Raw genomic sequence first — 54,327 nt, 5'->3', positions numbered from 1 at the left:
GTTCGGTGACGGCCGCTTCAAGCAGGGCCAGAGCCATTGGCTGTTCAGCGAGGAAGTGTTCCCAGTGTGCAGCCCCGCGCTGCTCAAGGACCGGGCCGCGCCCCTGCCCGCCCAGGCGTTGCTGGAATGGCCGTTGCTGCACCTGCGGGGCGAGAACAGCAGCCACTGGTTTGACTGGAGCGGGGTCTTTCGCGAACTGGGCATCAGCACGCCGCCCGCGCCCGGGCAGTTGCGCTTTGATAACTACACGCTGTTGATCCAGGCGGCGATCGGCGGCCAGGGCGTGGCCATTGGCTGGCGGCACCTGGTGGATAACTTGTTGGAACAGGGCCTGCTGTGCCGACCGCTGGCCGAGACGGTGATCTCCACCTACGGCTATTACGTGGTGTTGCCCCAGCGCAAACGCCGCAGTGTGCTGATCCAGCAGTTCGTCGATTGGCTGATGACCGAGCAGGCTGGCAGTGCCCAGTCGCTGAATGGCGTCGGGCTGCCGTCGATTGCGGTCTGAGCGCATCCCCGGCGAGTCGTGGCACCATAGCCGGGTTCGGCTTTCTTCCGAGGGTTCTTATGCAACGTATCAAGGGCTACCACGCCCACGTCTACTTCGACGCCAGCACCATCGAGCAGGCCCGGTCCTTGTGTGAACAGGCTGCGCAGTTGTTTCCGTTGAAGATGGGCCGGGTGCATGAGCGGCCGGTGGGCCCGCACCCGGACTGGAGCTGCCAGTTGGCGTTCGAGCCGCAGTACCTGGCCGTGGTGTTGCCGTGGCTGGCGCTCAATCGCAAGGGGCTGGTGGTGTTCTTGCACCCGAATACGGGCAATGACCTGCTGGACCACACCGAGCATGCCCTGTGGATGGGGGCGATGCGGCCGTTGGATCTATCGGGTTTTTGAGGGCGGGGGATCGCCGGCGAGCCGGCTCCTACAAGGGCACAGGGCGGATTGTGGGAGCCGGTGGGTGAGCTGTACGAAAAGTGATCAGTTAAGCACGCCGTCGAGAATCTCATAGACGATGCCGCTGCCAATGGCGATCAGCACGATATCGCCGCCCATGCGCCGCCATTCGTAGCCCTGGTAGCGTGGCAGATGGTTCAGGGCGCGGTTGTCCAGGCGTTCGCCGTAGTAGCCCCGGGGCAGCGGCTGGCCACGCACCAAGTGGATGCCGGGCGGTGGCGGCGCGCCGCGGACGAAGTAGCCATGGTTGTCGCGGATGGTCTGGCGCACCGGGCCGAAGTCCTTGGGCGGGCCGCCACGGCGATCATTCTGTGGGCCGCGATGATCGTTACCCCGGTTGTCCCGTTGTTCCTGCTGCGGGCCGCCACGATCGCCACCGCGATCATTGTCGCCGCGTTGATCGGCCATGGCGTTCATCAGCGGGCTGGCGCTGAGCATCAGCACACCGAGACCGGCAATCAGACGTTTGGGCATTTTCATCAGGTCTTTCCTCACAGCGCGAACAGCAAAAAGGGGTTCAGAACCTGGTCCTGAACCCCTCGGTCTTGCTAGTTAGTCTGTGGCATCGGGTGCTAATTCCTCTGTATCAGGAACTTTACCTTCAGCTGACCCGGGCTTGACGCACGCCCTCGGACAGCGCCGCGCACAGGCTCAACACGCCGTCCACGGCCTGCTCGTGAGTGCTGGCATTGGCGATGTGGTCGATCAGCGCCGAGCCCACGACCACACCGTCCGCCAAGCGGGCGATGGCAGCGGCCTGCTCCGGGGTGCGGATGCCGAAACCGATGCTGATCGGCAGGTCGGTGTGGCGACGCAGGCGGGCCACGGCTTCTTCCACATGTTCCAGGGTGGCGGCGCCGGCACCGGTTACCCCGGCGACCGAGACGTAGTAGACAAAGCCGGAGCTGCCGTCGAGCACCTTGGGCAGACGGGCGTCGTCGGTGGTCGGCGTGGTCAGGCGGATAAAGTCGATGCCGGCGGCCTGGGCCGGGTCGCACAGCTCATTGTTGTGCTCCGGTGGCATGTCCACCACGATCAGCCCGTCCACACCGGCAGCCTTGGCGTCGGCGATAAAGCGCGGCACGCCATAGTGGTGGATCGGGTTGAAGTAGCCCATCAGCACCAGGGGCGTGTCGCTGTTGCCTTCGCGGAATTCGCGAACCATCTGCAGGGTTTTCGCCAGGTTCTGCTTGGCACCCAGGGCGCGGATGTTAGCCAGCTGGATGGCCGGGCCGTCAGCCATTGGGTCGGTGAAGGGCATGCCCAGCTCGATCACGTCGGCACCCGCGGCCGGCAAGCCCTTGAGGATCGCCAGGGAGGTGTCGTAGTTCGGGTCGCCGGCGGTGACGAAGGTCACCAGGGCGGCGCGATTCTGTTCTTTAAGCTGCGCGAAGCGGGTTTGCAGGCGGCTCATCAGTGTTTCTCCTGCTGGGATGGCTCTTGTTGAGACTGTTCCATGTGGTGCATCACGGTCTGCATGTCTTTGTCGCCACGGCCCGAGAGGTTGACCACCATCAGGTGATCCTTGGGCAGGGTGGGTGCGCGCTTGAAGACTTCGGCCAGGGCGTGGGCACTTTCCAGGGCCGGGATGATGCCTTCCAGGCGGCAGCACTGGTGGAATGCGGCCAGGGCTTCGTCGTCAGTCACCGAGGTGTATTCGACGCGGCCGATGTCATGCAACCAGGCGTGTTCAGGGCCGATGCCGGGGTAGTCGAGGCCAGCGGAGATCGAGTGGGCGTCGATAATCTGGCCATCGTCGTCCTGCAGCAGGAAGGTACGGTTGCCGTGCAGTACGCCGGGTACGCCGCCGTTCAGGCTGGCCGCGTGCTTGCCGGTCTCGATGCCGTAGCCGGCGGCTTCAACGCCAATGATCTGCACGCTTTTGTCGTCGAGGAACGGGTGGAACAGGCCCATGGCGTTGGAACCGCCACCGATGCACGCCACCAGGCTGTCCGGCAGGCGGCCTTCCTGGGCTTGCATCTGCTCGCGGGTTTCCTTGCCGATCACTGCCTGGAAGTCGCGAACCATGGCCGGGTACGGGTGTGGGCCGGCCACGGTACCGATCAGGTAGAAGGTGCTGTCGACGTTGGTCACCCAGTCACGCAGGGCTTCGTTCATCGCGTCTTTCAGGGTGCCGGTGCCGGCCACCACCGGGATCACTTCGGCGCCCAGCAGCTTCATGCGGAACACGTTGGCCTGTTGGCGCTCGATGTCGGTGGTGCCCATGTAGATCACGCATTGCAGGCCAAAACGCGCGGCCACGGTGGCGGTGGCCACGCCGTGCATGCCGGCGCCGGTCTCGGCGATGATGCGTTTCTTGCCCATGCGCCGGGCCAGGAGGATCTGGCCGATGCAGTTGTTGATCTTGTGCGCGCCGGTGTGGTTCAGCTCTTCGCGCTTGAGGTAGATCTTGGCGCCGCCACAGTGTTCGGTCAGGCGTTCGGCGAAGTACAGCGGGCTCGGGCGGCCGACGTAGTCGCGCTGGAAGTAGGCCAGCTCCTTGAGGAATTCGGGGTCTTCCTTGGCCACTTCGTATTCACGGGCCAGGTCGAGGATCAGCGGCATCAGGGTTTCGGCGACGTAACGGCCGCCGAACGCACCAAACAGGCCGTTGTCGTCAGGACCATTACGCAATTGGGTCTGGGTCATTGGAGCGCTCCCGTATGAATGAGTGGAAAGACAATGAGCGCCACTCTACCCCTGACACCGGGCCCTGAAAACCGATAAGATCGCCGCAACCTGTCAGGAAAACTCACATATCCCATGAGCCACGACCTGCCCCCTCTGAATGCCCTCCGCGCCTTCGAAGCCACCGCCCGCCTGAACAGCGTCAGCCAGGCTGCCGAAGAACTGCACGTGACCCACGGTGCCGTAAGCCGGCAGTTGAAGGTGCTTGAAGAGCACTTGGGCGTGAGCCTGTTCATCAAAGATGGGCGCGGCCTGAAACTCACAGATGCAGGGCTGCGTCTGCGGGACGTCAGTAGTGAGGCGTTCGAGCGCGTGCGCGGGGTGTGCGCCGAGTTGTCCCAGGGCGGCGTGGATGCGCCGTTCGTCCTCGGCTGCTCCGGCAGCTTGCTGGCGCGCTGGTTTATTCCCCGGCTGGGGCGCTTGAACGCCGACTTGCCGGACCTGCGCCTGCATTTGTCCGCCGGCGAAGGTGACCTCGACCCGCGCCGCCCAGGGCTCGACGCCCTGTTGGTGTTCGCCGAACCCCCTTGGCCGGCCGACATGCAGGTCTATGAACTGGCCCGCGAGCGCATCGGCCCGGTGTTGAGCCCGCGTTATGCCCGTTACGAGGCGCTGCGCCAGGCCCCGGCCGAGGCATTGCTCAACGAACCCTTGCTGCACACCACGTCCCGCCGCCAGGCCTGGCCCAGTTGGGCGCAGCACAACGGCCTCGATGCCCAGGCCCTGAATTACGGGCAAGGTTTCGAGCATTTGTATTATTTGTTGGAAGCGGCGGTGGCCGGGCTGGGGGTGGCGATTGCACCCGAGCCATTGGTGGCCGAAGACTTGCGGGCTGGACGCCTGGTTGCCCCGTGGGGGTTTTGTGACACCCCGGGGCAACTGGCGCTGTGGCTACCCAAGCGCGCCGCAGACGGGCGCGCCCGGCAATTGGCCCAATGGCTCAGGCACGAGCTGGGCCAGACGGCTTAGTCGCCGCGTTTGCACAACAGGTAAGCGGCCAGCAGGCCAATCGCCCCGACCGCAACGCCGGCGGTGGTCCAAGGGTGTTCCTGGGCGTAGTCGCGGGTGGCGATCCCGGTTTCACGGGTTTTCACTTTGACTTCTTCATAGGCATCGCTGAGCAGGCTGCGCGAATGCTTCAGCGCGTTCTCGGCATTGCCTTTCAAGGCCTTGAGGGTTTTACGCGACTCGTCAGACGCGTCGTCCTTGAGGCTCTCCAGGGATTTGAGCAGGCTGGAGATCTCGGCTTCCATACTTTCCAGTGAGGCTTTGCGTAACGAGGTGTTGGCCATGTCGGCTCTCCTGCAGGGTGATGATTGGCGTGTGTAGGTTCCGACTGCGGGGTGCGGCGAAAGTGCAGAAAATCTGAACTTCACTGCGTTCCGGGCGCCACAGGAAATAGCAACAATCACTGCTAGGCTGTCTTCACAGCCAAAAAAGGAGAGCGTTATGACTGATCACCACACTTATAAGAAAGTCGAGCTGGTCGGCTCCTCCCCGACCAGCATCGAGGAGGCCATCAACAATGCGCTGGCCGAGGCTCACAAGAGCATCAAGCACCTGGAGTGGTTCGAAGTCATCGACACCCGGGGCCATATCAAGGACGGCAAAGCCGCGCACTTCCAGGTCACCCTCAAGGTGGGCTTCCGAATTGCCAATAGTTGAAGCCTTGGTCTAGGCTCTTGAACTTGTGCGCTGGCCGAGTGCCATAGGAAATGGCAAAGCGCTACATGTCTTGAGCCTCAGTCAGGCCGGCGTAAATGCTGACCCTTTTGATCCGACCAGGGAATGTGACCGATGAAAAAACTAGTATTAGCTGCAGCGCTGTTGAGCCTTGCGGGAACAGCCCTTGCTGCAGGCAAGCCGTGTGACGAGCTGAAAAGCGAAATCGCCGCGAAGATCGACGCCAAGGGTGCGTCAGGCTATTCGCTGGAAGTGGTCGATAAAGGCGCGGCTGCTGACGGCAAAGTGGTAGGCACCTGCGAAGCCGGCTCCAAGGAGATCGTCTACAAACGCGGCTGACGTTTCTGCCGCGCAAAGAAAACCGACGCCATGGCGTCGGTTTTTTTAGGCCTGAAAGCGGCCTCAGCCTTTCATTATTTGCGCCAGCAGCTCGTAGGAGTGCACGCGGTCGGCGTGTTCGTAGAGGTCGCAGGTGAAAATCAGCTCATCGGCGCCGGTCTGTTCGATCAACACTTCCAGCTTGGCGCGGATCTTCGCCGGGCTGCCGACCATGGCCAGGCCAAGGAAGCTGGCCACCGCTTCTTTCTCGTGGGGCAGCCACAGGCCGTCCATGGACGCCACCGGTTTGCGCTGCACCAGGCTCTGGCCGCGCATCAGGGCGAGGATGCGCTGGTACACCGAGGTCGCCAGGTAGTCGGCCTGCTCGTCGGTGTCGGCGGCCACCAGGGGCACGCCGAGCATCACGTAAGGTTTGTCGAGCACCGCCGAAGGCTTGAAGTGATTGCGGTACACGCGAATCGCCTCGTGCATGTAGCGCGGGGCGAAATGCGAGGCAAAGGCATAAGGCAAGCCGAGCTCACCGGCCAGTTGCGCGCTGAACAGGCTCGAACCCAGGAGCCAGACCGGGACGTTGGTACCGGTGCCCGGCACGGCGATCACCCGTTGTTCCGGGCTGCGTGGGCCGAGGTAGGCCATCAGTTCGGCAACGTCTTCGGGGAAGTCGTCGGCGCTGCCGGAGCGTTCCCGGCGCAGGGCGCGGGCGGTCATCTGGTCGGACCCCGGGGCGCGGCCCAGGCCCAGGTCGATGCGCCCCGGGTAGAGGCTTTCCAGGGTGCCGAACTGCTCGGCGATCACCAGCGGCGCATGGTTGGGCAGCATCACCCCGCCGGAGCCGACGCGAATGCTCGAGGTTCCGCCGGCCAGGTAGCCCAGCAGCACCGAGGTCGCGGAACTGGCGATGCCGTCCATGTTGTGGTGCTCGGCGACCCAGAAGCGCGTGTAGCCGAACTTCTCTACGTGTTGCGCCAGGTCCAGGGAATTGCGCAGGGATTGCGCCGGGCTGCCGTCTTCACGCACGGGCACCAGGTCGAGGGTGGAAAACTTGATCTCGGACAGCGGTTTCATAAGCCTGCTTCTCCAATGGCTGCGCAGGCGTTTGTCGTGGGCGGCAAAACCTGGCGAATTCTATAAGTCAGTTCTATGCAATGTGGGCATATACCCGAGATTCAATAGCAGGCTGTGAATTGCTCGCCGATAAATGGCTTGGAATACCCGGGTGAACTTTGCCCGTCCTTCTATCCTCAGACCTTTGAGCAGCACAAACCAATGGCGCGCCACCCGTCGCGTCGGTTCTTGAGGAGACGGATATGAGTATCAAAAAGAAAGCATCGGCTCATTGGGAAGGTGACCTGAAAACCGGCATCGGTTCGATTTCCACTGAAACCGGAGTCCTGCGTGAAGCGCCTTATGGCTTCAAGGCGCGCTTTGAAGGGGGCAAGGGCACCAACCCGGAAGAGCTGATCGGCGCCGCCCATGCGGGTTGTTTCTCCATGGCGTTTTCCATGATTCTCGGTGACGCCGGCTTGAAAGCCGACAGCATCGACACTCAGGCAGAAGTCACCCTGGACCAGGTCGACGGCGGTTTTGCGATTACGGCGGTGCACCTGATCCTCAAGGCGAAAATCCCCGGCGCCAGCCAGCAGCAATTCGAAGAGTTGAGCACCAAGGCCAAGGAAGGATGCCCAGTGTCCAAGGTTCTGAATGCCAAGATCAGCCTCGACGCGACCCTGGTCAGCTAAAGACCCTACTCGGCCTGCACGGCCATTGCCGACAACATGTCGGCGATGGCCGGCTGGTCAACCCTCCACATCCAGCATCCAATGACGCCGCACCTGGCGCCGTTGCCAGCGTGAGTTGTATTGCTGGCTTTCGCGGCTTTGGGCGAACAACTGGCAACCGCCCTCCGCGGCTTCCCCCAAGTTGAAAGTTCGGCGTGCGCCGATGGCGTGTTTGTCTGAGCCGTAGAAGGCGATCACGCGAATTTCCAGGTCGAGAAAACGCCAGGCTGCATCGGGCAGGTGCCCCTGCATGGGGATGTCGTGCAGCAGCGCCAGGCGCTGGATCAAGGTGGCGAAGGTGCCGATGTGGGTGAAGTCGCCCGTGCGCAACGGCCCTTGGCGCGTGGCCTTGTGCAGGATCAGGTCCTGTTCGATCTCGCCCTTGCTCTCTTCGCGGATATCAGTGACATCGCAGCACAGCGGGCCTTGGCTGGTGTTGAGCCGCAACACGATCTGGTTGATGAAGATCGGTTCGGCGCTCATGTTGCTGATCAGGCACAGCGAGCCGATGCCTTTGCCGGCGCCACGGTTGATGATGATGCGCGGGCGCCGCTGGCGCTGGTAATTGTTGAGCAGCAGTTGTGCATAGAGAATCCACACCACCAGGGTGCCAACGCTCACTAGCAGTGTCAGGGGATCCTTGTATTCGCGTAGCCATTCCACCAGTTGCCAGTTCATGTGCGCGCCTATTGTGCTATTCACCCTCTTCGAGCCCGGCATCGGGCGCGGGGTTCAGCTGAATGTGCGTGGGCTCAGAACTCGCTTGGTCAAAAGGCAGTCAGACAAAGTGTCTGCAGCTTCAGCTCATGGGTATGGGCGCTGCAGCAAGGGAGCGGTACATCATGAAACGTTTTGCCTTGGCGGTAGTTTGTTGCGCACTGGCCACGTCGGCCCTGGCGGCCCCCAAGCCCTGTGAAGAACTCAAGGCCGAGATCGAAGCCAAGATCCAGGCCCAGGGCGTGGCGTCCTACACCCTGGAAATCGTCAGCAATGACGAAGTCCACGACAACAACATGGTGGTCGGCAGCTGTGAAAACGGCACCAAGAAGATCATCTATCAGAAGAACGATCGCTGAACCCACTCAGGGCACGCAGTGGATCAGGCGCTCTTCGGCCACCACCTGGCGTTGCGGGTTATACAGCCGGGCGCTGGGGGTGAAGGTCAGCGAGCGGGCTTCCAGCAGGTAACGCTGGCCGGCCTCGAACCGGTCGTAGTTCAAGGTCAGGTAGCAGAGGCGTTCTTGCGGGCTGTTCATGCCGCTCATGCCGCTGCCGGGCACTTCGAAATCGAAGCGCACCGTCAGTTCATGGCTGCCGGGGCTGACCTGGAAATAGCGCCCGTCGGTGAGTTTTTGCTTGTCCAGCCGTTCGGCCATTACCAGCTTGCCGCCCGGGGTGCGGGTGATCAGGTCGACCCAGGCCTGTTGCGGGTCGGCGCTGGGCAAGGGGCTGGAGCAGGCGGTCAGGGTGGTGAGGGCGAAAAGCAGCAGGAGCGGGCGCATGATGTCGGCCGATGGGACGCGAAGGGCTCAGCATAACGCCGATCAACTGCGCTGACAGCCTGCCGGTTGTCCGCTGCCCACCAGTTTGCGCTGTTCGTCGTAGAGCTTGGCCCACGGGCGCCAGCCGATGGCCCCGGCCTGCAGTTGGTAGCGCTGGCCGGCGTTGAAGTCGTTGAAGGTCAGGTTCAACTGACAGTCGCGCCACAGCGGTTGGGCCTCGGGGCCGATATTGGTCGGCGCCACGGCGAACTGGTAGCGCACGGTCAATTGATGGTTGCCGGGCTGGACTTCGAAATAACGTTTATCGACGGCGGTCTTTTCGTCCACTTCCAGGGCTTGCAGGGTGCTGTCCTGGTGGGCAGCGAGGTCGATCCAGGCTTGCGTCGGATCGGGGTCGGGCAGGCTGGCGCAGCCATTCAGGGCGAGCAATCCAGTGGTCAACAGCAACACGCGCATGGCGAAACTCCAGGCAGGCGAGATAGTCTGGCGGGCAGACCCTCGGAGGATGATTCGATTTGACTAGGCCGCGTTCAAGCCATGGGTTACTTGATCCCGTTTTGCGTCTTTTGTTTCCGGGCCTGGTGCTTTTGTTGCTCAACGGTTGTTCCAGCCTGGGCTATTACGGGCAGTTGGCCAGCGGCCAGTGGCAGTTGTTGCGGGCGCGTACGCCGGTGCAACAGGTGCTCGACGACCCCGCTCGCGACCCGCAATTGCGGGCCCACCTGGCCCAGTCGCAAAAAGCCCGGGCCTTCGCCAGCCAGCACCTGCACCTGCCGGACAATCAGAGCTATCGCCTGTTTGCCGACATCGGCCGGCCCTATGTGGTGTGGAATGTGTTCGCCACGGCGGAGTTTTCCCTGAGCCCGCAAACCCATTGCTTCCCGATTGCCGGTTGCGTGGCCTATCGCGGCTATTACAGCCAGGGCGCCGCGCGCGGGGAAGCGGCGCTGCAACAGCAGCAAGGCATGGACGTGTCGATAGGCGGGGTGGAGGCGTATTCCACGCTGGGTTGGTTCAATGACCCGATCATCAGTTCGATGCTGCATTGGGGGGATGAGCGTCTGGCGACCCTGATCTTCCACGAACTGGCACATCAGCGCTTTTATGTGCAGGACGACACCGAGTTCAACGAGTCCTTTGCCAACTTTGTCGAGCAGGAAGGCACCCGGCAATGGCGTGCTTATCGCGGCCTGCCGCCCTTGGCTGAAGGGGATCGGCGTCAGCGCGATGAGTTTATCCAGTTGCTGCTCGATTGCCGCAAGCGCCTGGGGCAGCTGTACGCCCTGCCCTTGCCTGCCGAGCAAATGCGCCAGCGCAAGGCCGCGGAGTTCGACCGTCTGCGGCAAGACTATCGCCAACGGCGGGATCACCGGTGGGGCGGCTCCAAGCGCTACGACGCCTGGATCGACGCCCCATTGAACAACGCGCGCTTGCTGCCCTTTGGCCTGTACGACCAATGGGTGCCGGCGTTCGCCGCGTTGTTCGCCCAGGTGAAGGGGGATTGGCCGGCGTTCTACACCGCCGTGGAACAGCTCGGGCGCTTGCCGATCGAGCAACGCAAGGCGGCCCTGGCGAGGCTGGCCGGCGAGAGCTTCGCCCTAGCTCCCTAAACCCTAGCTCCGTAAAAACGCCTGATGCAGCTCGGCCAGGGTCTCGAAGTGATAGGCCGGCGCCTCGGCGGTCAATTCCTCACGGCTGCCAAACCCGTAGCCCACCGCCGCCGCGTCCAGCCCGTTGCGCTGGGCGCCGATCAGGTCGTGCTTGCGGTCGCCGATCATCAGGGTGCTGGCCGGGTCGAGGTGTTCTTCGGCCAGCAGATGGGCGATCAACTGCACTTTGTCGGTGCGGGTGCCATCCAGCTCGCTGCCGTAGATCACCTTGAAGTGCTTGGCAAAATCGAAGTGCCGGGCGATTTCCCGGGCGAATACCCAAGGCTTGGAGGTGGCGATGTACAGCTGTCGGCCCTGCCCGCTCAAGGTTTCCAGCAGCGGCGTGACGCCGTCGAACACGCGGTTTTCATAGAGACCGGTGACCTTGAAGCGCTCGCGGTAGAAATTCACCGCCTCCCAGGCCCGGGCCTCGTCGAAGTCGTAGAACTGCATAAAGGCCTGCAACAAAGGCGGGCCGATAAAGTGTTCGAGCTTGGTCAGGTCTGGCTCGTCGATCCCCAGTTTGCCCAGGGCGAACTGGATCGAGCGGGTAATGCCTTCGCGGGGGTCGGTCAGGGTGCCATCGAGGTCGAACAGAACGGTTTGGTAATGCATGGGGTTTCCTGGGCAGTGGGGCAAAAGGTCAGGGACGGTCGTAGCCTTCGGCCAGGTGCAGGTCCTTGAGTTTCACGTAATTGGCGGCGCTGTAGGTGAAGAACGCACGCTCCTTGTCGGTCAGCGGGCGCACGGCTTTCACCGGGCTGCCCACATACAGGAAGCCGCTTTCCAGGCGTTTGCCCGGCGGCACCAGGCTGCCGGCGCCGATGATCACCTCGTCTTCGACCACTGCACCGTCCATGACGATGCTGCCCATGCCGATGAGGATCCGGCTGCCGATCTGGCAGCCATGGAGCATGACCTTGTGGGCGACGGTGACGTCATCACCGATCAGCAGCGGAAAGCCGTCGGGGTTGAACGGTCCGGCGTGGGTGATGTGCAGTACGCAGCCGTCCTGCACGCTGGTGCGGGCGCCGATGCGGATGCGGTGCATGTCGCCGCGGATCACCGTGAGCGGCCAGATGGAGCTGTCGGTGCCGATTTCGACGTCGCCGATCACCACCGCCGAGCTGTCGACGAAGGCCCGTTCGCCGAGGCTCGGCGTGAGGTTCTGGTAAGTGCGAATGGCCAAGTGGGGTTGCCTCTCTGACATTTATTAATGGGGTCGATAGCTGCGGTTGGCATCGATTGTAATTAAGATGGCGCTACGTTTCTTCCAGCCAAGGTGCCAACCGTGAGCCTGAACAACCCTCTTCTACAGTCCTACGACCTGCCGCCGTTCTCGGCGATCCGTGCCGAGCATGTGCAACCGGCCATCGAACAGATCCTGGCGGACAACCGGGTTGCCATCGCTGAAATCCTCAAGAGCCAAGGCCAGCAGCCGACCTGGGCCGGCCTGGTGCTGGCCATGGACGAGCTGAATGATCGCCTGGGCGCCGCCTGGAGCCCGGTCAGCCACCTGAACGCCGTGTGCAACAGCGCAGAACTGCGTGAAGCCTATGAAGCGTGCCTGCCGGCGTTGAGTGCCTACTCCACCGAAATGGGCCAGAACCGTGAGCTGTTCCAGGCCTTCGAAGCCCTGGCCAATGGCCCGGAAGCCGCGACCTTCGACGTTGCGCAAAAAACCATCCTGGAACATTCCCTGCGGGATTTCCGCCTGTCGGGTATCGACCTGCCGCCCGAGCAACAGCAGCGTTATGCCGAAGTGCAAAGCAAGCTCTCGGAGCTGGGCAGCCGCTTCTCCAACCAGTTGCTCGATGCCACCCAGGCCTGGACCAAGCACGTCACCGACGAAGCGTCCCTGGCCGGCCTGACCGATTCGGCCAAGGCGCAAATGGCTGCCGCCGCGCAAGCCAAGGACCTGGACGGCTGGCTGATTACCCTGGAATTCCCTAGTTACTACGCCGTGATGACCTACGCCGAAGACCGCGCCCTGCGCGAAGAAGTCTATGGCGCCTACTGCACCCGTGCGTCGGACCAAGGCCCGAACGCCGGTCAGAATGATAACGGCCCGGTGATGGAACAGATCCTCGACCTGCGCCAGGAATTGGCCCGGCTGTTGGGTTTCGCCAGTTACTCCGAGTTGAGCCTGGCCACCAAGATGGCCGAATCCAGCGACCAAGTGCTGAGCTTTCTGCGGGACCTGGCCAAGCGCAGCAAGCCGTTCGCCGCCCAGGACTTGGAGCAGCTCAAGGCCTACGCCGCCGAACAAGGCTGCCCGGACCTGCAAAGCTGGGACAGCGGTTTCTACGGTGAAAAACTCCGCGAGCAGCGCTACAGCGTGGCCCAGGAAGCCCTGCGCGCCTACTTCCCGATCGACAAGGTGCTGAGCGGCCTGTTCGCCATTGTCCAGCGCCTGTACGGCATCGAGATTGCCGAGCAGAAGGGCTTCGACACCTGGCACCCGGATGTCCGCCTGTTTGAAATCAAGGAAAACGGCCAGCACGTCGGGCGTTTCTTCTTCGACCTGTACGCACGCGCCAACAAGCGTGGCGGTGCCTGGATGGACGGCGCCCGTGATCGTCGGCGCACCCTGGAAGGCACCTTGCAGAACCCAGTGGCCAACCTGGTGTGCAACTTCACTCCAGCCGTGAGCGGCAAGCCGGCGCTGCTGACCCACGACGAAGTCACCACCCTGTTCCACGAATTTGGCCATGGCCTGCACCACCTGCTGACCCGGGTCGAGCACGCTGGCGTCTCCGGCATCAACGGCGTGGCCTGGGATGCGGTGGAGCTGCCGAGCCAGTTCATGGAGAACTGGTGCTGGGAGCCGGAAGGCCTGGCGCTGATCTCCGGTCACTACGAAAGCGGCGAACCCCTGCCCCAGGACCTGCTGCAGAAAATGCTCGCGGCGAAGAACTTCCAGTCCGGCCTGATGATGGTGCGCCAGCTGGAGTTCTCGCTGTTCGACTTCGAACTGCACGCCACCCACGGTGATGGCCGCAGCGTGCTGCAGGTGCTCGAAGGCGTGCGTGACGAGGTCTCGGTCATGCGTCCGCCAGCCTACAACCGCTTCCCCAACAGCTTTGCGCACATCTTCGCCGGCGGCTACGCGGCCGGTTACTACAGCTACAAGTGGGCTGAAGTGCTGTCGGCGGATGCCTTCTCCAAGTTCGAGGAAGACGGCGTGCTCAACCCGCAGACCGGTCGTGCCTTCCGCGAGGCGATCCTGGCCCGTGGCGGTTCCCAGGCGCCGATGGTGCTGTTCGTCGATTTCCGCGGACGCGCCCCGTCGATTGACGCACTCTTGCGCCACAGCGGCCTGAGCGAGGACGCCGCAGCATGAGTGATGCACCCGTGACCACGACCAAGAAACGTTTTATCGCCGGGGCGGTTTGCCCGGCGTGCAGTGAGCCGGACCGGCTGATGATGTGGAGCGAAGACGGCGTGCCCCACCGTGAGTGCGTGGCCTGCGGTTATGCCGACACCCTGAATGAACAGGGGTTGTCGGTGCCCAAGGAGTTGGGCACGCGGGTCAACACCACAGCGTTGAAAGTGCCGGATACCAAGGTGCAGGCGGTGCAGTTCTTCCCCAACCCCAAGCTCAAGAAAAAGCCCGAATAACCCCGTAAGGGGGCGGGCTGTCTGCACTGGTGACGCGGTTTTGGCAGGAGCCGACTTGCCGGCGATGGCGGTCCTGAGGACGCTATCGCTGACACGCCAGCTCCTATCGCGGCGGTCAATGGGCGGGTTTGCTGGCGCTGACGGTCGATAGCCAACTTTTGACCGAGCAGGTGGCAAACACGCTGGTGCTGCAATCGCCATTGGCCAATGCGCTACGCAGTTTGTCGACATCGGCCTGCATCATGTAGCGAACACTGTCCTTGAAGTGGGTACTTTCGCCGAACCCGCCCTGGGTCATTTCATTCAGGGCGTCCTCTTTGCTCCAGCCCTGGACCACCACTCGGTACATCGCCGACATCAACCCTGTGCGATCGGAACCGTGCTTGCAATGCATCAGCACCGGGCCTTGGCTCTCGGCTTCTTGAATGGCCCGCAACGCCGCCAGCACATCGGCATCGTCCACATGGTTGGTCCGATAAGGCAATTGCACCTGCTTGATCCCCGGGCTCGACAGCCAGTCGGCATCGGACTCCGGCAGGAAGGTGATTACCGTCCCCACCTTGAGTTTTTCCAGCAACGGCACCGCCCCTTTGTCGGGCAAGGCGCTGCGATAGAGGGTGGGCGACATCTGATACAGGTTGTATTGCACCTCCACCGGCTGCGCCCATTGTTCCGGGCGGGTCGAGGGCGTGGAGGCAGCCTGCACCTGTGGCCACGCGAGCAGCGCCAACAATGACAAACAGAGAGCAGGGAGGACGCGGGTTCTGGACATGCGCAGTGAGCCGTAGATGAGGGATAGGCGGATGCCAGGCAGCTTCGGCCTCGGGCAGTCAAAGGCCCGTGAGGCGTTCGTCAAAGATTCGTGAAGTCGCCGGTTTCAGGGGGCTTTTCCGGTCTTTCGTGACGGTTTGCACCCGCTTCGATGGTGGCAAGGATCAAGGCCCAGGCGAACCGGTGCCCTGAAGGTCACGGGGTTTCGGTCGGGCGGTGCTGGTCAGATAAATCTGGCTCCATTACTGTATGTGCATACAGTAATGGAGCGCCGTCCATGTTTACCCCTTTACCTCCCCGCGGTCGCGGCACTGCGAGCAACCCGCACAACCGTTTTGCCGCCCACCGCTCGGTGGCCGAGGACGATGGCTGGTATCAGGAAGTGCCGCTGACCCAAGGCACGGAAGTCCGTTTTGAAACGGCGAAGACCATCATCACCCGCAACCAGTCGCCGGACCTGCCCTTTGACCGCTCGATCAACCCCTATCGCGGTTGCGAGCATGGCTGTATCTACTGCTACGCACGGCCCAGCCATGCTTATTGGGATATGTCGCCGGGGCTGGATTTCGAGACCAAGCTGATCGCCAAGAGCAACACCGGCGCGCTGCTGGAGCAGCAGTTGTCCAAGCCGGGTTATCGCTGCGCGCCGATCAACCTGGGTTCCAACACCGATCCCTATCAGCCCATCGAACGTGAACAGCAGCTCAGCCGGCGCACCCTGGAAGTGCTGCTGCGCTATCGCCATCCGGTGACCATTGTCACCAAGGGGTCGCTGATCCTGCGGGACCTGGACCTGCTGGTCGAGTTGGCGCAGCAACGGCTGGTGGCGGTGATGATCAGCCTGACCACCCTGGACGATGAGCTCAAACGCTTCCTCGAGCCCCGTGCGGCGGCGCCCAAGGCCCGGTTGCGGGCGATCCGGGTGATGCGCGAGGCGGGGATTCCGGTGGGGGTCTTGTGTTCGCCGATGATCCCTATGATCAATGACAGCGAGTTGGAGAGCCTGCTCAGTGAAGCCAAGGCGCCGGCGCGCAAAGCGCGGCCTATATGATGCTGCGGTTGCCGCTGGAGGTGGCGCCGCTGTTCGAGGAATGGCTGTTGGCGCATTATCCCCAGCGCGCCGCCCATGTCTTGAGCCTGATCCGCCAGACCCGTGGCGGCGAACTGTACGACAGCCGCTTTGGTGCACGGATGCGCGGTGAAGGCCCCTTCGCCGAACTTCTGGCCCAGCGTTTTGCCAAAGCCAGCAAGCGCTTGGGGCTTGATCGTCGTGACAACTTCAACCTGGATTGCACGGCCTTTTGTCCGCCAGGCGGGCAGATGTCATTGCTCTAGCAGCCCATGGCCTAAGGTTTAAGGGCTGCCCCGGACAGGCTGGTCACGTTTTTGCAGAGGCAATAGTGGCGATCTAGAGCCCTCCGTTCAGTTTGAGTTAAGTTTTTGCCGCTACCTTGTTCACCAAGTGACCCACAGGTCGCGATGGGCGGTCTGGTTGTTTTTTAATCAATCACTGGCGTCCTGCCGGATAAATCTGGAAAATTCACCTAATCCGTCAAAGAGGATGAATCATGAGTGACAAGGATAAACAGCCATTGGCTGCATCGGCTTCAGCCCCCAGCCAGGGCGCCGAAAGCGCCGATGCAGCGCTGCAAAATATCGTTGAGGGTTTTTTGCGTTTTCATCACGAGGTTTTTCCGCAACAGGAAGAGCTCTTCAAAAAACTCGCCACCGCCCAGCAACCCCGGGCGATGTTCATTACCTGCGCGGACTCGCGCATCGTTCCAGAGCTGATTACCCAGAGTTCCCCCGGCGACCTGTTCGTTACCCGTAACGTCGGCAACGTGGTGCCGCCCTACGGACAGATGAACGGTGGCGTCTCCACCGCCATCGAGTACGCGGTGCTGGCTCTTGGGGTGCATCACATCATTGTTTGCGGGCATTCGGACTGTGGCGCCATGCGCGCCGTGCTCAACCCGCAAAGCCTGGAAAAAATGCCCACGGTCAAAGCCTGGCTGCGTCATGCCGAAGTGGCCAAGACCATGGTTCATGAAAACTGTGATTGCGCCGACGAAAGCGCCAGCATGCATGTGCTGACCGAAGAAAACGTCATCGCCCAGTTGCAGCATTTGCGCACCCACCCTTCCGTGGCTTCGCGCATGGCTAACGGCCAGTTGTACATCCACGGCTGGGTGTACGACATCGAAACCAGCGCCATCAAGGCCTACGACGCCGATCAAGGCTGTTTCCTGCCGCTTGATGGCAGCCATCCGGTGCCGGTTGCGACGCCCAAAGCGCGCTTCTAAATCCTCCTAACGACCTGTGTGGTTCAAGCCATGACTGCCTTTTGTGCGGTCTGGCTTCGCCATGCCTGAAGAAAACTTCGGGAGAATTGTCATGCGTGCAGCACAACTCAAAGCGGTTTTGCCACGGGAGCTGATGGCGTCCGTGGTGGTGTTTCTGGTGGCCCTGCCCCTATGCATGGGGATCGCCATTGCCTCGGGCCTGCCGCCGGCCAAGGGCTTGATTACCGGGATCATCGGCGGGCTGGTGGTGGGCTGGCTGGCCGGCTCTCCCCTGCAGGTCAGCGGCCCGGCCGCCGGGCTGGCGGTGCTGGTGTTCGAATTGGTGCGCCAGCACGGGGTGGTGATGTTGGGACCAATCCTGCTGCTGGCGGGCTTCCTGCAACTCTTGGCCGGGCGTTTGCGCCTGGGCTGCTGGTTCCGGGTCACGGCGCCGGCGGTGGTCTACGGCATGTTGGCGGGGATTGGTGTGTTGATCGTGCTGTCCCAGGTCCATGTGATGCTCGACGCCAAGCCCAATGCCTCGGGGCTGGATAACCTGGCGGGCTTCCCGGGGGCGGTGGCCGAGGCCTTGCCGAGCCTGGGCTGGCAGGCCGGGGCATTGGGGCTGGGCACCATCGCGGTGATGTACCTCTGGGAAAAACTTCGCCCCCAGGCGCTGCGTTTTATCCCGGGCGCCTTGCTTGGCGTGGGGGCGGCGACCTGCGTAAGCCTGGTCCTGGCGTTGCAGGTAAACCGGGTCAACGTGCCGGAAAACCTGGCCGAGGCCATCGACTGGTTGCGCCCCAGCGACCTGCTCAACCTGGCGGATCCGCAGTTATTGATCGCGGCCTTCGCCGTGGCCTTTATCGCCAGCGCTGAAACCCTGCTTTCGGCCGCTGCTGTGGACCGCATGCACAGCGGCCAGCGTTCGGACTTTGACCGCGAACTCTCGGCCCAAGGCGTCGGCAATATGCTCTGCGGATTGCTAGGGGCGTTGCCCATGACCGGCGTCATTGTGCGCAGTTCGGCCAATGTCCAGGCGGGGGCGACGACACGTTATTCGGCGATTTTCCATGGTTTGTGGCTGCTGGGTTTTGTGCTGTTGCTGTCCAGCGTGCTGCAAAGCATTCCGGTGGCGAGCCTGGCCGGGGTGCTGGTCTACACCGGTTTCAAACTGGTGGACCTCAAGGCTTTCCGTGGCCTGGGACGTTACGGGCGGATGCCGATGCTGATCTACGGGGTCACGGCCCTGGCGATTATCTTCAGCGACTTGCTCACCGGGGTACTGATTGGTTTCGGCCTGACCCTGGCCCAGCTGGCCTGGAAAGCCTCGCGCTTGAAAATCAGCCTGATCGACCTGCCAGAGCCTGGTGAGATGGAGTTGCGACTGGTGGGGGCGGCGACCTTTCTCAAAGTGCCGGCGTTGACCCGGGTTCTGGGGACCATCCCGGCGGGCACCACCGTGCACGTACCGCTGAATAACCTGAACTACATCGATCATTCCTGCCTGGAATTGCTGGAGGAATGGGCACGGGCCAACAGCGCCAAGGGCAACCGGCTGTTGATCGAGGAGCGAGGCTTGAAGCGGCGCCTGGAGGGACGCTTGACCACCACCACGGGCGTGGGGTCGGGGCGGGCGATGGTTGCGGTCGATACCGGCGGGCGCTGAGTGCACCCTTCGTGGCGAGTGGGGGCAAGCCCCCTCGCCACGCGTTTTGGGTTCAATCAGCCCGGGTCATGTGGGCTGTGATTCAGGCGGCAGGCTGGTCCAGTTCCAGTTCCACACCCAGTTGGCGTGACAGGCACGGCCAGCGTTTCCAGGCGGCTTCGGTGTCCGGGCTGGCGAGCTTGTCGCGGTAGGCTTCCACCGACTCCAGGGCGAAGCTGTCTTCATCGAGCATGGCGTCCACGGCGTGGTGCACCGCTTCATCCAGTTGGTTGGCGAAGTCTTCGCCGATCAGTTGGTGGGCGATCAGGTTGGCGACCGTGGTGTCCAGAGGGATCAGCGGCTGGCCGAAGTGTTTGATGTAGAGATCGTTGACCTCTTCCACCAGGCGGTGAGCCAGGTAGGCCTCGTCCAGCAGGCTATCGAGGCCGACATGGCCGTCCATGATGGCCGGCGGCTGGATAAAGAACTGCTCGGCAATTTTCAGTACCGGCTTGATCTGCGATTCGATGCCGGCCTCGCGGGCGACCTCGTTGGCAGCGTCGAGCAGGTCGGGCACTTGGTCGATATACGCGGCGACAAAACGGGTCATCACGCCGTTGGCGTCGACATCAGGCAGTTGGATGGCGGGGTGCAAGTGAGGCAGTTGGGTTTCCAATTGACGCGTCAATTGGCCTGTGCTGGCTTCGTGTTGCTGGGCCAGTCGGATTTGCTCGCGCAACGCGGCGGTGTTCATGAAAACTCCAGGGACCATGGGCAATTAAAGAGGGCAGACATAAGTTAGCCTGATCAAAAAATCGGCTAAGACGCATTTGTCATAATTATTTCATGCTTAGTCATGGCGGTTATATCGAATTGCCATCTTCCTCTGCCAACCCCCCTCTTTTCGTGGCTTGTGTGGCCTGTCCATGCTGTTTTTGCTGATTTGCCCCCCTGCGTTGCGAGGTCGAACTCGCTGTCTATACTCGGCCTTGTATGAAGTTAGCTGATGACGCCCTGCTGCCCGTGCAGCGAAGGCTCGGCGGTTTAAGTTCGTAGTCTAGGCAGCCGCTCCCTTGGCCGCAGGCGTTAAGCCTACGGGATAACAAGAACGATAAGGGGAACCCGCAATGATGCGACATCCACAAGTCTGGATGGGCCTCCTGTTGTGGTCGATATTCAGCCAGGCGAACGCCGCCTGGACCGTGAATATGGCGCCTGGAGCGACCGAAATAAGCCACGCGGTCTTCGATCTGCACATGACCATTTTCTGGATCTGTGTGGTGATAGGCATCATTGTCTTCGGCGCGATGTTCTGGTCGATGATCGTTCACCGTCGCTCCACCGGGCAGGTGGCCGCCAAGTTCCACGAAAGCACCACGGTCGAAATTCTCTGGACCATCATCCCCTTCCTGATCCTGGTGGCCATGGCTGTGCCGGCCACCGCGACCCTGATCAAGATGTACGACGCCAGCGAGTCGGACGTGGACATCCAGATCACCGGCTACCAATGGAAATGGCACTACAAATACCTGGGCCAGGACGTGGAGTTCTTCAGCAACCTGGCCACCCCCGCCGAGCAGATCCATAACCAGGCCGTCAAAGGCGAGCACTACCTGTTGGAAGTGGACCAGCCGCTGGTGCTGCCGGTGGGCGCCAAGGTGCGTTTTCTGGTGACGGCGGCCGACGTGATCCACTCCTGGTGGGTGCCGGCCTTTGCGGTCAAGCGCGACGCCATCCCCGGCTTCGTCAACGAGGCCTGGACCCGGGTCGACAAGCCCGGCATCTACCGTGGCCAGTGCGCCGAACTGTGCGGCAAGGACCATGGGTTCATGCCGATCGTGGTCGAGGTCAAGACTAAAGCCGACTACGACACCTGGATGGGCGAGCGCAAAGCCGAAGCCGCCAAGCTCAAGGAACTGACCAGCAAGGAATGGACCCTCGACGAGTTGGTGGCGCGCGGCGACAAGATCTACCACACCACCTGCGTTGCCTGTCACCAGGCGGAAGGCCAGGGCCTGCCGCCCATGTTCCCGGCCCTCAAAGGCTCGAAAATCGCCACCGGGCCCAAGGAGGCTCACCTGAGCATCGTCTTCCACGGCAAGCCGGGCACCGCCATGGCGCCTTCGGCAAGCAGTTGTCGGAAGTCGATATCGCTGCGGTCGTCACTTACGAGCGCAACGCCTGGGGCAACAACAAGGGCGACATGGTCACGCCAAAAGAAGTGCTGGCGCTGAAACAGGCGGAAAGCCAATGAGCCGGCTTATTGGGTATTTCCGCAACCGCTCGGGGTGCAGTGCCCTTGAGCGTCCAGCCCACCCGTTTGCAGGAGACAGGGCATGAGTGCAGTGATCGATGACCACGGCCACGCCGGCCATGATGACCACGCCCATGGCCCGGCCAAGGGCCTGATGCGCTGGGTTCTGACCACCAACCACAAGGACATCGGGACCCTGTACCTGTGGTTCAGCTTCTGCATGTTCCTGCTCGGTGGCTCCTTCGCCATGGTGATCCGCGCCGAGCTGTTCCAGCCCGGGCTGCAGATCGTCGAGCCGGCGTTCTTCAACCAGATGACCACCATGCACGGCCTGGTGATGGTCTTCGGCGCGGTGATGCCGGCTTTTGTCGGGCTGGCCAACTGGATGATCCCGCTGATGATCGGGGCGCCGGACATGGCCCTGCCGAGGATGAACAACTTCAGCTTCTGGCTGTTGCCGGCAGCCTTTCTGATGCTGGTCTCGACCCTGTTCATGCCCGGTGGCGGGCCGAACTTCGGCTGGACCTTCTACGCCCCGCTCTCCACCACTTACGCCCCGGAAAGCGTGACCTTCTTTATCTTCGCCATCCACTTGATGGGCATCAGTTCGATCATGGGCGCGATCAACGTGATCGCCACCATCCTCAACCTGCGTGCCCCGGGCATGACCTTGATGAAAATGCCGCTGTTCGTCTGGACCTGGCTGATCACCGCGTTCCTGTTGATCGCAGTGATGCCGGTGCTGGCTGGCTGCGTGACCATGATGCTGATGGACATTCACTTCGGCACCAGCTTCTTCAGTGCTGCCGGCGGCGGCGACCCGGTGCTGTTCCAGCATGTGTTCTGGTTCTTCGGGCATCCCGAGGTGTACATCATGATCCTGCCGGCCTTCGGCGCTGTCAGCTCGATCATTCCGACCTTCAGCCGCAAGCCGTTGTTTGGCTACACCTCGATGGTCTATGCCACGGGCTCCATCGCCTTCCTGTCGTTTATTGTCTGGGCGCACCACATGTTCGTGGTGGGCATTCCGTTGGTGGGCGAACTGTTCTTCATGTACGCGACCCTGCTGATCGCCGTGCCCACCGGGGTCAAGGTGTTCAACTGGGTCAGCACCATGTGGCAGGGCTCGCTGACCTTCGAGACGCCGATGCTGTTCGCTGTGGCCTTCGTCATTCTGTTCACCATCGGCGGCTTCTCCGGCTTGATGCTGGCTATCGCCCCGGCGGACTTCCAGTACCAGGACACCTACTTCGTGGTGGCGCATTTCCATTACGTGCTGGTGCCGGGGGCGATCTTCGGGATCTTCGCTTCGGCCTATTACTGGCTGCCGAAGTGGACCGGGCATATGTATGACGAAACCCTGGGCAAGCTGCACTTCTGGCTGTCTTTCGTGGGCATGAACATGGCGTTCTTCCCCATGCACTTCGTCGGGCTGGCGGGGATGCCGCGACGGATCCCGGACTACAACCTGCAGTTCGCCGACTTCAACATGGTCTCGTCCATCGGTGCCTTCACCTTTGGCGCTACGCAGATTTTCTTCCTGTTCATCGTCATCAAGTGCATCCGTGGCGGCAAGCCGGCACCGGCCAAACCGTGGGATGGGGCCGAAGGGCTGGAATGGAGCATTCCTTCGCCTGCGCCGTATCACACCTTCACCACGCCGCCGGAAGTGAAATGAACAGCTCCTACCCGGGGAGGTTGAAATGGCCGAAATCTCGCTGAAGAAGCTGGTGACGCGCCTGTTGCTGGTGGTGGTGGCGATGTTTGTCTTCGGTTTCGCCTTGGTGCCGATCTACGACGTGATGTGCAAGGCCCTGGGCATCAACGGCAAGACCGGCGGCCAGTACGCGGACCAGGGGCAGCAGGTCGACGCATCGCGCCAGGTGCGGGTGCAGTTCTTGTCAACCAACGCCATCGACATGGTCTGGGACTTCTACCCCAAGTCCGATGACATCGTGGTCCACCCCGGAGCGGTGAACGAAATGGTGTTTATCGCCCATAACCCCAGCGATCGCCCGATGAGCGCTCAGGCGGTGCCGAGCATTTCACCGAGCAGCGCGGCGATGTATTTCCACAAGACCGAATGCTTCTGTTTCACCCAGCAAGTGTTGCAGCCCGGTGAAAAGATCGAGATGCCGGTGCGCTTCATCGTGGACCGTGACATGCCCAAGGATGTGAAGCACCTGACGCTGGCTTACACGCTGTTCGATATCACCGCGCGTCATCCACCTGTGGCGGTCACTGCCAAGACCGGTGGTTAAGACGTTCTAGCGTGCCCGATAAGGAGAACAATCAATGGCGACTCATGAGCACTATTACGTTCCCGCCCAGAGCAAGTGGCCGATCATCGCGACGGTGGGCATGTTCGTCACCGTGTTTGGCCTGGCGACCTGGTTCAACGACCTCAAGGCGGCGCGTCCGGAATCCCATGGCCCGCTGATCTTCTTTGTCGGCGGCCTGTTGCTGGCCTACATGCTGTTCGGCTGGTTCGGGGCGGTGATCAAGGAAAGCCGTTCCGGCTTGTACAGCGCCCAGCTCGACCGCTCGTTCCGCTGGGGCATGAGCTGGTTCATCTTCTCCGAGGTGATGTTCTTCATCGCCTTCTTCGGTGCGCTGTTTTACGTGCGCCATATCTCCGGGCCAGCCCTGGGCGGGGAAGGCAGCAAGGGCCTGGCCCATATGCTGTGGCCGAACTTCGAGTTCGTCTGGCCGCTGCTCAATAACCCCGACCCCAAACTCTTCCCTACGCCCAAGGGCACCATCAGCCCCTGGGGCCTGCCGCTGCTTAACACCGTTCTTCTGGTGAGTTCCAGCGTCACGGTGACCATCGCCCACCATGCCTTGAAACGAGGTCATCGCGGCGCGCTGAAAATCTGGCTGGCGCTGACCGTCCTGCTCGGCTGCGCGTTCCTTGGTTTCCAGGCCGAGGAATACATCCATGCCTACAAAGAACTGGGGCTGACCCTGGGATCGGGGGTGTATGGCGCGACCTTCTTCATGCTCACCGGTTTCCACGGTGCCCACGTGACCATCGGCACGCTGATTCTGTTCGTGATGCTGATGCGCATCCTGCGCGGGCATTTCGACGCCGAGCACCAGTTCGGCTTTGAGGCCGCGAGTTGGTATTGGCACTTCGTCGATGTGGTGTGGATCGGGCTGTTCGTCTTTGTCTACGTGCTCTGAAACGCCGCTACCAGGGGGCGTGTGAGACCAACTGGCCGCTGAAGAAACCCCAGGCGATCAAGCCCACGGTGATCGCGGCCAGGCACACCCGAACGGTCAGCAGATTGACCACGCGCTTGGAGCCGCTGTCGTCCTTGACCAAAAAGAACAGGCCGCTGAACAGGCTGATAACCGTGGCAATCAGCATCAGGACGATCGCTGCTTTGAGCATGGCGGGACTCCCGGGGGGAATGACGATGAACAGCAGTATAGCGAGTCGATCTGCGCACTTTACGGCGCCCACATGAAGCGCTTTCGCCCCGGCCTGGCGCCGAGCCTGGTGGTGCTGTTGCTGCTGCCCATCCTGGTGGCCCTGGGGTTTTGGCAACTGAGTCGTGGCGAGCAGAAGCGCGAGCTGCTGGCCAGTTACGCCGAGCGCCGGGCCGCCGAGCCACTGTCGGTGCATGAGCTGCTAAGTGTTCAGGATCCGGCCTTCCGCCGGGTGCGCTTGCACGGTCATTTTGATCCCGAGCACAGCGTGCTGCTGGACAACCGCCAGCACGACGGCCAGGTCGGCGTGGAGTTGCTGCAACCCTTTCAGGACCAGGCCAGCGGAAACTGGTTGCTGCTCAATCGCGGCTGGTTGCCCTGGCCTGACCGGCGCACGCCACCGGTGTTCAGCACCCCGGAGCAGCCGGTAAGCCTGGATGCCTGGGTCTATGTCGCCCCGGGCGCGACCTTTCAACTGCACGCCGATCCGGCCGGCGCCCGCTGGCCCCGGCTGGTGACGGCGGTGGAGCCGGGCAAGCTCTGGAGTGAGTTGGGCCGCAGCGGTTTTGCTTACGAAGTGCGCCAGGAATCCGGCCCGGGCGCCTACCTCACCCAGTGGCCGGTGGTGGCCATGGGGCCGGAAAAACACCTGGGCTACGCGGTGCAGTGGTTCGCCATGGCCCTGGCTTTGTTTGCGCTCTACCTCTATCTCGGCTGGCACAACGCAAGGGAGAAACCGCATGGGAACGGCCATCAATCCAACCAACATGTCTGAGCCGTCGGCACCGCAGAGCCGGCGTCGCGGGCGCTGGCAACTGATCCTGATCCTGGCCATGGTGATCGGCCCCATGGTCCTCGCCACCGGCATGTACAAGCTGCAGTTCTGGGTGCCGGAAAGCCGCAGCTACCACGGTGAGCTGATCGGTAACGGCCAGACCCGCGCCCAGATCGGCGTACAGGCCGACGAGGAGCGCTGGCAGATCCTGGTGACCGCGCCCAAGGGCTGTGCCGAGGATTGCCAGCAACTGGTGTACCTGGCGCGGCAGATCCAAGTCGCCCTGGGGCGCGATGCATCCCGGGCCAGCCATGCCCTGGCCAGCGCCCAGCCCTTGAGTGCCAACTACCAGGCCACGCTGGCGCGTGAGTACCCGCAGTTGCAGCGCTACCCCCTGGACCTGCCGACTTTTATCAAGGGCGCCCATGAGCAAGAGGCGCCGCAGCTGTGGATCGTCGACCCCCACAGCAACCTGGTGCTGCGCTACGACGCCCGGGTCAACGGCAAGGACTTGCTTAACGACCTGCGCCACCTGCTGAAACTGTCGAACATCGGATAAGGGCATCGTCATGGCCAAACCTGGATTTCGCCTCGCGTTGTTTGCCACCTTGCTGGCGCTGATTGTGGTGCTGCTCGGTGCCTATACTCGGCTGACGCACGCCGGCCTCGGCTGCCCGGATTGGCCCGGCTGCTACGGCTTTATCAGCGTGCCCGCCAGCGAAGCCCAGTTGGCCCATGCCGAGCTGCATTTCCCCGACACGCCGGTGGAGGCTCATAAAGGCTGGAACGAGATGGTCCACCGCTACTTCGCCGGCACCCTGGGGCTGTTGATCGTGTTGTTGGCGGCACGCGCCTGGCGTCATCGGCAGTACCCCGGGCAGCCCTTGAAACTGCCGTTGTTCCTGTTGGCGGTGGTGTTTGCCCAGGCGGCCTTCGGCATGTGGACGGTGACCCTCAAGCTCTGGCCGCAAGTGGTCACTGCGCATTTACTCGGCGGCTTTGCCACCTTGAGCCTATTGTTCCTGCTGACCTTGCGGTTGTCCGGGGTGTTGCCGGCGTTGATTGTGCCGCGGCGCCTGCAATATTGGGCCACGGCCGGCTTGGTGTTGGTGATCGGGCAGATCGCCCTGGGCGGCTGGGTCAGTTCCAACTATGCGGCGGTGGCCTGTATCGACTTGCCCACCTGTCACGGCCAGTGGTGGCCGGCGGCGGATTTTGCCAACGGCTTTCACCTGACCCAGCACATCGGCCCCAACTACCTGGGCGGCCAGCTCGACAGCGAGGCGCGCACCGCCATTCACCTGACCCATCGCATCGGTGCGCTGGTGGTGACCCTGGTGCTGCTGGGGCTGGCCTGGCAGTTGCGACACGTGGGTATGACCCGCCTGGCCGGGTTGGTGCTGCTGGCCCTCGGGGTGCAGATCACCCTGGGGGTGAGCAACGTGCTGTTCCACCTGCCGCTGCCGGTAGCCGTGGCCCACAACGCCGGGGGCGCGGCGCTGTTGCTGACCCTGGTGCTGGTCAATTACCACGCCCGCACCAGCCTGGTCCGGGTCAAGGACCAACGGCCCTTTGGCTGGCGCCTCAGCCCACGTAAACACGTGGCCGGGCTCATAACCTTAAAAGGAGAGCTGCCATGGCGACTCTGATCGGTGAACGGGCGGGCCAGGCGATCTGGCGCGACTACCTGGAGCTGACCAAGCCCAAGGTGGTGGTGTTGATGCTGATCACTTCCCTGGTCGGCATGTTCCTCGCCACCCGCGCCGGCGTGCCCTGGACGGTGCTGGTGTTCGGCAACCTGGGGATCGCCTTGTGCGCGGGGGGCGCGGCGGTGGTCAACCACGTGGTGGATCGGCGCATCGATGCGGTGATGGCCCGGACCCACAAACGCCCGCTGGCCCAGGGCCGGGTTTCGCCGAGCGCGGCCCTGACCTTCGCCCTGCTCCTGGCCCTAGCCGGCCAGGCCCTGTTGCTGGCGTTCACCAACCCGCTGACTGCCTGGCTGACCTTGGCTTCCCTGCTCGGTTACGCGGTGATCTACACCGGCTTTCTGAAACGCGCGACCCCGCAGAACATTGTGATCGGTGGCCTGGCCGGCGCCGCCCCGCCCCTGCTCGGCTGGGTGGCGGCCACCGGGCATGTCAGTGCCGAGCCGCTGTTACTGGTACTGATCATCTTCGCTTGGACCCCGCCGCACTTCTGGGCCCTGGCCATTCACCGCAAGGAGGAGTACGCCAAGGCCGATATCCCCATGCTGCCGGTGACCCACGGCGAGCATTACACCAAGGTGCATATCCTGCTCTACACCTTTGCCCTGCTGGCGGTCAGCCTGCTGCCGTTCGTGATCCACATGAGCGGCGTGTTGTACCTGGTGTGTGCCCTGGGATTGGGTGCGCGCTTTCTGCAATGGGCCTGGGTACTGTACCGTGGCACTCGGCCGCACGCGGCGATCAACACCTTCAAGTACTCTATTTATTACTTGTTCCTGCTGTTCATCGCCCTGCTCGTAGACCACTACCTATTGTTGACCCTATGACTCGAACTCAGAAAACCGTCTTTATTCTTGTGGCGCTGGTGGCCCTGGTACTGGGCCTGACCGTTAACAAAGTGCTGTCCGGCAAGGGCCAGGGCGACCCCACTGCGTTGATCGACGCCGGGATTATCCTGCTGCCGCAAAGCCGCAATCTGCCGAGCGTGAAGATGACGGACCAGAATGGCCAGCCGGTGGTGATCGATGAACTCAAGGGCAAGTGGTCGCTGCTGTTCTTCGGTTACACCTTCTGCCCGGACATCTGCCCCACCACCTTGGCCCAACTGCGGCAGATCAAGAGCGAGCTGCCCAAGGAGGCGGTGGACAAGCTGCAGGTGGTGCTGGTGAGCGTCGACCCCCATCGTGATACGCCGCAGCAGCTCAAGCAGTACCTGGGCTATTTCGACAAGGACTTCCAGGGGCTGACCGCCTCTTCGGTGGAAGATCTGCAGAAGCTGGCCAATGCGGTGAGCATCCCGTTTATTCCGGCGGACACCAGCAAACCCAACTACACCGTGGACCACAGCGGCAACCTGGCGGTGATCGGCCCGGACGGCACCCAGCGGGGCTTTATCCGTGCGCCGCTGAACAACCAGAAGTTGGTGGCCCAGTTGCCGGTGATGTTGCAACGCCCGTAAGCGGAAGAACCGCCGCAAATAAAACGGGGCGCCCTGAGGCGCCCCGTTTGTGTTTCTACAACGTGTAGGAGCCGGCTTGCCGGCGATAGCGCTCTTGAGCGGCGCATCGCTGGCAAGCCAGCGCCTAAGGTTGTTAGAAGGCTGGCAGTACCGCGCCTTTGTATTTCTCGAGAATGAATTGCTTCACTTCCGGGCTGTGCAGGGCGGCGACCAGTTTCTTCATGGCGTCCGAGTCTTTGTCGTCAGGACGGGCTACCAGGATGTTCACGTAAGGCGAGTCGTTGCCTTCAATGACCAGGGCGTCCTTGGACGGGTCCAGCTTGGCTTCCAGGGCGTAGTTGGTATTGATCAGCGCCAGGTCGACCTGGGTCAGCACGCGGGGAATGGTGGCGGCTTCCAGTTCACGGAACTTCAAGTCTTTCGGGTTCTCGGTGATGTCTTTGACGGTGGACAGGATGTTGTTCGAGTCCTTGAGCTTGATCAGCCCGGCCTTGGCCAACAGCAGCAAGGCACGGCCGCCGTTGGTGGCGTCGTTGGGGATCACTACGTTGGCGCCGCCTGGCAGCTCGTCGAGTTTCTTGACCTTGTTGGAGTAGGCGCCCAGGGGCTCCAGGTGCACGCCGGCAACGCTCACCAGGTGAGTGCCCTTGGCCTTGTTGAACTCATCCAGGTACGGCTGGTGCTGGAAGAAGTTGGCGTCCAGGCGTTTCTCGGCCACTTGCACGTTGGGCTGCACGTAGTCGGTGAAGACTTTGACCTTGAGGTCCACGCCTTCTTTGGCCAGGGCCGGTTTGACGAATTCCAGGATCTCGGCGTGGGGCACCGGTGTGGCGGCCACGGTCAGGGTTTCGGCGGCGTGGGCGGAAAACGCGGCCACGGCTGCGAAAGCGACGAGTAGTTTTTTCATCGAACAAGCTCCTTGTAAGACGCCCGGTCCCGGGCGCCGGCATTGCATTTATTTGCGGGAAAAGTGCACCACCAGCTTATCGCCGACGGTTTGCAGAACCTGAACCAACACCAACAGCAAGATCACCGTCACCACCATCACATCGGTCTGGAAACGCTGGTAGCCGAAACGGATCGCCAGGTCGCCGAGGCCGCCGGCACCCACAACGCCGGCCATGGCGGTGTAGGACACCAGGGTGATCGCGGTCACGGTGATGGCTGCAAAGATGCCCGGGCGGGCTTCTGGCAGCAAGGCATTGGTGATGATCTGGCGGGTGGTGGCGCCCATGGACTGGGTGGCCTCGATGATGCCGCGGTCCACTTCACGCAGGGCGGTTTCCACCAAGCGTGCAAAGAACGGTGTGGCGCCCACTACCAGCGGCGGAATGGCCCCGGCGACGCCCAGGGACGTACCAGTGATCAGCACCGTGAAGGGGATCATCACAATCAGCAGGATGATGAACGGCAGCGAGCGCAGGATGTTCACCACCAGCGACAGCAGCGCGTAGAGGTTCTTTTGCTCGAGCAATTGGCGCGGGCTGCAGAGGAACAGCAGCACGCCCAGGGGCAGGCCCAGGAGCACGGTGAACAGCAGCGAACCGCCGAGCATCATCAGGGTGTCGCCGGTGGCCAGCCAGATTTCCAGCCAGTCGATGTTGGCGAAGAAGGTATCCATCAGCGCAGCACCTCCATGTGGACGTCCGCTGCGGTGAAGCGGGCAAAGGCCGCTTCCATGTCACCGCCGGTCACGGCCAGGGTCAATTGCCCGTAAGGGGTGTCTTTGATGCGGTCGATGCGCCCGGCGAGGATGCTGTAGTCCACACCGGTTTCGCGGGCCACGGTGCCCAGCAGCGGCGCGTAGGTGGCGTCGCCCTGGAAGGTCAGGCGCACGATGCGCCCAGGCACGTGGGCAAAGTCGTCGCGCTGTTCGCTTTCGTCGATCTGCTCGTCTTCCTGGACGAAGCGCTTGGTGGTCGGGTGCTTGGGATGCAGGAACACCTCGGCCACCGAGCCTTGCTCGACGATGACCCCAGCGTCCATTACCGCCACCTGGTCGCAGACGCGGCGGATCACATCCATTTCGTGGGTGATCAGCACAATGGTCAGCTTCAGCTCACGGTTGATCTCGGCCAGCAGTTGCAGGACCGACGCCGTGGTTTGCGGGTCGAGGGCACTGGTGGCCTCGTCGCACAGGAGGATTTTCGGCTTGGTCGCCAGGGCGCGGGCGATGCCGACGCGCTGCTTCTGGCCGCCGGACAACTGGGCAGGGTACTTCTTGGCGTGGTCGGCCAGGCCGACTCGGGCCAGCAATTCGGTGACCCGCTTGTCGATCTCGCTGCGGGACAGTTCGCCGGCCAGGGTCAGTGGCAGGGCGACGTTGTCGGCCACGGTCTTGGACGCCAGCAGGTTGAAGTGCTGGAAAATCATCCCGACCTGCTGGCGGAAACGGCGCAGGCCGTTGGCGTTGAGGGCGGTGACTTCTTCGCCGTCGACGATGATCTTGCCGCCACTGGGGTTTTCCAGGCGGTTGATCAGGCGCAACAGGGTGCTTTTACCCGCCCCGGAGTGGCCGATCAGGCCGAACACCTGGCCGTTTTCGACCCGCAGGTTGGTCGAATGCAGGGCGGGAATATCCTTGCCGGCAACCCGGTAGGTTTTATGGACGTCTTGAAACTCGATCACGTAGCGAACCTTGTGGGGCGCGTTGAAAAGGGGTCAGCGGTAAGCCGGGCGGGCATTTTAGCCTGTCCGTATAGAGGTTCTTAGCATTTATTTCGCGATCATCCTTCCATTTGGCAATAACGCGATCAAAGGTCATAAAAAAGGAACGGTGCTCTTCGCTCATCAGTCACTACTTAGCCACTCCAAAGTGTCCAGGTACCGTGCCTGGACAACTTGCTCATGAAGCCCGGGTTCGCCCGGGATTTTGCACACGAGGAGTTTTTGTCTGATGAGTACCAAGAAGCCAAGCGCCCGCAAAAGCCAGCTGGCCGGGACTGACACCCTGGATCGGGGCAATAGCAACAGCAAGCTGGAGAGCCTGGAGCCCTTCCGTTCCGATGCCACCGAACAGGCGTTGCGCACCAACCAGGGCGTCAAGATCGCCGATAACCAGAACAGCCTGAAAGCCGGTGCCCGCGGGCCTTCGTTGCTGGAAGACTTCATCATGCGGGAGAAAATCACCCATTTTGACCATGAGCGGATCCCCGAGCGCATCGTCCATGCGCGCGGCGTGGGCGCCCATGGCTACTTCCAAAGCTACGGCAACCACTCGGCCCTGACCAAGGCCGGGTTCCTTTCTGACCCGACCAAGCAGACCCCGGTGTTTGTGCGCTTTTCCACCGTGCAGGGGCCTCGCGGTTCCGGCGATACGGTGCGTGACGTGCGCGGTTTTGCCGTGAAGTTCTTCACCGACGAGGGCAACTTCGACTTGGTGGGCAATAACATGCCGGTGTTCTTCATTCAGGACGCCATCAAGTTTCCCGACTTTGTACACGCGGTGAAGCCCGAGCCCCACAACGAAATACCCACCGGCGGTTCGGCCCACGACACCTTCTGGGACTTCGTCTCCCTGCAGCCCGAATCGGCCCATATGGTGATCTGGGCCATGTCCGACCGGGCCATTCCGAAAAGCCTGCGCAGCATGCAGGGGTTTGGCGTGCACACCTTTCGCCTGATCAATGCCGAGGGCCAGTCGAGCTTCGTCAAGTTCCACTGGCGGCCAACGGTGGGCACCTGTTCCCTGGTCTGGGATGAAGCGCAGAAGCTCGCCGGCAAGGACACCGACTTCCATCGGCGGGACTTGTGGGAGTCCATCGAAGGGGGGGATTACCCGGAATGGGAATTTGGCGTACAGATCATCGCCGAAGAGGACGAGCACAGTTTCGACTTCGACATTCTCGACCCCACCAAGCTGATTCCCGAGGAGCTGGTGCCCATCACGCCCCTGGGCAAAATGGTGCTTAACCGCAACCCGGACAACTACTTCGCCGAGACCGAGCAAGTCGCCTTCTGCCCGGGGCATATCGTGCCGGGTATCGACTTCTCCAATGACCCACTGCTGCAGGGCCGGTTGTTTTCCTACACCGACACGCAGATCAGCCGCCTGGGTGGGCCGAACTTCCACGAACTGCCGATCAACCGGCCAGTGGCTCCCTTCCACAATGGCCAGCGCGATGCCATGCACCGCACCACCATCGACAAGGGGCGAGCGTCTTACGAGCCCAACTCCATCGATGGCGGCTGGCCGAAGGAAACGCCGGCGGCCGCACAGGATGGCGGTTTTGAGAGTTACAACGAACGGATCGACGCCCACAAGATTCGCCAGCGCAGTGAGTCGTTCAGCGATCACTTCTCCCAGGCCCGGCTGTTCTTCAAGAGCATGAGCAAGCACGAGCAGGAGCACATCATCGCGGCCTACAGCTTTGAGTTGGGCAAGGTCGAGCGCTTGTGGATCCGTGAGCGGCAGGTGAATGAGATCCTCGCCAATATCGACCTTGAACTGGCCGGCCGTGTGGCCCAGAACCTCGGCCTGCCAGCGCCGAAAGCGCCCACGGTGGCCGAGCGCAAGACCTCGTTGGCGCGCTCGCCGGCGTTGAGCCAGGTCAACTTGCTGCCGGGCGGTATAAAAACCCGAAAAGTAGCAATTCTGGCGGCCAATGGCGTCGATGGGGCGGCGATCAGCGCTTTTCAGCAGGCCCTGAAAGCCGAAGGGGCCCATGCCAAGTTGCTTGGCCCGACCTCGGCGCCAGTGACCACCGCCGATGGCAAACAGTTGCCGGTGGATGCCTCGATGGAGGGGCTGCCGTCGGTGGCGTTTGATGCGGTGTTTGTGCCGGGTGGTGCGGCCTCGATCAAGGCGCTGAGCAGCGATGGCGTGGCCCTGCATTACCTGCTGGAAGCCTACAAGCACCTCAAGGCTATCGCCCTGCACGGGGATGCCGGGCAATTGCTGGATGTGCTGAGGTTGGAGGAGGATGCCGGCTTGATCGTTGGCAAGGATGCCCAGCTGTTCAAAGCGTTGTTTGCCGCGATGGCTGAGCATCGGGTCTGGGACAGGGAGGCGAAAGCCAAGGCCGTGCCGGCCTAAAGAGCGTGCCGGGGTCGGCCAGCCCGGGCTGGCGACCCTGGGCGTTATTGCGCCTTGCGTGGGATCAGCACCATTTGTGCGGGAATGTGCCGCAGGATCTGGCGCTCGATCTTCAGGTCGAAGGTGCTGTCCAGTTTCTTCACCCGCTTGCTCAGCAGCGTGGCCAGCCACGGGTAATCCTGGGTGCGGGGCGCCTGGATGCTCACTTCACACTCATAATTCACGACATCGGTGGCAATCGCGTCCAGTTGTCGGCGCAGTTGCTTGATATCGCGGATGTTCAGCGCAATGGTGGTGCTTTCCGCCGTCGGGTCGATCACTTTGGCCACTGGGCGGGCTTCGGCGGCTTTCAGGGCGGCCTCGGCCTGGTCCAGCTCGGCTTTGCGAGCGTGGGTGATGGCGCTGTTGACGCCACCGGTCAGGGCCGGCGCCTTGGGCATCAGCGCCCGGGCACGGCTCAGGGCCGTAGCGGCGGCGTTGACGTCACCTTTTTGCAGGACGATCTGGCTGCGCTGCAAATAGGCTTCGGCCAGCTGGCGCTGGTATTGCTCAAGCTGCGGATCGTTGGGCGACTGGGCCTGCAACGCTGCCAGTTGGTCTTCGGCGGTGGCCAACTCGCTGCTGGCGATGTTTTGTTCCAGCTGCGCGATGGCCGTGGCCCGTGCGTCCGGGACCTGGGTGGCCGCGGGCGGCGTGCTTTGGCAGGCTCCCAGCAGCAGGGAAAATGCAACAAGGAGCAGATAACGGGAGGCGAACGGCTTCATTCCTGCGACTCTCTAATTGCGCAAAAAGCGAGCAAGTCTACACCCCTCGACGGGGCAGAACAAAACTCAGCAGAAACAGTGCGGCGGCGGTGACCACAATCGACGGCCCGGCCGGGGTGTCCTTGAACCAGGACAGGGCCAGCCCGCCGCATACCGCGAGCATGCCCAGCAGGCTCGCGCCCAAGGCCATCTGCTCCGGCGACCGGGCGTGGCGCTGGGCTGCTGCCGCTGGAATGATCAGCAGCGAGGTGATCAGCAAAACGCCGACGATCTTCATCGCCACGGCAATCACCACCGCGATCAGCAGCATCAACGCCAGGCGCAGGGAGGCCACGGGCAGGCCTTCGACCCTGGCCAGTTCCTCGTGCACGGTGATCGCCAACAGCGGTCGCCACAAGGACACCAGCAGCAACAGCACCCCGGCGCTGCCGCCGAGGATCCAGGCCAGGTCGCCGGGGCTGATCGCCAGCAGGTCGCCAAACAGGTAGGCCATCAGGTCGATGCGCACTTCATGCATGAAGCTTAGTACCACCAGGCCCAGGGACAGGGTACTGGGCGCGAGAATCCCCAGCAGCGTGTCGGATGCCAGGGGTTGGCGTTGTTGCAGGGTCACCAGCAACACCGCCAGCAGCAGGCAGCCGACGGTCACGGCCACAGCCGGGCTGATGTCCAGCAGGAAGCCCAGGGCCACGCCGAGCAGCGCGGCGTGGGACAGGGTGTCGCCAAAATAGGCCATGCGCCGCCAGACCACGAAGGACCCCAGCGGGCCGGCAACCAGCGCCAGGGCCAGGCCTGCAAGCAGGGCGTAGAGCAGAAAATCAGCCATGCTTGCAGCTTTCTCCGTGAACATGGGCGTGGCCGGTCGGGGCCTCGGCAACCACTGACCCGTGCAAATCATGGGCGTGGTCGTGGTGGTGGTGATAGATCGCCAGGCTTTGCGCGTTCTTGCCGAACAGTTCGACAAAGGCCGGGTCGCCGCTGACCTGCTCCGGGTGCCCGGAACAGCAGACGTGACGGTTCAGGCACACCACTTGGTCGGTGGTGCTCATCACCAGGTGCAGGTCGTGGGAGACCATGAGTACGCCGCAGCCGTGGCGGTCGCGCAGGCGTGTGATGAGGCTGTAGAGCTCGGCCTGGCCTGCCACGTCGACCCCTTGCACCGGCTCGTCGAGCACTAGCAGTTCGGGTTCGCGCAGCAGCGCCCGGGCCAGCAACACACGCTGCATTTCACCGCCGGAAACACTTTGCACCGGGCTGTCGATCACCTGCTCGGCGCCCACTTCCTTGAGCGCCGCCAAGGCGCGGGTGCGGTCCACGCCCGGCACCAGGCGCAAAAAGCGCAGCACCGAGAGCGGCAAGGTCGGGTCGACATGCAGCTTCTGCGGCATATAGCCGACTCGCAGTTTGGGTTTGCGCCAAACGCTGCCGCTGTCGGGCTTGAGCAGGCCGAGCACGGCCCGAACCAGGGTGGTCTTTCCGGCGCCGTTGGGGCCGATCAGGGTGACGATCTGCCCCGGCTCGACGCTGAGTTGGATGTTATCCAGGACGTTTTGCCCGGCAAAGGTCACCGCGACCTGCTCGAGGCGGATCAACGCAGTGCTCATCAAGCCCCCTGGCAACCCGAGCAGAGGCCGACCACTTCCACGGTCTGGCCTTCCACCACGAAGCCGACGTCGCGGGCGCTGTGGACAATCGCGTCGCTGATGGTTTTTTGTTCAAGCTCGATGGCGGCGTGGCATTCCCGGCAAATCAGGAACTGGCCCTGGTGTGCATGTTCCGGGTGGTTGCAGCCGACGAAGGCGTTGAGGGATGCAATGCGGTGCACCAGGCCGTTTTCCAGAAGGAAGTCCAGGGCCCGGTACACGGTGGGCGGCGCGGCGCGGCGGCCGTCCTGCTCGCTGAGTACCGCGAGGATGTCGTAGGCGCCCAGCGGCTTGTGGCTCTGCCAGACCAGCTCCAGCACCCGCCGGCGCAGGGCCGTCAGACGCAAGCCTTGCCGGGCGCACAGGGCGTCGGCCTCAGACAGTGCGCTGTGCACGCAGTGAGAGTGGTCGTGGGGACGGCTGGCAAGGGGTGTTTTAGGCATGAGCGGCGACGAGGTTTGTGAGAGACGTTATTATGTTACCCGTTCTCGCCTCTTCGAGTGTCCATCGTGTCCAGACTTTTTAGCCTTTTTGTCGCTTTTATCCTCGCGTGGTCCGTGATGGGTGCCGCTCAAGCCGAGGTGCGGGTGCTGACCAGCATCAAACCCCTGCAATTGATTGCCGCCGCAGTACAGGACGGTATCGCCGTGCCTGAAGTGCTGTTGCCGCCGGGTGCATCGCCGCATAACTACGCGTTGCGGCCGTCCGATGTGCGCAAGGTGCAGGCGGTGGAGCTGCTCTATTGGATCGGCCCGGACATGGAAGGCTTTCTGCCCCGCGTCTTGAAAGGCCGGAGCCTGCCGTCGGTGGCGGTGCAAGACCTGCCGGGCATGAAGCTGCGGCGTTTTGCCGAAGACAGCCATTCCCATGCGGACGAAGCCGACGAGCATGATCACGATCACCGCCCGGGCAGCCTGGATGCCCACCTGTGGTTGTCCACCGTCAACGCCCGTGTCATTGCTGCCCGTATGGCTGCTGACTTGAGTGCAGCCGACCCGGCCAATGCTTCGCGTTATGCCAGCAACCTCAAGACGTTCGATGAGCGCCTGGATGCCCTGGACGGGCGCTTGAAAAGCCGCCTGGCCCGGGTCGCCGGCAAGCCTTACTTCGTCTTCCACGAAGCCTTCGATTACTTCGAAGACGCCTATGGCCTGAAGCATGCCGGTGTCTTCAGCGTGGCCGCCGAGGTGCAGCCAGGCGCGCAGCACGTGGCGGCGATGCGCACGCGCCTGCAGGAAGTGGGCAAGACCTGTGTGTTCAGCGAGCCGCCGTTGCGCCCTCGGTTGGCCGAAACCCTGGTGGCGGGCTTGCCGGTGACACTGGCGGAGCTGGATGCGCTGGGCGGGTACACGCCAGCTACAGCCCAGGGCTATGAGCAGGTGCTGGATAAGCTGGGGAATGACCTGGCAGGCTGCCTGGAACAGCTTTAAGCCGGGATTGTTGCGCAGCGCTTTTCGCGGGCAAGCCCGCTTCTACAAACGAGGGGTCGTTCCCATGGTGGCGGGCGACACGAATCTGTAGGAGCGGGCTTGCCCGCGATGCATTTCAGAGGGCAAACGACAGCGCGAGGTGCACCTGTTGGCGCTGGGCCAGACGCTGCTGGAACTCCATGGGGTCGTGAATCAGCACGTCCTGGCCGGCGAAGCTTTCGGCGGCGATCAGTCGCGACAGCCAGAAGCGTACGCAAGCCACGCGCAGCATGGTCGGCCACAACTCGGCCTCCGCCGCGGTGAACGGCCGCAGTGCCGCGTAGGCGCCGAGCAAGGCCCGCGCCCGCTGGCCGTCGAGCACGCCATCAGCGTCCGAGCACCAATCGTTCAGAGCAATGGCCACGTCGTAGAGCATCGGCCCCGAGCAGGCGTTGTAGAAGTCGATGAGCCCGGTCAGGTGCGTGCCTTCGAACATGGCGTTGTCGCGGAACAGGTCGGCGTGGATATTGGCCCGGGGCAGCGCCAGGATCGCGACTTTCTGCGCGACGATTTCATCCAGTGCCCGTTGCAGCAGGTCCTGGGCCTGAGGGTTCAGGTGGGACAGCAGTTGCGCGCCCTCGGCCTGCATCCAGTCCAGGCCGCGATCGGTCTTGCGCTTGATCATGTTGTCTTGGGTGGCCACGTGCAGGTGGCCGAGCAGCTCGCCGACCTGGGCGCAATGCTGGGCGTTGGCTTCCTTGATGTGCTTGCCTGCCAGGCGTGGTTGCAGCAGCGCCGGCTTGCCTGCCAGTTCCCGCAGGGCCACGCCGTCGGTGGTGCGCAGCGCATAGGGCACTGGCAGGTCGGCGTTATGCAGCACGTCGAGCAGCTCGATGAAGAACGGCATTTCCTGGACCGGGCCGCGCTCGACCAGGGTCAGGACGAACTCGCCCTGTTCCAGGCTGATGAAGAAGTTGGTGTTTTCGCTACCAGCGGCAATCCCCTGGAAATCGAGCAGGCGGCCGAGCCCGTAGGGGGCGAGAAAGGTTTCCAGCTCGGGCCGAGCCAGGGGGGTGAACACAGACATGGTTAAAAACTGCCAGTACGGGCGCCGCAGTCGAGCCAGCGCCAATTGAAGTCAAGAGCGGTTTACCACTCAAAAATTTTCCACGCCGGGATCAGCATATCGGGCTGGTCGGAGCGGATGAAGTTGCCGTCGGAGCCATCAGCACGCACCAGAAAGTAGGGTTTACCGCCCTTGGGTGTGATCTTGATGGCGTACAGGAAACCGTTTTGGCGGTACTCCTGAATGGTCTTGTCGCCTTCCGTGCGAATGGTGACGTCCGGATCCGCTGAAGGCGCATCCTCCGCCGCAATCGCTGCCAAGGGTACGATTGCAATCAAGCCGGCCAGCAGCAAGCGATTCAGTGTGCGCATGATAACCTTGTCCCTTTGTCGTCAACGGTCCCGCTATTCTAGCGCCGGACCCGCCGAAAAGGTTGATCGTGCTCATGAGCCAAGCCCCCCTCGTCCTGGTGGACGGTTCTTCTTATCTGTACCGCGCGTTTCACGCGTTGCCGCCGCTGACCACCTCCAAAGGCCTGCCCACCGGCGCGGTGAAGGGCGTGTTGAACATGCTCAAGAGCCTGCGCAAGCAGTACCCGGACAGCCCGTTCGCCGTGGTGTTCGACGCCAAGGGCGGGACCTTTCGCGACGACATGTACGCTGACTACAAAGCCAACCGCCCCAGCATGCCCGACGACATGCGGGTGCAGATCGAGCCGCTGCATGCCAGCGTGATCGCCCTGGGCTTCCCGCTGTTGTGCGTTGAAGGCGTAGAGGCGGACGACGTGATCGGCACCCTGGCCCGCAGCAGCGCGGCGGCTAACCGACCGGTGGTGATCTCCACCGGCGACAAAGACATGGCGCAGTTGGTCGACGGGCACATTACCTTGGTCAACACCATGTCCGGTAGCAGCATGGATGTGGAGGGCGTGAAGGAGAAATTCGGCGTCGCTCCCGAGCAAATCATCGATTACCTGGCGCTGATGGGCGACTCCTCCGACAACATCCCGGGCGTGCCGGGCATTGGTCCCAAGACCGCTTCCGGCCTGCTGGTGGGGGTCAACGGTGGCCTGAAGGAGTTGTACGAGCAGCTCGATATCGTCCCGACCTTGCCGATCCGTGGGGCCAAGACCCTGCCGGCCAAGCTCGAAGAACACAAAGAAATGGCCTTCCTCTCTTACCGTCTGGCGACCATCAAGGTCGATGTGGAGTTGGACGTGGGCCTGGACGACCTGCATTTGGGCGAGCCCGACCGCGAGAAACTGGCCGAGCTCTACAGCGTGCTGGAGTTCAAGAGTTGGCTCGATGACTTGCAACGCGATGCCAAGCGCGTCGAGCTGAGTGGCGTGGCTCAGGGGGAACTGGCGGTCGATGAGTCGGCGCCTGCCGAAGCCGAGGCGCCGGTGGCTGTCGAAGTGCAGTACGAAACCATCCTCGACCAAGCGCGTTTCGACGCCTGGCTGGCGAAGTTGAAGAGCGCCAAGCTGATAGCCTTCGACACCGAAACCACGGGTATCGATGCGCAGCAGGCGCAGTTGGTGGGCTTGTCGTTCGCCGTACAGCCAGGCGAAGCCGCCTATATCCCGCTGACCCATTCCTATATCGGTGTGCCGGACCAATTGGACCGCGACACCGTGCTGCTGGCCTTGAAGCCGTTGCTGGAAGACCCGCAGCTGCTCAAGGTCGGCCAGCACGCCAAGTTCGACATGAACATCCTGGCCAACTGCGCCATCGGCGGCGACCAGGCCAACGGTATCAACGTGCAGGGTGTTGCGTTCGACACCATGCTTGAGTCTTATGTGCTCAACTCCACAGCGACCCGTCATGACATGGACAGCCTGGCCCAGAAGTACCTGGATTACGCTACCACCAGCTTCCAGGACATCGCCGGCAAGGGTGCCAAGCAGCTGACTTTCGACCAGATCGCCCTGGAACAGGCCGGTCCTTATGCCGCTGAAGATGCGGACGTGACCTTGCGTCTGCACCAGAACCTGCACCAGCAACTGGCCGCGATCCCGACCCTGGCCAGTGTCTTGACCGACATTGAAATGCCGTTAGTGCCGGTACTGGCACGCATCGAACGCCAGGGGGCGTTGGTGGATGCCGAGTTGCTGGGCGTGCAGAGCATCGAGCTTGGCGACAAGATGGTGGCGCTTGAGCGTGAAGCGTTCGAGATCGCCGGTGAAGAATTCAACCTCGGCTCACCCAAGCAACTGGGTGCGATCCTCTACGAAAAGCTTGGTTTGCCGGTGCTGAAGAAGACCGCCAAGGGCCAGCCATCCACCGCCGAAGAGGTGCTGGCCAAGCTGGCGGAAGATGACTATCCGCTGCCTAAGGTGCTGATGCAGTACCGCTCCATGAGCAAGCTGAAAAGCACCTACACCGATCGCCTGCCGGAGCAGATCAACCCGCGCACCGGTCGCATCCACACCTCTTACCACCAGGCCGTGGCGTCCACCGGGCGTTTGTCTTCCAGTGATCCGAACCTGCAGAACATCCCCGTGCGCACCGCTGAAGGGCGGCGTATCCGTCAGGCGTTTATCGCGCCGAAGGGCTACAAACTGCTGGCGGCGGACTATTCGCAGATCGAGCTGCGAATCATGGCTCACCTGTCCAAGGACGAGGGCCTGCTCAATGCCTTCCGCAATAACCTCGACGTGCACACCGCTACTGCAGCGGAAGTGTTCAAGGTTGAGCTCAAGGACGTCACCTCTGACCAGCGCCGCAGCGCCAAGGCCATCAACTTCGGCCTGATCTACGGCATGGGCGCACAGAAGCTCGGCAAGGATATTGGCGTCGACACCAAGCAAGCCAAGGCCTATATCGACACCTACTTTGCGCGCTACCCGGGGGTTCGCGAATACATGGAGCGCACCCGCGCCCAGGCGGCGGATCAAGGCTATGTGGAAACGTTCTTCGGGCGTCGGCTGTACCTGCCCGAGATCAACTCCAACAAACCTCAGGAACGCGCTGGCGCCGAGCGTACGGCGATCAACGCGCCGATGCAGGGCACTGCGGCGGACATCATCAAAAAGGCCATGGTGGCGGTGGATCAATGGCTGGCCGCGTCGGGCCTGGACGCCAAAGTCATCATGCAGGTGCACGACGAACTGGTCCTGGAGGTCCGTGAAGACTTGGTGGACCAGGTTCGCGAAGAAATCCGTGGCTACATGAGCGGTGCGGCAACCCTGGATGTACCGCTATTGGTGGAAGTGGGCGTGGGTAACAACTGGGACGAGGCTCACTAACGCGCTTTTGCAGGGCTTTGAGCGGTTTTTACCGCGGCAGGGTGTCGCGGTAAAAACTGGCGAAGGGCTATTAGCGCAGAACATTTTATTGGTTATTTCCAATAGTTTTTGCAGCGCTGCGGAACTAACTCAGTGAAAGCCGACTCAGAGTTACTGAATGGCTGGTGAAGCCCTTCGATGCTCCTATGTTGTGTTAAGTGTTGGCAGATATCTGGACCCCGCCCTAGCGGTCCGGAACTTGAACCCCGAACTTCCCCCTCCCCATACGAAGTCCGGGGTTTTTTTTGCCCGAAAATTGCCTGTGTGGCGATCATGCGGCGTTAAAAACAGGCGGGAAATGCTCATTTAGGCCCCTAAACTCCGCTTTCCCGCCCATTTTTGCCTTGCCTGCTCACCACACAGGCCATTTTAGGTTTGTCCCTCTCAGGCCTCTGCTTCTTCGGCGCCTTTGTCTGCCAGTTCCATCCAGCCCGCCAACACAGTGTAGGCCTCTTCCAGGCCCATGCGCTTTGGGGCGGAGAACAGTTGGATGGTGATGGTGTCGCCCCAGCCTTTACGAATTTCTGCCTGCACCTTGAGCAAGGTGTTCTTGGCGGCGCCGTAGGTGAGCTTGTCGGCTTTGGTCAGCAGGATGTGCATGGGCATGCCGCTGGCGACGGCCCAGTCGAGCATCAGCAAGTCGAAGTCGGTCATTGGATGACGGATGTCCATCATCAGAATCAGGCCTTTCAAACTCTCGCGGCTGCCCAGATAGGCTTCCAGGTGACGCTGCCAGTGCTGCTTGAGCGGGATAGGTACTTTTGCGTAACCGTAGCCGGGCAGGTCGACCAGACGGCGATCGTCGTCTAGCTTGAAGAAGTTCAACAGCTGTGTGCGGCCCGGAGTTTTCGAGGTCCGCGCCAGGCTGGCGTGAGTCAGGGTGTTCAAGGCGCTGGACTTGCCGGCGTTGGAACGGCCGGCAAAGGCCACTTCAAAGCCTTCATCGTCTGGGCACTGGTCGACTTTGGCAGCGCTGAGCATGAAGGTGGACTGTTGGCACAGGCCGAGGATGGGGTTTTTCAGTTGCATGGGATTTCCGAGAATAGGGGCGGTGCCGAGAATGGGTGCGGCAAGCGGTGTCGTTTCCGTTTCAGTAGCGCCAGTATATAATGCCGCAGATTTTGTGTGTGCTTTGTCCCAGCGTAGGGCGAAGTTCACGAGAGCGACAGACCTTGATTGCGCATTAGAACGCAACACGCTCTCAACCCTGAATAGGTCGTTTTATGACGAAATGGCTGCTAGCTGCCGGTGTCTTGATGCCGCTTTACAGCGCTCAGGCTACACAGGATCCGGAAGCTGTGTACAACCGTGTTTGTGGGGCTTGTCATTCCGGCCAACTACCCACGGCGCCCCGCAAGGGCGACCAGGAAGCTTGGGCGCCGAGGCTGGCGCAAGGTATGGAGACGCTGGTGCAACACGTAACCCAGGGTTTCAAGGCGATGCCGCCGCGTGGTTTGTGCATGGACTGCAGTGCCGAGGATTACCAAGTCATCATCCAGTGGATGAGCGAGTGATCCCGGTCCATAACTCTTTAACCCTTAGCCGTAGTTGGATTAGCTGATGAACAAATTAATCGTGAGTCTGCTGTTGACCTTGGGTATCACAGGTGTTGCCCATGCTGCAGGCGATGCTGCTGCCGGTCAGGCGAAAGCCGCTGTCTGTGGCGCCTGCCACGGCCCTGACGGGAATAGCATGGCGCCAAACTTTCCAAAACTTGCGGGTCAGGGTGAGCGTTACCTGAACAAGCAGTTGCACGACATCAAGTCCGGCAAGCGCCAAGTATTGGAAATGACCGGCCTGCTGACCAACCTGAGTGATCAGGACATGGCCGACATCGCCGCCTACTTCGCCAGCCAGAAAGGCAGCGTCGGGGCTGCGGATCCCAAGGTCGTGGCTCGCGGTGAAGAGCTGTTTCGAGGTGGCAAGCTGGACCAGGGCATGCCGGCCTGTACCGGTTGCCACTCGCCTAACGGCACGGGCAACGCAGCGGCCGGTTTCCCTCACTTGGGTGGCCAGCACGCGCAGTACGTGGTCAAGCAGTTGACCGACTTCCGTGAAGGCAACCGCACCAACGATGGCGACACCATGATCATGCGCAGCATCGCGGCGAAGCTGAGCAACAAGGACATCGAAGCGGTATCCAGCTACATTCAAGGTCTGCACTAAAACGCGCCTGGTCGGCATCGTCGCTGGCGCATGATGGCGGCGATGTTAATGGTCGATTAATCTGACGGTGCAAACATAAAGGGTGGCTCAGGCCGCCCTTTTTTATGGCGTCTGCCGCTACACTAGCGAACTCAAGCCCGCCATGACCTGTCTGAAGCCAGGTCGCGCGAGGCGACCTAATTGTTCAGGAGTAAAGCATGCGTAATCTGATCCTCAGCGCCGCTCTCGTCACCGCCAGCCTGTTTGGCGTGACCGCTCAAGCCGACGAGCCCCTTGTAGCCGGTAAACAATTTGTTGAGTTGAGCAGCGCCGTTCCGGTTGCGGTGCCTGGCAAGATCGAAGTCGTCGAGCTGTTCTGGTACGGCTGCCCCCATTGCTATGCGTTTGAGCCGACCATCAATCCATGGGTTGAAAAACTGCCTGCCGACGTGAACTTCGTGCGTATTCCGGCGATGTTCGGCGGTATCTGGAACGTTCACGGCCAGTTGTTCATCACCCTGGAAGCCATGGGCGTCGAACACAACGTCCACAAGGCGGTATTCGAAGCCATCCACGGTGGCAAGAAACTCGCCACGCCGGAAGAAATGGCTGACTTCCTGGCGGGTGAAGGCATCGATAAGGGCAAGTTCCTCAGCACCTACAACTCCTTCGCCGTCAAAGGCAAAGTCGAGGACGCCAAGAAGAAGGCCCAGGCCTATCAGATCTCTGGTGTGCCGACCATGGTTGTCAATGGCAAATACCGCTTCGATCTCGGCAGCGCCGGTGGTCCTGAAGGCGTGTTGAGCGTGGCCGATCAGTTGATCGCCAAAGAGCGAGCGGCCAAGTAAGCGGCGCCCCGCCATGTCGCGCTGGGGTAATGAACGGCTGGTTGGCCTGCATGATGCGCAGGTCAACGAGCATCATCTGACGTCGACTGGGCTGCCGGCCGATAGCCGTTTACGTTTACTCAGCTTCAACATCCAGGTCGGTATCAGCACCGAGCGTTATCGTCATTACCTGACCCGTGGTTGGCAGCACCTGCTGCCCCACACCGGGCGTGCCGACAATCTGCAAAAAATCGGCAACCTGCTGGGCGACTTCGACCTGGTGGCCCTGCAGGAAGCCGATGGCGGTAGCCTGCGTTCAGGCTACGTCAATCAGGTGGAACACCTGGCCCAGCTGGGTGCCTTCCCCTATTGGTATCAACAACTCAATCGTAACCTGGGACGCCTGGGCCAGCACAGCAATGGCGTGCTCAGTCGCTTGAAGCCCTGGGCGATTGAAGATCATCCGCTGCCTGGCCCCAAAGGCCGGGGGGCGATTCTCGTGCGTTTCGGCGAAGGCCCTGAAGCACTGGTGGTGGTGATGATGCACCTGGCGCTGGGGGCTCGAACCCGCACCCGGCAGCTTGCGTATATCCGCGAGCTGATCGGCGGCTACCGGCATCAGGTATTGATGGGTGACATGAACACCCACGCCAGCGACCTGCTGGAGCACTCGCCCTTACGCGACCTTGGTTTGCTTGCGCCACAACTGGAAGCGACGTTTCCCAGTTGGCGCCCCCAACGCTGCCTGGACCACATTCTGCTCAGCCCCAGCCTGACCCTGGAGCGTGTCGAAGTCCTGGCCCAACCCATTTCCGATCACCTGCCGGTCGCGGTAGAGATTCGTTTGCCGGGTTTGCTCACGGCCGATGCCCTCCCCGTGTTGAGCACTGCCCCTCGCGGATCCGATGAATGAGCGACGACGCCCAGCGCTGGAAAGAGAAATACCTTAAAAGCATCGAACAACAGGAAAAGCTCGAGCGTCGTTGGGATGCCCGCCTCGACTTGCTGCGCCGTGGCTTGGTGCGCAGCACCCTGGCGGCAGAAGGGACTGACCGCGCCGTCGACCAGTGCATGAAGGAAATGCGCGACGTGGTGCGTAGCGACGACATGGATGCGGGCCTGGCAGCCTTGTTGCCGCGCCTGGAAAAAGCCGTGCTCGACTCCGAGCAGCGCCGCGAAACCCGAATGAATCAGATGAGCAGCGCCCTGACGGCCCTGGTCACTCAGCTTCAGGCTTTGCCACTGCCCCGGGAAGTCAGCCGCCCGCTGAAGAAGTTCGCCAAGCAATTGGACAGTCGGGTCGGCCAGGCTCGAGAGATTCCCCTGCTTCTGGGCGAGCTCAGTGGCTTGCAGGGTCAGGCCCTGAGCGTGCTGGACAATCCTGAGGAGGAGACGAACCGCCCCGGGTTCCTCCAGCGCTTGTTCGGCGCCCGTGAGGCAGATTCGCAAGACGCTGTCAGCGAAACCCCGGCGTCGATCTCGACCCCCGCAGCAAAGCCATCGCCATCAGCATCGCCGGATGACGATGAAGACGCCGACGATGTGATGCCTGCGTTTGATCCGCCGCCCGATTCGGTGCCTGCCAAACCGGCCTCGGTGACACCGGTACCGTCGGTCATGGACCCACTGCCGGCTACAACTCCGATCCAGCCCGGCATCGAGGCATTGCCTGAGCTCGACCCAGAGCCAGAGCCAGAGCCAGAACCAGAACCTACGCCCGCGCCGCCCTGCTCGACAGCCCCCGAACCGCTTGCGGAAGCACCGCCGGCGGCGCAGGTCACGGCCTTTGTACCTCCGGTGCTGCAGCCCGAACCCGTGGTGGTAGCGTCTGTTGTCGAGGCCGATCAAGCGCAAAGCCCGCCAGCCGAGCCGCCCGCACCTGTTGCCGTGGCCTCCCCGGAGCCGACACCGGAAGCGTTGCTCAATCCTGACGAACTGCTCCCGCCTTCACCGGCGACCGAGGGCAGTACGCCGTCCGTGGCGCTGCTCGACAGCCTGCCCCTGCCGGCGGTCATGGCCGAAGCCCTGGCGGCGATCGACCCTGAACAGCCTGAAGAGGACGTGCTCTACGCCCTGCCGGACTCGCCAGAACCGTCCTACAGCTCGGTGGCCAAGCACATCGAAAGCACCTTGCTGGGGCTCTTGGATGACCTGAGCCTGCCCGAACGCCATCGGCCCCAGGCGGAAGCCATGCGCGATCGCCTGGAGCACGGCCTGAATTGGTACGAACTGCTGCCGATCCTCGATGACCTGGCCGTGCTGATGCTGGCGATCACCGACAGTGGCCAGCATGAATTCGAGACTTACCTCAAGCAGCTCAATGAGCGCCTGGAGTCTTTCCAGAACAATCTGCAGGCCGCCAGCGAAGGGCATGCCGAAAGCCATTCCGCCGCCCGAGCCATGGACAACCAGATTCGCGAGCAGGTCGATGGCCTGCAAAGCAGCGTCCAGGAAGCCGCCGACCTGGATGACCTCAAGCAGGTGCTGGAGAGTCATCTGGAAGGGCTGCTAGGCACCATGGACCAGCACCAGAAGCAGCGCGACGAGCGTGAGCGAGAAGTCGCCACACGCTTGCAAAGCCTGGCGGAGCGGGTCTCAAGCATGGAGCAGGAGGCCCAGGGTTACCGTGAGCACCTGGAAGAACAGCGGCAGAAAGCCCTGATCGACCCCCTCACCGGCTTGCCCAATCGCGCCGCTTGGAGCGAACGCCTGGAGCACGAAGTCAGCCAGTGGCAGCAGCACGGCAATACGCTGTTGCTGGCGATGCTGGACTTGGACCACTTCAAGCGCATCAACGACAACTATGGCCACCTGGCCGGCGACAAGGTGCTGAAGATCATCGCCAGCGTGTTGCGCAAACGGCTGCGGGGCAGCGATTTCATTGCCCGGTTCGGTGGCGAAGAGTTTGTGCTGCTGATGCCCAACACGCCCTGGCCGGTGGGCAGCCGGTTGCTGGAAGCCTTGCGAGCGGCCATTGAAGCCTGTCCGTTTCACTTCAAGGGCGAGCGTGTGACGATCACCGTGTCCATTGGCGTGAGCGCCTTCAAGCCGGGAGAACGGGGCGATCTGGTGATCAAAAGAGCCGATCAGGCGTTGTATCGGGCCAAAGACGCCGGCCGTAACCGGGTGGAATTGGGCTGACGGGCAGCCAGCGAATTTTGTATCAAGCCGCGCTTTTGCCGGTTCGGCTGGGGGCATTCCGTTACACTGTTGCATTACTGTCTTCAGCGTACTGCCCCTTGCCATGAAACTTCTTGCTCTCGCCTTCTCCCTTTTAGCTCTCGCCGGTTGCGCCAGCGGCCCGCGGATCGACACCAGCCACCCCTCGGTCAACTTCGACAACCGCGCGCAATTCATCGTGGTGCACTACACCTCCGCGTCCCTGGAACGCTCCCTGGCCTTGCTGACCCATGGCCAGGTCAGTAGCCATTACCTGATCGGCGATGACAAGGCCGCGACCGTCTACAAACTGGTGGACGAGAACTACCGCGCCTGGCACGCCGGCGAAAGCGAGTGGCAGGGCCGTACCTGGCTCAACTCCAGCTCCATCGGGATCGAGATCGTCAACCCGGGGTTCCGCGACACGCCCACCGGGCGCCTCTGGTACCCCTACAGCGAAGCGCAGATCCAGAACCTGATCGTGCTGCTCAAAGACATCAGCCAGCGCAACCGCATCTCGCCGCAGCACATCATCGGCCACAGCGATATTGCACCGTTGCGCAAGCTCGATCCGGGCCCGCTGTTCCCCTGGAAGCGCCTGGCGGAAGCGGGCCTTGGCCAGTGGCCCAATGCCCAGGCAGTGGCCGCCCAGCAGGCGCTCTACGCGAACCAGTTGCCGAGTATCAGTTGGTTCCAGCAACAGCTGGCGCACCTGGGTTATGGCACGCCGCAGACCGGTGAGTGGGATGTAGCGACTCGCCACGTGCTAGCGGCCTTCCAGATGCACTATCGTCCGGCACGTTTCGACGGCACCCCGGACGCTGAAAGCGCGGCTATTTTGCAGGTGCTCAACCAGACAAAATAATGACGCCCGCCCGACGGTCTGCGCGCTTTCTTCATCAGCAGCTATAACTGATTGGTAATCCTTCGGATGTCCAATAATGCCCGCCGCTCGCGAGCCCTCGCGCACTTGGTTCCATCGCCCCTGGTTATTGGCGACGCTTGCGGCTGTGCTGAGTGCGGGCTTGCTGGTGGTCGGCAGTGGAGGGCTGGCGATGCATCAGGCGCGCCAGCGCGAAAGCCAGCAAATGAATGCCCAGGGGCAGCGCTTCCTCGAACGCCTTGAGCAGCTGTTCGGCCAACTGCGTGAAGGCTTGGACGAGCTGGAGCGCCAGCCGCTGCGAGAATGCAGTGGCGAGATGGTGGCGGCCCTGCAACAGGTCAGTTTCAGCTATCGCTTCATTTACGAAGCCGCCTATATCGATGCCACCCAGGCCTGTTCCAACTGGCCGCGCCAGGACAGCCTGGCGGCGGCGCGAGCCCCGGATATTCGCGGGCCAACCTACAGTTACTGGCTCAACACCTCCACCCAGCCCAACGAAAACCTGGCGGCCTTGATGCTCGGGCGCGGCAACTTTCGCGTCGCCACCTCCCGCGGCCATTTGACTGACATGGTGGACCTGCCGGCGGGTAGCAGCTTGATGGTGGTACTCGACCACGGCACCCGGGCCATCCCGGTGCTGGGGCTGGCCCAGGCCTGGCCACCGGCTGATGCCTGGCCGCGAAACGACCACGAAGCCCTGCAATTGACCCCGACCCAGTTGATCTACCGGATGCCCACTCGCACCCCGGAGTACCAACTGGTGCTAATTACCCCGCGCGCCAGCCTGCAAGCGGAAATGCTTGATGACTGGTGGTGGCTGTTGCCGGTGAGCCTGGTGTTGTCGCTGTTTATCGGCGGGCTGGTGTATCAGTTGGTGCGCCAGCGCCAGTCATTGGGCGCAGAGTTGCAGGGGGCGGTGCGTCGCGGCGAATTGCAGGTCCTGTATCAGCCGATCTTCGACCTCAGCAGCCGTCACTGCGTCGGCGCCGAGGCCCTGCTGCGCTGGCGGCGGCCGGACGGCACCCTGACCAGCCCCGACCTGTTCATTCCCCTGGCCGAGAACACTGGGCAGATCCGCCAGATCACCGATTTCGTCCTGCAGCGTTTGCTGGAGCAACTGGGGCATCTGCTGCGGGCCAATCCGCAGTTGTACATCTCGGTCAACCTGGCCGCCTGCGATGTCATGGTGCCGCGCATCGGCCTGGTCATGACCCGCCTGCTGGCCCTGCACAAGGTGGCGGCACGGCAGATCGCCTTTGAGGTGACCGAGCGTGGGCTGATCGACGTGGTGGTGGCCCGCGACAACTTGCAGGCCCTGAGGGACTTGGGGCATCAGGTGCTGATCGATGATTTCGGCACCGGTTATTGCAGCCTGGCTTACCTGCAAAGCCTGCCGGTGGATTGCCTGAAGATCGACAAGGCGTTTATCGACGCCCTGGGGCACGATGCAGCCAGCAGTGGCGTGGCGCCGCATATTATCCGCATGGCCCATGCCCTGCAGCTCAAGGTGATTGCTGAGGGTATCGAGTACGAGGACCAGGCTCTGCTGTTGAGCAGCGAAGGCGTGAGTTACGGCCAGGGTTGGTTGTTTGCCCATGCCCTGAGCGCCGTGCAGTTCATCGAGTTGATTACCCGTGGGCGAAGACTGGCGCCCCGGCGCATCGACGACGAAGCCTGAGCACCCGCCCTAAAGCGGCAGGGCCAGGTAGAACTGGGTGCCTTGCCCAGGCCGCGAATAGACCCCCATGCGCCCGCCGTGCAATTGCACAATCTCCTTGCACAAGGCCAAGCCCAACCCCGCGCCGCCCTTCTTGCGTCCGACCTGGACAAAGGGTTCGAAAATCCGCCCTTGCTGGCCATAGGCGATGCCTTCACCGTTGTCTTCGACGCTGACGATTACCCGTTCTCCGTGACGCCGTGCCTGCAGCTGGATCTGCCCGCCCCGGGGGGTATGGCGCAGGGCATTGTCGATCAGGTTGTCCAGCACCCGTTCCAACTGGGGCTGGTCGGCGTGCAGGCGTGGCAGCGGTGTTTGCAGGTCCATCAGCAACTCGATGTCCTGCTCACGGGCTTGCTCGCTGAAGCGATCACGGGCTTGTTGCAGCAGGTCCTCGAGGTCACAGGGGGCCAGCGTGAGTTTTTGCAGGCCGTTCTGATAGCGAGAGAAGTTCAGCAGGTCGTTGATCAGCTGCATCAGGCGTTGCATCTCTTCATTGACCGTATTGAGCAGGTCGGCCTCGCGGGACTCCTCGGAAAAGTGCAGGCGCTCTTGCAACAGCCCGAAGGCCATGTGCATGCCCGTGACGGGGGTACGCAACTCGTGGGAGGCCCGCAGCACGAATTCGCTGCGCACCCGTTCGAAGGCCCGCTGCTCGGTGACATCGTGCAGCACCATCACCGCGCCGAGAATATGGCCCTGGGTGTGGCTGACTGGGGTCAGGCTATAAGTCAGCAGGCGTGATTCGCCGTCGACCTCGATACTCAGGTCCTCCGGGACCCGCTCCAGGCCGCCGCCGCGCAGCACCATTTGCAGTTGTTCATCCAGCTCAGGGCGTTGCAGGGCGCTGCCCAGGCCCTGGCCCAGGCGATCCTCGTCCCAACCCAACTGGCGTTGGGCTACGGGGTTGAGGTGCTCCAGGCGGCCCTGGCGGTCGATCATCAGCAAGCCGTCGTCGATGCTGTCGAGCACCGCTTGCAAGCGTTGTTGGCCGGCCAGCAGCTCATCGACATTGGTGGCCTGATGTTGGCGCAGGGCTTCGGCCATGATTCCGAAGCGGCGCGTCAGCAGGTTCATTTCCGCTGCCGAGGAAATAGGCAGGGTCACTTCGAAGTTGCCTTGGCCGATGTTATCCGCCGCCTTGGCCAGGGCCTCGATGGGCGCGCCGAAGCGTCGGGCAATGCCGTGAGCGGTGATAAAGCCGATGATCAGCACCGCCACGCCCACCAGCCCTAGTACCCCCGCCACCAACAACGCACGCTCGTGGGCCTGGCGCTCCAGCTCATTGATGTTGTCCAGGGCCTGCTTGTGCTCATTGATCAGGCCGCTGCGCAGGGTGTTGAAGCGTGCGGTCAGCTCGTCCTTGGTGCGGCTGTCGTTGGACTCGACACTGCGTTCGAAGGCGTCGATGAATTCCAGGTAGTCACTGCGGGCCTTCTGGAAGCCACTGTCCACCCGGCTTTGCTGTTCATGGGCCAGGCCTTGGTCCAGCAACTGCAGGTAGTGCTGTTTGGAGGCGTCCAGGGCCCTGGGGTCGTGGGTGTCGCTGAGCATGATGATCAGGTGGTCGCCCAGGGACTGGCGCAGCTTGAGACCCAGGTCCAGGGTGATGAAGTTGTCGCGGATCAGCGACTCCTGGGTCTTGGCCATCTGCATCACGCTGACCAGCCCCAGCGACAGCCCGAGCAGGGCCACGGTGATCAGCGCCGAGATGCTTAAAAACAGTCGCGTGCGCAGCTTCATCGCCAGTTTCATCGGGGGGCGCTCACAGGTTGTACTGTTTGCGTTTGCGATACAGCGTCGAAGCGTCGATGCCCAGGGTCTTGGCTGCCTGATCGAGGGTATCGCTGGTGGCCAGCACGGCGCCGATATGGGCCTTTTCCAGCTCGTCCAGGCTCAGGGCCGCGCCGATGCGCGGTGCGTTGTTGGTCGGTTGCTCGGCCATGCCCAGGTGACTGATCTCCACCCGCTCCTGAGGGCAGATGATGCTCGCCCGCTCCACCACGTTGCGTAGCTCGCGAATGTTGCCTGGCCAGCGGTAGTTGAGCATGGCCTCTCGGGCCTCGTCGCTAAAGCCTCGGGCCGGCCGCGCATACTCTTTTACGAAGCGCGCCAGGAACCGGTCGGCCAGGGTCAGGATGTCTTCGCTGCGCTCGCGCAGTGGCGGCAGGTGCAGGGTGATCACGTTCAGACGGTACAGCAGGTCTTCCCGGAAGCGCCCGTCACGCACCATGTCCTCGAGGTTGAGGTTGGTGGCGGCGAGGATGCGCACGTCGGCGCGGCGGGTCACTGGGTCACCGACCCGCTCGTATTCCTTGTCCTGGATGAAACGCAGCAACTTGGGTTGCAACGTCAAGGGAAAGTCGCCGATCTCGTCGAGAAACAGGGTGCCGCCGTCGGCTTGGTTGACCCGGCCCAGGGTGCTTTCGCTGGCCCCGGTGAACGCCCCGCGACTGTGGCCAAAGAGTTCGCTTTCCATCAGCTCGGCGGTCAGCGAAGGACAGTTGATGGTCACGCAGGATTTTTTCGCCCGCTTGCTCCAGCCGTGAATGGCCCGGGCAACTCACCCTTACCGGTGCCGGACTCGCCGAGGATGAGGATGTTGGCGTCAGTGCTGGCCACTTGGCGGGCGGTTTCGAGCACCACTTTCATGGCCGGGCTGTGGGAATCGAGGCCGTCCTTGGGTTTGCGCACTTCGCCTTCCAGGGCTTCCAGGCGCGCCGAGAGCTGGCGCACTTCCAGTTGCTTGGCGGTGGCCAGGCGCAGTTGGTCCGGGCTGCAGGGTTTGACCAGGTAATCCGCAGCACCGGCCTGGATCGCATCCACGGCGGTGTCGACGGCGGAGTGTGCAGTGACGATGACCACACGCATCCACGGCGCCTGGATACGCATCTGCGCCAGCACGTCCAGGCCGTTGTCTTCACCCAGGCGCAGGTCGAGGAAGCACAGGTCGAACACCTGGCGCTGCAGCAAGGCATCGGCTTGGGCTGCGCTGTTGGCGGTGGCGACGGTGTAGCCCTCGTCTTCGAGGCAATAACGAAAGGTGCGCAGGATGGCGGATTCATCATCCACCAGAAGAATGCGGCCTTGATTTTCCGGCGCTGATTCCATGTCCCAGGCTCCTTTAATGAATAGTCTTCTTTAGTCCCGGAAAAATCGGGCAAGTTGCAATGTTAATTCTGATTGATTCGCCGGGGCGCCGGTTGGGTATCTGCGCCCGAAATAGCCAATTGTTTGAAATTTTTAGGGTTTCGCCCAGAAGCCCTTGGGACCTCGCGTGTGGATCAGGCCGTCGAGGCCTCGGCAAAGTTCCCTTTGTTTAAGTTTTGCTCATTCGCAGCGGGCCTGATCGTGCATTTCGCACGGTCAACCAGGGGCCATCGTGCAGGATGCGTCTCGGGCATGTCTGTCGATAGATATTAAGTTATTGATTTTATTGAGTATTTATCTTCTTTTGAAGCTGGCATGCAGGCTGCAATAACCCTGTTATCGAGGAGCGCTTTCACCGGCTTCCATAACAACATCACCACCAGTGTGGGAGGAGCTCCAGGATGAATCGCCAACGTCTTGCCCAATTGCGTATTTCCCCACTGCATGTGCAGCAAGGGCTGTTTGCCAGCCTGGCGCTGTTGGTGACGCTGATTGGCGGTCAGCAGTTCGAACGCTGGCAGCACGGCCAGCAACTGGTGGAGCGCACTCCGGTGCAGCACGCCACCCAGACCCATTTCAGTTCGGTGAGCAGTCGTCTGGCCGAATCCCAACCCATGCACATGATGGCCGTCGACCAGGCTCAGCCTGTGAACGAGGCGCCCCGTCAGCAGCGTTGGGTGTTCTAGGCACCAAGGCTCG

55 protein-coding genes and 3 pseudogenes (1 of these 58 only partly in view) are annotated in these 54,327 nt (G+C 62.3%); 33 read left to right on the top strand and 25 right to left on the bottom strand.

Annotation, left to right across the window (positions count from 1 at the left end):
* Both M1B34_RS04795 and M1B34_RS04790 read left to right on the top strand, forming a co-directional pair.
* Nucleotides 1-508: the 3' portion of a choline sulfate utilization transcriptional regulator gene (locus M1B34_RS04795; protein WP_268264557.1), read on the top strand. 443 nt of this gene lie to the left of the window's left edge; only the last 508 of its 951 coding nucleotides appear in the window; the start codon falls outside the window, past its left edge; its stop codon occupies nt 506-508.
* Nucleotides 509-567: 59 nt separating this feature from the next.
* Nucleotides 568-894 (top strand): DOPA 4,5-dioxygenase family protein, encoded by a 327-nt coding sequence (locus M1B34_RS04790; RefSeq protein ID WP_268264556.1) that lies wholly within the window; start codon nt 568-570, stop codon nt 892-894.
* 84 nt (nt 895-978) lie between these two features.
* On the opposite strand, the gene M1B34_RS04785 is transcribed toward M1B34_RS04790, so the two are convergent.
* The 3 genes from M1B34_RS04785 to trpB all read right to left on the bottom strand — a co-directional run bounded on the left by M1B34_RS04785 (nt 979) and on the right by trpB (nt 3,603).
* Nucleotides 979-1,434 (bottom strand): anti-virulence regulator CigR family protein, encoded by a 456-nt coding sequence (locus tag M1B34_RS04785; protein ID WP_123328027.1) that lies wholly within the window; start codon nt 1,432-1,434, stop codon nt 979-981.
* Between the two features lie 121 nt (nt 1,435-1,555).
* The gene (gene trpA / locus M1B34_RS04780; RefSeq protein WP_123328028.1) at nt 1,556-2,368 is read right to left on the bottom strand and encodes a tryptophan synthase subunit alpha; all 813 of its coding nucleotides are present in this window, start codon (nt 2,366-2,368) and stop codon (nt 1,556-1,558) included.
* Complete coding sequence (gene trpB / locus M1B34_RS04775) at nt 2,368-3,603, bottom strand: tryptophan synthase subunit beta (protein WP_123328029.1); 1,236 nt, start codon at nt 3,601-3,603, stop codon at nt 2,368-2,370. Before trpB ends, trpA begins: the two co-directional genes overlap by 1 nt.
* 114 nt (nt 3,604-3,717) lie before the next feature.
* Between trpB and M1B34_RS04770 the strand changes: the two genes are divergently transcribed.
* Nucleotides 3,718-4,611 (top strand): LysR family transcriptional regulator, encoded by an 894-nt coding sequence (locus tag M1B34_RS04770; RefSeq protein WP_268261122.1) that lies wholly within the window; start codon nt 3,718-3,720, stop codon nt 4,609-4,611.
* Here M1B34_RS04770 and M1B34_RS04765 read toward each other — a convergent pair.
* Nucleotides 4,608-4,934 (bottom strand): ElaB/YgaM/YqjD family protein, encoded by a 327-nt coding sequence (locus tag M1B34_RS04765; RefSeq protein ID WP_123328031.1) that lies wholly within the window; start codon nt 4,932-4,934, stop codon nt 4,608-4,610. The genes M1B34_RS04770 and M1B34_RS04765 overlap by 4 nt on opposite strands.
* 157 nt (nt 4,935-5,091) lie before the next feature.
* Here M1B34_RS04765 and M1B34_RS04760 point away from each other — a divergent pair, with 157 nt between their 5' ends.
* Together M1B34_RS04760 and M1B34_RS04755 are read left to right on the top strand one after the other, a co-directional pair.
* Nucleotides 5,092-5,307 carry a dodecin gene (locus M1B34_RS04760; protein ID WP_123328032.1) on the top strand — a complete coding sequence of 72 codons (216 nt, stop codon included), beginning with the start codon at nt 5,092-5,094 and terminating at the stop codon, nt 5,305-5,307.
* A 132-nt stretch (nt 5,308-5,439) separates the two neighbouring features.
* Nucleotides 5,440-5,664 (top strand): DUF1161 domain-containing protein, encoded by a 225-nt coding sequence (locus tag M1B34_RS04755; protein ID WP_123328033.1) that lies wholly within the window; start codon nt 5,440-5,442, stop codon nt 5,662-5,664.
* A gap of 63 nt (nt 5,665-5,727) precedes the next feature.
* Here the strand turns inward: M1B34_RS04755 and M1B34_RS04750 are convergent, their stop codons facing one another.
* Entirely contained in the window at nt 5,728-6,729 is a 1,002-nt protein-coding gene (locus M1B34_RS04750; RefSeq protein ID WP_123328034.1) for an LLM class flavin-dependent oxidoreductase, read from the bottom strand.
* A gap of 242 nt (nt 6,730-6,971) precedes the next feature.
* On the opposite strand from M1B34_RS04750, the gene M1B34_RS04745 reads away from it, so the two are divergent.
* The gene (locus tag M1B34_RS04745; protein WP_123328035.1) at nt 6,972-7,403 is read left to right on the top strand and encodes an OsmC family protein; all 432 of its coding nucleotides are present in this window, start codon (nt 6,972-6,974) and stop codon (nt 7,401-7,403) included.
* A gap of 57 nt (nt 7,404-7,460) precedes the next feature.
* Here the strand turns inward: M1B34_RS04745 and M1B34_RS04740 are convergent, their stop codons facing one another.
* Complete coding sequence (locus M1B34_RS04740; protein ID WP_185039026.1) at nt 7,461-8,120, bottom strand: hypothetical protein; 660 nt, start codon at nt 8,118-8,120, stop codon at nt 7,461-7,463.
* A gap of 164 nt (nt 8,121-8,284) precedes the next feature.
* On the opposite strand from M1B34_RS04740, the gene M1B34_RS04735 reads away from it, so the two are divergent.
* Entirely contained in the window at nt 8,285-8,518 is a 234-nt protein-coding gene (locus tag M1B34_RS04735; protein WP_123328036.1) for a DUF1161 domain-containing protein, read from the top strand.
* 6 nt (nt 8,519-8,524) lie between these two features.
* On the opposite strand, the gene M1B34_RS04730 is transcribed toward M1B34_RS04735, so the two are convergent.
* Nucleotides 8,525-8,944: a PA0061/PA0062 family lipoprotein gene (locus tag M1B34_RS04730; protein WP_123328037.1), complete on the bottom strand. Its 420-nt coding sequence runs from the start codon at nt 8,942-8,944 to the stop codon at nt 8,525-8,527.
* A gap of 42 nt (nt 8,945-8,986) precedes the next feature.
* A complete protein-coding gene (locus M1B34_RS04725; RefSeq protein ID WP_268261121.1) occupies nt 8,987-9,400 on the bottom strand; it encodes a PA0061/PA0062 family lipoprotein in 414 nt (137 codons plus the stop codon).
* Between the two features lie 59 nt (nt 9,401-9,459).
* Here M1B34_RS04725 and M1B34_RS04720 point away from each other — a divergent pair, with 59 nt between their 5' ends.
* Nucleotides 9,460-10,554: an aminopeptidase gene (locus M1B34_RS04720; RefSeq protein WP_268261120.1), complete on the top strand. Its 1,095-nt coding sequence runs from the start codon at nt 9,460-9,462 to the stop codon at nt 10,552-10,554.
* Between the two features lie 3 nt (nt 10,555-10,557).
* Here the strand turns inward: M1B34_RS04720 and M1B34_RS04715 are convergent, their stop codons facing one another.
* Nucleotides 10,558-11,208, bottom strand: a complete 651-nt coding sequence (locus M1B34_RS04715; RefSeq protein WP_123328040.1) for an HAD family hydrolase — start codon at nt 11,206-11,208, stop codon at nt 10,558-10,560.
* A 28-nt stretch (nt 11,209-11,236) separates the two neighbouring features.
* Nucleotides 11,237-11,782 carry a gamma carbonic anhydrase family protein gene (locus tag M1B34_RS04710; RefSeq protein ID WP_123328041.1) on the bottom strand — a complete coding sequence of 182 codons (546 nt, stop codon included), beginning with the start codon at nt 11,780-11,782 and terminating at the stop codon, nt 11,237-11,239.
* Nucleotides 11,783-11,884: 102 nt separating this feature from the next.
* Here M1B34_RS04710 and prlC point away from each other — a divergent pair, with 102 nt between their 5' ends.
* Nucleotides 11,885-13,936, top strand: a complete 2,052-nt coding sequence (prlC, locus tag M1B34_RS04705; RefSeq protein WP_268264555.1) for an oligopeptidase A — start codon at nt 11,885-11,887, stop codon at nt 13,934-13,936.
* Nucleotides 13,933-14,214 carry a YheV family putative zinc ribbon protein gene (locus M1B34_RS04700; protein WP_123328043.1) on the top strand — a complete coding sequence of 94 codons (282 nt, stop codon included), beginning with the start codon at nt 13,933-13,935 and terminating at the stop codon, nt 14,212-14,214. The genes prlC and M1B34_RS04700 overlap by 4 nt, the downstream gene beginning before the upstream one ends.
* Before the next feature lie 115 nt (nt 14,215-14,329).
* On the opposite strand, the gene M1B34_RS04695 is transcribed toward M1B34_RS04700, so the two are convergent.
* Nucleotides 14,330-14,986 (bottom strand): phosphatase domain-containing protein, encoded by a 657-nt coding sequence (locus M1B34_RS04695; protein ID WP_268261116.1) that lies wholly within the window; start codon nt 14,984-14,986, stop codon nt 14,330-14,332.
* Nucleotides 14,987-15,262: 276 nt separating this feature from the next.
* Here M1B34_RS04695 and M1B34_RS04690 point away from each other — a divergent pair.
* The 3 genes and pseudogenes from M1B34_RS04690 (at nt 15,263) to M1B34_RS04680 (ending at nt 18,936) form a co-directional block, all read left to right on the top strand.
* Nucleotides 15,263-16,320, top strand: a pseudogene (locus M1B34_RS04690) (PA0069 family radical SAM protein).
* 233 nt (nt 16,321-16,553) lie between these two features.
* A complete protein-coding gene (locus M1B34_RS04685; protein WP_123328048.1) occupies nt 16,554-17,288 on the top strand; it encodes a carbonic anhydrase in 735 nt (244 codons plus the stop codon).
* Between the two features lie 91 nt (nt 17,289-17,379).
* Complete coding sequence (locus M1B34_RS04680) at nt 17,380-18,936, top strand: SulP family inorganic anion transporter (RefSeq protein WP_268264554.1); 1,557 nt, start codon at nt 17,380-17,382, stop codon at nt 18,934-18,936.
* Nucleotides 18,937-19,018: 82 nt separating this feature from the next.
* On the opposite strand, the gene M1B34_RS04675 is transcribed toward M1B34_RS04680, so the two are convergent.
* The gene (locus tag M1B34_RS04675) at nt 19,019-19,669 is read right to left on the bottom strand and encodes a hypothetical protein (RefSeq protein ID WP_123328050.1); all 651 of its coding nucleotides are present in this window, start codon (nt 19,667-19,669) and stop codon (nt 19,019-19,021) included.
* Between the two features lie 373 nt (nt 19,670-20,042).
* On the opposite strand from M1B34_RS04675, the pseudogene coxB reads away from it, so the two are divergent.
* The 4 genes and pseudogenes from coxB (at nt 20,043) to M1B34_RS04655 (ending at nt 24,352) form a co-directional block, all read left to right on the top strand.
* Nucleotides 20,043-21,169 (top strand): annotated as a pseudogene (coxB, locus tag M1B34_RS04670) (cytochrome c oxidase subunit II).
* An 82-nt stretch (nt 21,170-21,251) separates the two neighbouring features.
* On the top strand, nt 21,252-22,847 hold the full coding sequence (ctaD, locus tag M1B34_RS04665) for a cytochrome c oxidase subunit I (protein ID WP_123328052.1): 1,596 nt from the start codon (nt 21,252-21,254) through the stop codon (nt 22,845-22,847).
* Between the two features lie 25 nt (nt 22,848-22,872).
* The gene (locus M1B34_RS04660; RefSeq protein ID WP_268264553.1) at nt 22,873-23,430 is read left to right on the top strand and encodes a cytochrome c oxidase assembly protein; all 558 of its coding nucleotides are present in this window, start codon (nt 22,873-22,875) and stop codon (nt 23,428-23,430) included.
* A 34-nt stretch (nt 23,431-23,464) separates the two neighbouring features.
* Nucleotides 23,465-24,352, top strand: coding sequence for a cytochrome c oxidase subunit 3 (locus M1B34_RS04655; RefSeq protein WP_123328054.1), 888 nt, complete (start codon nt 23,465-23,467; stop codon nt 24,350-24,352).
* A 7-nt stretch (nt 24,353-24,359) separates the two neighbouring features.
* On the opposite strand, the gene M1B34_RS04650 is transcribed toward M1B34_RS04655, so the two are convergent.
* Entirely contained in the window at nt 24,360-24,563 is a 204-nt protein-coding gene (locus tag M1B34_RS04650) for a twin transmembrane helix small protein (RefSeq protein ID WP_123328055.1), read from the bottom strand.
* A gap of 72 nt (nt 24,564-24,635) precedes the next feature.
* On the opposite strand from M1B34_RS04650, the gene M1B34_RS04645 reads away from it, so the two are divergent.
* The 5 genes from M1B34_RS04645 to M1B34_RS04625 are packed head-to-tail and all read left to right on the top strand — an operon-like array spanning nt 24,636 to nt 28,544.
* Nucleotides 24,636-25,376, top strand: a complete 741-nt coding sequence (locus tag M1B34_RS04645) for an SURF1 family protein (RefSeq protein ID WP_268264552.1) — start codon at nt 24,636-24,638, stop codon at nt 25,374-25,376.
* Entirely contained in the window at nt 25,342-25,935 is a 594-nt protein-coding gene (locus tag M1B34_RS04640; protein WP_123328057.1) for a hypothetical protein, read from the top strand. Before M1B34_RS04645 ends, M1B34_RS04640 begins: the two co-directional genes overlap by 35 nt.
* Nucleotides 25,936-25,945: 10 nt before the next feature.
* Nucleotides 25,946-27,025, top strand: coding sequence for a COX15/CtaA family protein (locus M1B34_RS04635; protein WP_268264551.1), 1,080 nt, complete (start codon nt 25,946-25,948; stop codon nt 27,023-27,025).
* Nucleotides 27,013-27,912 carry a heme o synthase gene (gene cyoE / locus M1B34_RS04630; protein ID WP_123328059.1) on the top strand — a complete coding sequence of 300 codons (900 nt, stop codon included), beginning with the start codon at nt 27,013-27,015 and terminating at the stop codon, nt 27,910-27,912. Before M1B34_RS04635 ends, cyoE begins: the two co-directional genes overlap by 13 nt.
* Entirely contained in the window at nt 27,909-28,544 is a 636-nt protein-coding gene (locus M1B34_RS04625; RefSeq protein ID WP_268264550.1) for an SCO family protein, read from the top strand. Before cyoE ends, M1B34_RS04625 begins: the two co-directional genes overlap by 4 nt.
* A 133-nt stretch (nt 28,545-28,677) precedes the next feature.
* On the opposite strand, the gene M1B34_RS04620 is transcribed toward M1B34_RS04625, so the two are convergent.
* The 3 genes from M1B34_RS04620 to M1B34_RS04610 are packed head-to-tail and all read right to left on the bottom strand — an operon-like array spanning nt 28,678 to nt 31,172.
* A complete protein-coding gene (locus M1B34_RS04620) occupies nt 28,678-29,451 on the bottom strand; it encodes a MetQ/NlpA family ABC transporter substrate-binding protein (RefSeq protein WP_123328061.1) in 774 nt (257 codons plus the stop codon).
* Nucleotides 29,452-29,499: 48 nt separating this feature from the next.
* The gene (locus M1B34_RS04615) at nt 29,500-30,165 is read right to left on the bottom strand and encodes a methionine ABC transporter permease (RefSeq protein ID WP_123328062.1); all 666 of its coding nucleotides are present in this window, start codon (nt 30,163-30,165) and stop codon (nt 29,500-29,502) included.
* Complete coding sequence (locus M1B34_RS04610) at nt 30,165-31,172, bottom strand: methionine ABC transporter ATP-binding protein (RefSeq protein ID WP_123328063.1); 1,008 nt, start codon at nt 31,170-31,172, stop codon at nt 30,165-30,167. The genes M1B34_RS04615 and M1B34_RS04610 overlap by 1 nt, the downstream gene beginning before the upstream one ends.
* A gap of 268 nt (nt 31,173-31,440) precedes the next feature.
* Here M1B34_RS04610 and katE point away from each other — a divergent pair, with 268 nt between their 5' ends.
* The gene (gene katE / locus M1B34_RS04605) at nt 31,441-33,579 is read left to right on the top strand and encodes a catalase HPII (RefSeq protein WP_268264549.1); all 2,139 of its coding nucleotides are present in this window, start codon (nt 31,441-31,443) and stop codon (nt 33,577-33,579) included.
* 44 nt (nt 33,580-33,623) lie between these two features.
* Here the strand turns inward: katE and M1B34_RS04600 are convergent, their stop codons facing one another.
* From M1B34_RS04600 to zur, 4 genes are read right to left on the bottom strand one after another with little or no spacing between them, the layout of a single operon-like run.
* Complete coding sequence (locus M1B34_RS04600; protein WP_123328065.1) at nt 33,624-34,343, bottom strand: PA5502 family lipoprotein; 720 nt, start codon at nt 34,341-34,343, stop codon at nt 33,624-33,626.
* Nucleotides 34,344-34,380: 37 nt separating this feature from the next.
* Complete coding sequence (gene znuB / locus M1B34_RS04595) at nt 34,381-35,169, bottom strand: zinc ABC transporter permease subunit ZnuB (protein WP_268261107.1); 789 nt, start codon at nt 35,167-35,169, stop codon at nt 34,381-34,383.
* A complete protein-coding gene (gene znuC, locus M1B34_RS04590) occupies nt 35,162-35,947 on the bottom strand; it encodes a zinc ABC transporter ATP-binding protein ZnuC (RefSeq protein ID WP_268261106.1) in 786 nt (261 codons plus the stop codon). Before znuC ends, znuB begins: the two co-directional genes overlap by 8 nt.
* Nucleotides 35,947-36,429 carry a zinc uptake transcriptional repressor Zur gene (gene zur, locus M1B34_RS04585; protein ID WP_123328068.1) on the bottom strand — a complete coding sequence of 161 codons (483 nt, stop codon included), beginning with the start codon at nt 36,427-36,429 and terminating at the stop codon, nt 35,947-35,949. The genes znuC and zur overlap by 1 nt, the downstream gene beginning before the upstream one ends.
* 66 nt (nt 36,430-36,495) lie before the next feature.
* On the opposite strand from zur, the gene M1B34_RS04580 reads away from it, so the two are divergent.
* Nucleotides 36,496-37,416: a zinc ABC transporter substrate-binding protein gene (locus M1B34_RS04580; protein ID WP_268264548.1), complete on the top strand. Its 921-nt coding sequence runs from the start codon at nt 36,496-36,498 to the stop codon at nt 37,414-37,416.
* 115 nt (nt 37,417-37,531) lie between these two features.
* Here M1B34_RS04580 and M1B34_RS04575 read toward each other — a convergent pair whose 3' ends face one another.
* Both M1B34_RS04575 and M1B34_RS04570 read right to left on the bottom strand, forming a co-directional pair.
* Complete coding sequence (locus tag M1B34_RS04575; protein ID WP_268264547.1) at nt 37,532-38,482, bottom strand: homoserine kinase; 951 nt, start codon at nt 38,480-38,482, stop codon at nt 37,532-37,534.
* A 62-nt stretch (nt 38,483-38,544) separates the two neighbouring features.
* On the bottom strand, nt 38,545-38,832 hold the full coding sequence (locus tag M1B34_RS04570) for a DUF2782 domain-containing protein (RefSeq protein ID WP_123328071.1): 288 nt from the start codon (nt 38,830-38,832) through the stop codon (nt 38,545-38,547).
* 74 nt (nt 38,833-38,906) lie between these two features.
* Here M1B34_RS04570 and polA point away from each other — a divergent pair, with 74 nt between their 5' ends.
* Nucleotides 38,907-41,708 carry a DNA polymerase I gene (polA, locus tag M1B34_RS04565; RefSeq protein ID WP_268264546.1) on the top strand — a complete coding sequence of 934 codons (2,802 nt, stop codon included), beginning with the start codon at nt 38,907-38,909 and terminating at the stop codon, nt 41,706-41,708.
* Between the two features lie 423 nt (nt 41,709-42,131).
* Here polA and yihA read toward each other — a convergent pair whose 3' ends face one another.
* The gene (gene yihA, locus M1B34_RS04560) at nt 42,132-42,776 is read right to left on the bottom strand and encodes a ribosome biogenesis GTP-binding protein YihA/YsxC (RefSeq protein WP_123328073.1); all 645 of its coding nucleotides are present in this window, start codon (nt 42,774-42,776) and stop codon (nt 42,132-42,134) included.
* Between the two features lie 194 nt (nt 42,777-42,970).
* On the opposite strand from yihA, the gene M1B34_RS04555 reads away from it, so the two are divergent.
* From M1B34_RS04555 to M1B34_RS04525, 7 genes are all read left to right on the top strand, one after another.
* Nucleotides 42,971-43,261 carry a c-type cytochrome gene (locus M1B34_RS04555; RefSeq protein ID WP_123328074.1) on the top strand — a complete coding sequence of 97 codons (291 nt, stop codon included), beginning with the start codon at nt 42,971-42,973 and terminating at the stop codon, nt 43,259-43,261.
* 46 nt (nt 43,262-43,307) lie between these two features.
* Nucleotides 43,308-43,913: a c-type cytochrome gene (locus tag M1B34_RS04550; RefSeq protein ID WP_268264545.1), complete on the top strand. Its 606-nt coding sequence runs from the start codon at nt 43,308-43,310 to the stop codon at nt 43,911-43,913.
* A gap of 197 nt (nt 43,914-44,110) precedes the next feature.
* The gene (locus M1B34_RS04545) at nt 44,111-44,740 is read left to right on the top strand and encodes a thiol:disulfide interchange protein DsbA/DsbL (RefSeq protein ID WP_123328076.1); all 630 of its coding nucleotides are present in this window, start codon (nt 44,111-44,113) and stop codon (nt 44,738-44,740) included.
* Nucleotides 44,741-44,753: 13 nt separating this feature from the next.
* Nucleotides 44,754-45,632, top strand: coding sequence for an endonuclease/exonuclease/phosphatase family protein (locus M1B34_RS04540; protein ID WP_123328077.1), 879 nt, complete (start codon nt 44,754-44,756; stop codon nt 45,630-45,632).
* On the top strand, nt 45,629-47,860 hold the full coding sequence (locus tag M1B34_RS04535) for a GGDEF domain-containing protein (protein WP_268264544.1): 2,232 nt from the start codon (nt 45,629-45,631) through the stop codon (nt 47,858-47,860). The genes M1B34_RS04540 and M1B34_RS04535 overlap by 4 nt, the downstream gene beginning before the upstream one ends.
* Before the next feature lie 103 nt (nt 47,861-47,963).
* Nucleotides 47,964-48,743 (top strand): N-acetylmuramoyl-L-alanine amidase, encoded by a 780-nt coding sequence (locus M1B34_RS04530; protein ID WP_268264543.1) that lies wholly within the window; start codon nt 47,964-47,966, stop codon nt 48,741-48,743.
* A gap of 76 nt (nt 48,744-48,819) precedes the next feature.
* The gene (locus M1B34_RS04525; protein ID WP_268264542.1) at nt 48,820-50,439 is read left to right on the top strand and encodes an EAL domain-containing protein; all 1,620 of its coding nucleotides are present in this window, start codon (nt 48,820-48,822) and stop codon (nt 50,437-50,439) included.
* Nucleotides 50,440-50,448: 9 nt separating this feature from the next.
* Here the strand turns inward: M1B34_RS04525 and M1B34_RS04520 are convergent, their stop codons facing one another.
* Complete coding sequence (locus M1B34_RS04520) at nt 50,449-52,233, bottom strand: KinB sensor domain-containing domain (RefSeq protein WP_268264541.1); 1,785 nt, start codon at nt 52,231-52,233, stop codon at nt 50,449-50,451.
* 10 nt (nt 52,234-52,243) lie between these two features.
* Nucleotides 52,244-53,589 (bottom strand): annotated as a pseudogene (gene algB, locus M1B34_RS04515) (sigma-54-dependent response regulator transcription factor AlgB).
* 440 nt (nt 53,590-54,029) lie between these two features.
* Between algB and M1B34_RS04510 the strand changes: the two are divergent.
* Nucleotides 54,030-54,314 carry a hypothetical protein gene (locus M1B34_RS04510; RefSeq protein ID WP_123328083.1) on the top strand — a complete coding sequence of 95 codons (285 nt, stop codon included), beginning with the start codon at nt 54,030-54,032 and terminating at the stop codon, nt 54,312-54,314.
* Nucleotides 54,315-54,327 lie beyond the last annotated feature (13 nt).

It is taken from the genome of Pseudomonas morbosilactucae (assembly GCF_023241715.1).
Lineage (GTDB): Bacteria > Pseudomonadota > Gammaproteobacteria > Pseudomonadales > Pseudomonadaceae > Aquipseudomonas > Aquipseudomonas morbosilactucae.
Note: the sequence above shows the minus strand (reverse complement) of the source record. Positions and strands in the feature narration are given on the sequence as shown.

Coding starts and splice junctions, on each gene's coding strand:
- M1B34_RS04790 (WP_268264556.1), top strand. CDS start 568: ATGCAACGTATCAAGGGCTACCACGCCCACGTCTACTTCGACGCCAGC.
- M1B34_RS04785 (WP_123328027.1), bottom strand. CDS start 1,434: ATGAAAATGCCCAAACGTCTGATTGCCGGTCTCGGTGTGCTGATGCTC.
- trpA (WP_123328028.1), bottom strand. CDS start 2,368: ATGAGCCGCCTGCAAACCCGCTTCGCGCAGCTTAAAGAACAGAATCGC.
- trpB (WP_123328029.1), bottom strand. CDS start 3,603: ATGACCCAGACCCAATTGCGTAATGGTCCTGACGACAACGGCCTGTTT.
- M1B34_RS04770 (WP_268261122.1), top strand. CDS start 3,718: ATGAGCCACGACCTGCCCCCTCTGAATGCCCTCCGCGCCTTCGAAGCC.
- M1B34_RS04765 (WP_123328031.1), bottom strand. CDS start 4,934: ATGGCCAACACCTCGTTACGCAAAGCCTCACTGGAAAGTATGGAAGCC.
- M1B34_RS04760 (WP_123328032.1), top strand. CDS start 5,092: ATGACTGATCACCACACTTATAAGAAAGTCGAGCTGGTCGGCTCCTCC.
- M1B34_RS04755 (WP_123328033.1), top strand. CDS start 5,440: ATGAAAAAACTAGTATTAGCTGCAGCGCTGTTGAGCCTTGCGGGAACA.
- M1B34_RS04750 (WP_123328034.1), bottom strand. CDS start 6,729: ATGAAACCGCTGTCCGAGATCAAGTTTTCCACCCTCGACCTGGTGCCC.
- M1B34_RS04745 (WP_123328035.1), top strand. CDS start 6,972: ATGAGTATCAAAAAGAAAGCATCGGCTCATTGGGAAGGTGACCTGAAA.
- M1B34_RS04740 (WP_185039026.1), bottom strand. CDS start 8,120: ATGAACTGGCAACTGGTGGAATGGCTACGCGAATACAAGGATCCCCTG.
- M1B34_RS04735 (WP_123328036.1), top strand. CDS start 8,285: ATGAAACGTTTTGCCTTGGCGGTAGTTTGTTGCGCACTGGCCACGTCG.
- M1B34_RS04730 (WP_123328037.1), bottom strand. CDS start 8,944: ATGCGCCCGCTCCTGCTGCTTTTCGCCCTCACCACCCTGACCGCCTGC.
- M1B34_RS04725 (WP_268261121.1), bottom strand. CDS start 9,400: ATGCGCGTGTTGCTGTTGACCACTGGATTGCTCGCCCTGAATGGCTGC.
- M1B34_RS04715 (WP_123328040.1), bottom strand. CDS start 11,208: ATGCATTACCAAACCGTTCTGTTCGACCTCGATGGCACCCTGACCGAC.
- M1B34_RS04700 (WP_123328043.1), top strand. CDS start 13,933: ATGAGTGATGCACCCGTGACCACGACCAAGAAACGTTTTATCGCCGGG.
- M1B34_RS04695 (WP_268261116.1), bottom strand. CDS start 14,986: ATGTCCAGAACCCGCGTCCTCCCTGCTCTCTGTTTGTCATTGTTGGCG.
- M1B34_RS04685 (WP_123328048.1), top strand. CDS start 16,554: ATGAGTGACAAGGATAAACAGCCATTGGCTGCATCGGCTTCAGCCCCC.
- M1B34_RS04680 (WP_268264554.1), top strand. CDS start 17,380: ATGCGTGCAGCACAACTCAAAGCGGTTTTGCCACGGGAGCTGATGGCG.
- M1B34_RS04675 (WP_123328050.1), bottom strand. CDS start 19,669: ATGAACACCGCCGCGTTGCGCGAGCAAATCCGACTGGCCCAGCAACAC.
- ctaD (WP_123328052.1), top strand. CDS start 21,252: ATGAGTGCAGTGATCGATGACCACGGCCACGCCGGCCATGATGACCAC.
- M1B34_RS04660 (WP_268264553.1), top strand. CDS start 22,873: ATGGCCGAAATCTCGCTGAAGAAGCTGGTGACGCGCCTGTTGCTGGTG.
- M1B34_RS04655 (WP_123328054.1), top strand. CDS start 23,465: ATGGCGACTCATGAGCACTATTACGTTCCCGCCCAGAGCAAGTGGCCG.
- M1B34_RS04650 (WP_123328055.1), bottom strand. CDS start 24,563: ATGCTCAAAGCAGCGATCGTCCTGATGCTGATTGCCACGGTTATCAGC.
- M1B34_RS04645 (WP_268264552.1), top strand. CDS start 24,636: ATGAAGCGCTTTCGCCCCGGCCTGGCGCCGAGCCTGGTGGTGCTGTTG.
- M1B34_RS04640 (WP_123328057.1), top strand. CDS start 25,342: ATGGGAACGGCCATCAATCCAACCAACATGTCTGAGCCGTCGGCACCG.
- M1B34_RS04635 (WP_268264551.1), top strand. CDS start 25,946: ATGGCCAAACCTGGATTTCGCCTCGCGTTGTTTGCCACCTTGCTGGCG.
- cyoE (WP_123328059.1), top strand. CDS start 27,013: ATGGCGACTCTGATCGGTGAACGGGCGGGCCAGGCGATCTGGCGCGAC.
- M1B34_RS04625 (WP_268264550.1), top strand. CDS start 27,909: ATGACTCGAACTCAGAAAACCGTCTTTATTCTTGTGGCGCTGGTGGCC.
- M1B34_RS04620 (WP_123328061.1), bottom strand. CDS start 29,451: ATGAAAAAACTACTCGTCGCTTTCGCAGCCGTGGCCGCGTTTTCCGCC.
- M1B34_RS04615 (WP_123328062.1), bottom strand. CDS start 30,165: ATGGATACCTTCTTCGCCAACATCGACTGGCTGGAAATCTGGCTGGCC.
- katE (WP_268264549.1), top strand. CDS start 31,441: ATGAGTACCAAGAAGCCAAGCGCCCGCAAAAGCCAGCTGGCCGGGACT.
- M1B34_RS04600 (WP_123328065.1), bottom strand. CDS start 34,343: ATGAAGCCGTTCGCCTCCCGTTATCTGCTCCTTGTTGCATTTTCCCTG.
- znuB (WP_268261107.1), bottom strand. CDS start 35,169: ATGGCTGATTTTCTGCTCTACGCCCTGCTTGCAGGCCTGGCCCTGGCG.
- znuC (WP_268261106.1), bottom strand. CDS start 35,947: ATGAGCACTGCGTTGATCCGCCTCGAGCAGGTCGCGGTGACCTTTGCC.
- zur (WP_123328068.1), bottom strand. CDS start 36,429: ATGCCTAAAACACCCCTTGCCAGCCGTCCCCACGACCACTCTCACTGC.
- M1B34_RS04575 (WP_268264547.1), bottom strand. CDS start 38,482: ATGTCTGTGTTCACCCCCCTGGCTCGGCCCGAGCTGGAAACCTTTCTC.
- M1B34_RS04570 (WP_123328071.1), bottom strand. CDS start 38,832: ATGCGCACACTGAATCGCTTGCTGCTGGCCGGCTTGATTGCAATCGTA.
- polA (WP_268264546.1), top strand. CDS start 38,907: ATGAGCCAAGCCCCCCTCGTCCTGGTGGACGGTTCTTCTTATCTGTAC.
- yihA (WP_123328073.1), bottom strand. CDS start 42,776: ATGCAACTGAAAAACCCCATCCTCGGCCTGTGCCAACAGTCCACCTTC.
- M1B34_RS04555 (WP_123328074.1), top strand. CDS start 42,971: ATGACGAAATGGCTGCTAGCTGCCGGTGTCTTGATGCCGCTTTACAGC.
- M1B34_RS04550 (WP_268264545.1), top strand. CDS start 43,308: ATGAACAAATTAATCGTGAGTCTGCTGTTGACCTTGGGTATCACAGGT.
- M1B34_RS04545 (WP_123328076.1), top strand. CDS start 44,111: ATGCGTAATCTGATCCTCAGCGCCGCTCTCGTCACCGCCAGCCTGTTT.
- M1B34_RS04540 (WP_123328077.1), top strand. CDS start 44,754: ATGTCGCGCTGGGGTAATGAACGGCTGGTTGGCCTGCATGATGCGCAG.
- M1B34_RS04535 (WP_268264544.1), top strand. CDS start 45,629: ATGAGCGACGACGCCCAGCGCTGGAAAGAGAAATACCTTAAAAGCATC.
- M1B34_RS04530 (WP_268264543.1), top strand. CDS start 47,964: ATGAAACTTCTTGCTCTCGCCTTCTCCCTTTTAGCTCTCGCCGGTTGC.
- M1B34_RS04525 (WP_268264542.1), top strand. CDS start 48,820: ATGCCCGCCGCTCGCGAGCCCTCGCGCACTTGGTTCCATCGCCCCTGG.
- M1B34_RS04520 (WP_268264541.1), bottom strand. CDS start 52,233: ATGAAACTGGCGATGAAGCTGCGCACGCGACTGTTTTTAAGCATCTCG.
- M1B34_RS04510 (WP_123328083.1), top strand. CDS start 54,030: ATGAATCGCCAACGTCTTGCCCAATTGCGTATTTCCCCACTGCATGTG.